Annotated in this window: 28 protein-coding genes (1 of these 28 running past the window's edge); 13 read left to right on the forward strand and 15 right to left on the reverse strand. The window is 50.5% G+C overall.

Translation table 11 applies throughout. The annotated features are described in order from the left end of the window. The first annotated feature begins 228 nt into the window (after positions 1-228). The gene (locus HY774_08665) at positions 229-3,531 is read left to right on the forward strand and encodes a CHAT domain-containing protein (protein MBI4748550.1); all 3,303 of its coding nucleotides are present in this window, start codon (positions 229-231) and stop codon (positions 3,529-3,531) included. A 76-nt stretch (positions 3,532-3,607) separates the two neighbouring features. Here the strand turns inward: HY774_08665 and HY774_08670 are convergent, their stop codons facing one another. The 10 genes from HY774_08670 to HY774_08715 all read right to left on the reverse strand — a co-directional run bounded on the left by HY774_08670 (position 3,608) and on the right by HY774_08715 (position 19,345). Further along, positions 3,608-6,061: an SUMF1/EgtB/PvdO family nonheme iron enzyme gene (locus HY774_08670; protein MBI4748551.1), complete on the reverse strand. Its 2,454-nt coding sequence runs from the start codon at positions 6,059-6,061 to the stop codon at positions 3,608-3,610. A gap of 341 nt (positions 6,062-6,402) precedes the next feature. Beyond that, positions 6,403-7,818 carry a hypothetical protein gene (locus HY774_08675; protein MBI4748552.1) on the reverse strand — a complete coding sequence of 472 codons (1,416 nt, stop codon included), beginning with the start codon at positions 7,816-7,818 and terminating at the stop codon, positions 6,403-6,405. Positions 7,819-7,995: 177 nt separating this feature from the next. After that, positions 7,996-11,415 carry a hypothetical protein gene (locus HY774_08680; GenBank protein MBI4748553.1) on the reverse strand — a complete coding sequence of 1,140 codons (3,420 nt, stop codon included), beginning with the start codon at positions 11,413-11,415 and terminating at the stop codon, positions 7,996-7,998. 86 nt (positions 11,416-11,501) lie between these two features. Beyond that, a complete protein-coding gene (locus tag HY774_08685) occupies positions 11,502-13,184 on the reverse strand; it encodes a hypothetical protein (GenBank protein MBI4748554.1) in 1,683 nt (560 codons plus the stop codon). An 87-nt stretch (positions 13,185-13,271) separates the two neighbouring features. Further along, positions 13,272-13,676, reverse strand: coding sequence for a hypothetical protein (locus HY774_08690; protein MBI4748555.1), 405 nt, complete (start codon positions 13,674-13,676; stop codon positions 13,272-13,274). A 113-nt stretch (positions 13,677-13,789) separates the two neighbouring features. Next, positions 13,790-15,307 carry a hypothetical protein gene (locus HY774_08695; protein MBI4748556.1) on the reverse strand — a complete coding sequence of 506 codons (1,518 nt, stop codon included), beginning with the start codon at positions 15,305-15,307 and terminating at the stop codon, positions 13,790-13,792. A gap of 68 nt (positions 15,308-15,375) precedes the next feature. Next, entirely contained in the window at positions 15,376-16,854 is a 1,479-nt protein-coding gene (locus HY774_08700; protein MBI4748557.1) for an ISKra4 family transposase, read from the reverse strand. 238 nt (positions 16,855-17,092) lie between these two features. Beyond that, positions 17,093-17,869: an ankyrin repeat domain-containing protein gene (locus HY774_08705; protein MBI4748558.1), complete on the reverse strand. Its 777-nt coding sequence runs from the start codon at positions 17,867-17,869 to the stop codon at positions 17,093-17,095. A 47-nt stretch (positions 17,870-17,916) separates the two neighbouring features. Next, complete coding sequence (locus HY774_08710) at positions 17,917-18,552, reverse strand: hypothetical protein (protein MBI4748559.1); 636 nt, start codon at positions 18,550-18,552, stop codon at positions 17,917-17,919. Between the two features lie 34 nt (positions 18,553-18,586). Then, on the reverse strand, positions 18,587-19,345 hold the full coding sequence (locus HY774_08715) for a hypothetical protein (GenBank protein MBI4748560.1): 759 nt from the start codon (positions 19,343-19,345) through the stop codon (positions 18,587-18,589). 246 nt (positions 19,346-19,591) lie between these two features. Between HY774_08715 and HY774_08720 the strand changes: the two genes are divergently transcribed. Further along, positions 19,592-21,763, forward strand: a complete 2,172-nt coding sequence (locus tag HY774_08720) for a hypothetical protein (GenBank protein ID MBI4748561.1) — start codon at positions 19,592-19,594, stop codon at positions 21,761-21,763. 76 nt (positions 21,764-21,839) lie between these two features. Here the strand turns inward: HY774_08720 and HY774_08725 are convergent, their stop codons facing one another. The 3 genes from HY774_08725 to HY774_08735 form a co-directional block, all read right to left on the reverse strand. Next, the gene (locus HY774_08725; GenBank protein ID MBI4748562.1) at positions 21,840-25,262 is read right to left on the reverse strand and encodes a CHAT domain-containing protein; all 3,423 of its coding nucleotides are present in this window, start codon (positions 25,260-25,262) and stop codon (positions 21,840-21,842) included. A 294-nt stretch (positions 25,263-25,556) separates the two neighbouring features. After that, a complete protein-coding gene (locus tag HY774_08730; GenBank protein MBI4748563.1) occupies positions 25,557-26,870 on the reverse strand; it encodes a PepSY domain-containing protein in 1,314 nt (437 codons plus the stop codon). A gap of 333 nt (positions 26,871-27,203) precedes the next feature. Beyond that, the gene (locus HY774_08735; GenBank protein ID MBI4748564.1) at positions 27,204-29,762 is read right to left on the reverse strand and encodes a TonB-dependent receptor; all 2,559 of its coding nucleotides are present in this window, start codon (positions 29,760-29,762) and stop codon (positions 27,204-27,206) included. 632 nt (positions 29,763-30,394) lie between these two features. Between HY774_08735 and HY774_08740 the strand changes: the two genes are divergently transcribed. The 8 genes from HY774_08740 (at position 30,395) to HY774_08775 (ending at position 50,094) form a co-directional block, all read left to right on the forward strand. Next, positions 30,395-31,546, forward strand: coding sequence for an AAA family ATPase (locus HY774_08740; GenBank protein MBI4748565.1), 1,152 nt, complete (start codon positions 30,395-30,397; stop codon positions 31,544-31,546). Between the two features lie 123 nt (positions 31,547-31,669). Beyond that, a complete protein-coding gene (locus HY774_08745; protein MBI4748566.1) occupies positions 31,670-34,102 on the forward strand; it encodes a hypothetical protein in 2,433 nt (810 codons plus the stop codon). A gap of 254 nt (positions 34,103-34,356) precedes the next feature. Next, entirely contained in the window at positions 34,357-37,674 is a 3,318-nt protein-coding gene (locus HY774_08750; GenBank protein MBI4748567.1) for a tetratricopeptide repeat protein, read from the forward strand. A gap of 214 nt (positions 37,675-37,888) precedes the next feature. Beyond that, positions 37,889-41,590 (forward strand): CHAT domain-containing protein, encoded by a 3,702-nt coding sequence (locus HY774_08755; protein MBI4748568.1) that lies wholly within the window; start codon positions 37,889-37,891, stop codon positions 41,588-41,590. A 125-nt stretch (positions 41,591-41,715) separates the two neighbouring features. Beyond that, on the forward strand, positions 41,716-45,282 hold the full coding sequence (locus tag HY774_08760) for a CHAT domain-containing protein (protein MBI4748569.1): 3,567 nt from the start codon (positions 41,716-41,718) through the stop codon (positions 45,280-45,282). 124 nt (positions 45,283-45,406) lie between these two features. Continuing rightward, complete coding sequence (locus HY774_08765; GenBank protein ID MBI4748570.1) at positions 45,407-46,558, forward strand: VWA domain-containing protein; 1,152 nt, start codon at positions 45,407-45,409, stop codon at positions 46,556-46,558. A 413-nt stretch (positions 46,559-46,971) separates the two neighbouring features. Next, a complete protein-coding gene (locus HY774_08770) occupies positions 46,972-47,850 on the forward strand; it encodes a hypothetical protein (GenBank protein MBI4748571.1) in 879 nt (292 codons plus the stop codon). Between the two features lie 99 nt (positions 47,851-47,949). After that, positions 47,950-50,094: an SWIM zinc finger family protein gene (locus HY774_08775; protein ID MBI4748572.1), complete on the forward strand. Its 2,145-nt coding sequence runs from the start codon at positions 47,950-47,952 to the stop codon at positions 50,092-50,094. On the opposite strand, the gene HY774_08780 is transcribed toward HY774_08775, so the two are convergent. Then, complete coding sequence (locus HY774_08780; protein ID MBI4748573.1) at positions 50,078-53,530, reverse strand: CHAT domain-containing protein; 3,453 nt, start codon at positions 53,528-53,530, stop codon at positions 50,078-50,080. The genes HY774_08775 and HY774_08780 overlap by 17 nt on opposite strands. Positions 53,531-54,501: 971 nt before the next feature. Then, positions 54,502-55,413 (reverse strand): hypothetical protein, encoded by a 912-nt coding sequence (locus HY774_08785; protein MBI4748574.1) that lies wholly within the window; start codon positions 55,411-55,413, stop codon positions 54,502-54,504. A 300-nt stretch (positions 55,414-55,713) separates the two neighbouring features. On the opposite strand from HY774_08785, the gene HY774_08790 reads away from it, so the two are divergent. The 3 genes from HY774_08790 to HY774_08800 all read left to right on the forward strand — a co-directional run. After that, positions 55,714-56,133 (forward strand): VOC family protein, encoded by a 420-nt coding sequence (locus tag HY774_08790; GenBank protein ID MBI4748575.1) that lies wholly within the window; start codon positions 55,714-55,716, stop codon positions 56,131-56,133. A gap of 268 nt (positions 56,134-56,401) precedes the next feature. Then, positions 56,402-56,968: an exonuclease gene (locus tag HY774_08795; protein ID MBI4748576.1), complete on the forward strand. Its 567-nt coding sequence runs from the start codon at positions 56,402-56,404 to the stop codon at positions 56,966-56,968. A 238-nt stretch (positions 56,969-57,206) separates the two neighbouring features. After that, a protein-coding gene (locus tag HY774_08800) for a S8 family serine peptidase (GenBank protein ID MBI4748577.1) crosses the window boundary here: on the forward strand, positions 57,207-57,671 show its 5' portion. 882 nt of this gene lie beyond the right edge of the window; 465 of the gene's 1,347 nt are visible here — the first part of the coding sequence; it begins with the start codon at positions 57,207-57,209; its stop codon lies beyond the right edge, outside the window.

The following is a 57,671-nucleotide window of genomic DNA, read 5'->3' on the forward strand; positions in this document are numbered from 1 at the left end:
ATTCGGCTTTCGGAAAATTGTTCCAGGTTTCGGTACATCATCGCTTCCAGTTCTCTTTCTCTTTGGGGATGGATCAGTCCTTCTTAATTTTATCAACTTTTCTTCTCTTTTCTAGACGTTACTTTGTCGGAGTATCTAATACACGTAGACTTTCCTCTGTAGAAAAATTAATTTACTGTATTCTTTCAAAATTCTGAATTCTCTATTTCAACCTTCCCAGGAGGCAATATGTTCTTCCTACGGATTTGCCGGAGTTTTTTTCTACTTTCTCTCCTCATCATTACAAACGGACTCCTGTGGTCAGCGTTAGTACTTGCCGACCAGAAAGGGAGAACAGATCTTTTTTTTCAAGCGGCTGTCGCCCAACAAATACCTGTTTTATCCGCGGATACATTGATTCAAAAGGAGCTTTCCCCTGGAGAATCCCATAATTACCGAATTGCGCTTGATCAAGACCAGTTTGTTTCCATCGCAGTTGAGCAACAAGGCATTGATGTTGAATTAAGACTTGAAACTGAAAATGGGACTGAGGTGACTGGCATGAATCGGTGGGACAGCACGCTTGGGGTTGAATCGCTGGTGTGGATTGCCAAACATCCAGGTTTGTATCAACTCAAGATCAAAGCGGCCTATCCCAAAGGGTTAGAGGGGAAATATACCCTTAAGCTGGTTGAAGTTCGAGCGGCGACTGAAACTGACTCTACCCGCATTACGGCTCAACAGCTATTTCTCGAAGCTGGACAATACCAGGGCCAGGAAACTGACTCGGCACTGCGCAAAGCCATCGAAACCTATCAGGCGTCACTCCTGCTCTGGCAAAAACTTGGTGATCGGCAGTGGGAAGGAATTACCCAAGCGTTGATCGGTTGGCTTCTAAAAGATCTTGGCCAACTTCGGACGGCAATCGAGGCTGATCGTCAGGGACTGGAGAGCTTTCGAGCCTGTGGCGATCAGCTTGGAGAATCAATGGCGTTGATTGAACTTGGACTGGGCTACCGAATGAGTGGTGAACGAGGAAAGGCGCTTGAGGCGTATGAACAGGCGCTCCGCTTAAAACGTCAACTCGGGGATAAACGTGGTGAGCTTTCAGTGCTCAATAATATGGGTTCAGTTTTCCATGACCAGGAAAACTACCAAAAAGCAATTGAATATCACCTGAAGGCCCTTCCACTTCGCAGAACATTAAAAGATCGAAAGGGTGAGGCAACGACGCTCAACAACATCGGCGCCATCTATATCAACCTTGGGGAACAACAAAAAGCAATGGAGAGTTTTGAACAGGCAATTCAAATTCTCCGGGAAATTGGTGATCAACGGTTGGAGTGTGCGTTGCTGGCAAATATGATTTTGCCTTACCTTGGGATGAATGAGTTGGAGAAAGCACAGGCAGCCTTTGAACAGGCGCTGGCACTGGCTCGAAAGCTTGGAGATCAGGCGGAAGAATCGCGAATCCTGAATTCTGGTGCGACGGTGTATCGTCGGCAAGGACAGCCTCAAAAAGCAATCCACGCTTATCTTCAGGTTTTGGAGTGGTGTCAGAAAAATGGGAGGCGGGGAGCGGAAGCAACGGTTTATAACAATTTGGCTTCGGCCTCTCACCAACTGGGTGAGCCCCAAAAAGCGTTGGATTATTTTCAGCAATCATTGACGATCCGTCGGGCAATTGGGAATTTTTCAGGTCAGGCTTTAAATCTCTTTGGAATGGCAAAGATTGAGTGTGAGTTAAACCAATTTGCCTCAGCTCACGCACATATCCAGGAAGCCATCCGTATTGTCGAGTCTTACTACACCAGATTTACCAATCGCCAACTCCTCAGTTCATTTTTGGCCAATTCGCAACAGTTTTATGAGTTTCAGATTGATTTGCTGATGCAGTGGGCTGAGCAAGATCCATCAGGTGGGCATCGTGAACAAGCCTTTCAGGTCAATGAATTGATGCGAGCCCGAAATTTGTTGGGATTACTCCAGGAAGCTCAAGCCGACATTCGTACTGGCGTTTCACCAGAACTGCTTTCCAGAGAACGAGATGTTGAACAGCGATTCACTGCGCATATTGAGGCGTATGCCAAACTCCTCAATCAAAAATATTCGGCTGAAGATAAGCAGAAAGGCGAAAGACAGCTTGAGGAATTAACCATTGAGTACAACGACGTTCAGGCGCAGATTCGTCAACACAGTCCACGATATGCCTCGCTGACCCAACCCAAAGCGCTGACACTGGCTGAAATTCAAAAACAAGTTGTGGATGACAACACATTGCTACTCGAATTTGCGCTTGGTGATGATCGAAGTTATATGTGGGCCATCACCCAAACCACCTGCACCAGTTATCAACTTCCCCCGCGAGCTGAAATTGAAACCATAGCTGAAGAGGTTTACCGGTTTCTGACCACTGCCAATCAACCAGAAACCGAATATGTAAAAGCGGCTGACAAACTGAGCCGAATCGTGCTTGGGCCGGTCGCCTCACAGCTCAGGAATCAACGTCTTTTGATTGTGGCGGATGGGGTGTTGCACTACATCCCGTTTTCAGCTCTGCCCAAACCGACAACCCCAGGTAGCCATACTGCTGTTAGACCAGGTTCAGTTCAAATCAACTCCCAGCCTGGGTGGAAACCAATGGTTCTGGATCATGAAATCATCTCGTTGCCGTCAGTCACGACGCTGGCCGCCCTGAGAAATGAAACATCAACCCGGCGGGAAGCGCCAAAGCGGTTGGCAGTGCTGGCCGACCCGGTTTTTTCGGAACAGGATGCTCGACTGACCACCCCCAAAAAGAGCCTGACCGCAGAAGCATCACGACCCAAACCAGCATTGACTTCGGACGAACAAATGCTGATTGACTTTTCTCAAAAGGCTCTTGAATCAGCTTCTCAAGCAGGCATCCCGACTTCCGGAATCAACCTTCCAAGACTGGCTGGAACACGCAAAGCCATCGAAAAAATTCTGACCTTTGTGCCACCCCAACAGGTGAAAACAGCCTTTGACTTTGATGCCAATCGGGAACTGGCCCTTCACCCTGAATTGAGTCAGTACCAGATTGTCCACTTTGCAACCCATGGCTTTTTAAATGCAGTCAATCCAGAATACTCGGGCCTTATGTTGTCGCTGGTGGATTCCAGAGGTCATTCGCAACCTGGATTTTTAAGTGCAATTGATGTCTATAACCTGAATTTACCGGCTGAGCTCGTTGTGCTCCACGCCTGCCAGACTGGACTTGGAGCGGACCTGACCGGCTCACAGCCAAAACGTGATGTTCAGTCACAACTCAAAAAAGTTCGGAGCGAGGGACTCATCGGTCTGACCCGTGGGTTTATGTACGCAGGCGCCAAACGCGTGATGGTCAGCCTCTGGAGCATCAAAGAACAGGCCACGGGTGAACTGATGATCCGATTTTACAAACACCTGCAGGGTTCAAAGAAATTATCTCCAGCCGCTGCCTTGCGTCAGGCTCAAATCGAGATGCTGACTCAAACAAAATGGAAATCACCTTCGGACTGGTCAGGGCTTGTCATCCAGGGTGAGTGGTAAAGGGCGGTCGGGATGGTGCAGAGCCTGTGGCTCGCGCCTGGTTTTGTCTTTAGAAAATCGAAAACCTGGAGTCTATTTACAGGTTCAACACGACCCGAAACCCAATATTATTGCTTCGAACTTTGGGCAACACCCGACCACGGTAAGCCGAACGGCACAAATCGGCGACGGTGCTCCAGGATCCACCCCGAATAATTTGGAATTTATTACCTTTGACACTCCAAACCCGGTCATCGCTGGGTGCATTCTGGTAGTTCTCGTGATCCGGGTCGAGGCACCATTCCCAAAGATTTCCATGCATATCATATAAACCAAAAGCGTTCGCCCACTTTAAACTTCCAACCGGGATTGTTTTTCCAGTTAAGTCAGGTTTCTGATACTGAGCAATCTCTGGTATCAGGCTATCACCAAAAGCATATGGCGTGGCGGCGCCGGCCCGGCAGGCATATTCCCATTGGGCTTCGGTCGGCAGTGTGTACGTTCGTCCGGTTCGTTTCGATAACAACCGGCAAAACTCCAATGCCTCCGAGAAATTGACATACTCAACCGGAAGATCAGGGTCATCTCGGAATCGTGACGGGTTAGAACCCATAATGGCTTTCCATTGGGCTTGTGTGAGGAGATAAACCCCTATAAAAAATGAGCGAACCGTAACGTGATGACGTGGGAACTCGGATTCCTGGGCGTTGGGGTCACCTACTTTGGATCCCATCCAAAAGTCCCCACCAGTGATTTTCGTCATGGTCAATGACACGTCATCGCTGAGGCTCTCGATAAAACAAACGGCTTTTTTCTGAAATCGGGATACAATTTCCTGGTGAGGGCCAAGTGTGACCGTCAAAAACTGGTACGTCTGAAAATCCTGAGTCCCGGCAAGTCCAACCTGACTTTTTAAAGACTTGATCGCCGATATTTTCTGATGCTCAATATCCCCCAAAGCATTCCCATACAGTTTGCAGTTCGTGACGAGATGCCGGCTCCCTTGCTCAACACGAATTCCAAGTTGCTTTCCGTCATGGATGGTGCATTGTTCCAACTGGGCAAAGCTTTTTTGAACGACCGAAATCCCAGCCAGCGTGTTTCCATACACATCACAATGAGTCAATTTGGCACTGCTTTTTTCAGAGAGATACACACCTTCCCGATTGTTGTTATAAATTGTACTTTTTTCGGTTGTTACAGTTCCCTCAGCCGTCACGGCAATCCCGGCATGCTGGTTGTTAAAAATCTTACTTTCCTTGATTTCAATATTGGCCTGGAGAGAGACAAGGATTCCACTGTGTTGGGCTTGTGTAATCGAACAGCGCCACAACCTGAGTTGGCTCCTTTGAGTTGCAATCATCCCGGAACCACCGATTTGCCAGATCTCACAGCCCTTGAGCAATCCTTGTGCGCCTTCATAAATAAGAATGCCTTCCTTACCGGTCTTCACAATCGAGCAATATTTGAGTGATACCATTGTTTTTTCTCCATAAACCAGGCACCCGGTGCCGCCCTCAGATGAAATCACACAATTGACAAACCTGACGTCACAATCGGTTATCAATATGGCCTCACGAGATGAGCCTTCGGTGTTGGTGGTGCGCAGGGTCAATCCCCGGATATGAACCCGAGCCGATTGCACAACCAAACCAGGGTTGTTGTGTCCTTGAATAATAATTGAATGCACTTCACCTTCCCCAACCAGTTTGAGTGGTTTGTTAATCATGACGGTTTCTTCATACACTCCTGGAAAAATGCGAATGACAGCCTCTGGAAACGCCTGGGCAACCGCTTCGCCAATGGTTGTGTAGTGACCGATTCCCGTCTTGGAGACAATTGGCGCAGATTGGGCGGTTTCAGGCATCACCGGCACCGGCAGAAGCTGCGGAAGCAACAAAACGGAATGCCCTTGCGGTTGATGAATTCCTTTTCCAACACCATCCGCTGCCTGAACTGATTTCAAGATCAGAAGAAAAGCATCTGGAGCAATGCTTTCGTCCTTGACGATCAGACCTTCAGTAAAACTGGCAATCTGGGTTCCGGGTCTGGCGGAGATTGAGGCCAAATACTGGTTCATCGGAATCGGAAGCCCAAAATCCTGGTGCGGCGGCTGATGGCAAAAGGGACACTGGTTGCGAGCAGTGGCAACCGGCACGGAGAGAACCCAGCATCGGTGCCGCTTGACGGTCTGCCGTGCCTGAGCACCACATCCAGGGCAAGCTGGCGGTTTCTCGTTCGTCAATCCAAAGAAATGATGCTGAGCAGCCGCTTTTGTATCCCCCAAACAAAGAGTCTGGCAGGAATCGCACAGGTACTGATGATGAAACGGACGATCACAGGCCGGGCAATGCTGGTTTTGCTTGTGGGTCAGGTCTTCCACTTCAATCGGCCAGTAATTGCGACAACCCAGACAATACCCCCAAAACGGCTCTTTTGGAAAAGCGTTGCCCAGCACGTGTTCGTGACTAATACATTCAATCGGCCCTGAGTTGCTGGCCCGAAAACTGATTTTATGAATTGGACAAAAAAAACGATGACGATGTACCACGGTGTATATCCGATTTTTAGGATTTGGGGTTCAGAAAAATAGAATTATACCAGTCAAGGTTCAGGGTTCAGGGAAATACAATTGTTTCAATAGGTTAACCTCCTGTAAATCGAGGAGATGATTAAATAGTGGAAGTATCAGTCAGTACCACCTGTGTCAGCAGGTGGGCTGGAAGAAGTGGAGTCCACCCGCTGACGCAGGTCGTACCGACAAGTCCTTTTCCGGCAAGTACTTTGTCATAAGTTTCCTGAGATATTGAATTTGGTAAGTGTTTGATTCTTTTCGTGTATTTCGTGTGTTTCGTGGTTCAAAATGTCTTGGAATTTTCGGTAAGGTACTTATCACTGTCGGATTTCGATCACTCCCTTTTGGATCAACCGATATTCTCCACGGTATTCTTCAACCAGAGCCGGCTTTGTAATGACAATCTCGCCAGTACGGATCTCCGAACAAGAATAAAACTCTGTGTAGTAGTAGGAAAATTCATGCTGAGCCATCAACCGATCCCGGTTTGGTAACGCCAGCAAATGTGGCTGCCTGTTGCTCGAATCAAAAAAGCGAGTTATAGAAAAAAGCGCCTGATTAGTTTGTGTTGAAAGAACTTGAGGTTGGCCATTTACTGGACCAACATCTAGTACAACCCTATTCACTTGTTTTAAGCATTCTTCAACGGTGCCAGATGGAAATGTCGGAGTTGACGGTTGGACCTGAATGCGGTTCTTTTCGGAATGTCCCTGGTTGCCAACGACCGAAGGAGTCGCTGGCGGTTGAGATGGTTGACCCCGGTTATCGTCCAAAGATTTTTTTACCTGGAGCAACATGTTCGCATGACTTTCTTGTATATCTTTGAGTTCGTTCCAAGACTGAGCCTGTTTCTTTTCCTGTTGTGTAAACTGTTCTCCAATAAATGTTTTCAGACCAACAGAGTATTCATTCATCAGTTGTTGCAGTTGATCTCTCATTTCCTGTTTTTCACGTGCCGGGTCATTCGGCGGAGGTCCATCATTCATAGCCGGGCGGCGGGTTCTACCCAAAACCACCCCTCCCCCCAATCCAATCAGAAGGGCAACCAAAAAAGTGCCTCCTTGCTCAAGCCAGTGAAAATACGGTTGGTTTGCCACGGACGCTTTCATATCGGCAATCGCCTGCTTGAGTTCTAAAAGTTCACGAACCTGGGATTTCTCACCGCTTTCGGCTGTAGTCGAACCGGCTGGCTGGCCGTTTGCCAAACCTTCCTGATCACCGGTTGCAGAAACAGAGGCTTTTGTTTTAAATATTTCCTGAATTTTCTTAAAATGCGTTGTTATCTCTGGATGAGCACTGACCCCGCCTAATTCTGAGAAAAGACTATCTAACTGAGTCGAACAACTCAGCTTATTTGATTCACTTAAATAGGTTTTTGCTTCTTTGATGTTCTGCTCATCTGAATTTCCCTCTTTTATATTAGAAAAAATTTGAAGACTTCCTGTTATTAAGGTAATTGACTGTTTTTGAGACTGTTTATCGGTAAATCTACTTTTTTGTGATTGTAAAAACCTAATACTTTCAACCAGAGTTTGGGCGTCATTTTCACCCCCCAAAGAAGGTTGTGGCGGTTCTGGAGACTGCGATGGGCTGATGGACGGTCCTTCTGCATTTGCATTTTGGTCTTTCGGTTCAGCAGAAGAGTCTTCCCCGGTTCCACACCCAACACCTATCAGCAGCAGTATCACCAGTGCGCAAACTGCCAGATTCGATTTTGTTTTTGGAAAATTCATAGTGCCTCTCAAATAAATTGCGTTTACATCCCTGCTTGTACCGGATTTTGTGTCAGGCCAGGTCGGTGTTGGAAAGAAAGGGCTTGTCAGTACCACCCGCGTGAGCGGGTGAGGTAGAGACAAGCCAGCCCACCTACTCACGCGGGTGGCACTGACTCATTGGTTTCGGCTGAACTGTCACCGGTAGTTTCCATCCTTCTCAGCCAGTACATTGAGAAACTTATGGTCGCGGTCTTCGGGATAGAGCAATCGGGACAGGAAAAACCCAAGCGGTGATTGTTTTGATTTGAAATCAAGGCATGCTTTCACCCCTTGCTGAAGCACTGCGTTGAGACTGCTCCACTCTTCGGGCGGCATCAGATTCACGTCTGGATTCCGAGTGTTTCCAATCAGCGTGAAAATTGGCAAAATCGGATCCATTGGCTGTTCATAATCTTGCAACTCTTCGGTGCTCGCCTTTTCGATGGTTTGGAAGTTTTTTCCAATCTTGTCTTTGATAGCGTCAAAACTCCAATGATCACACCAACGCATGGTGACTGGTGGGAACTCGTTGACCTGAAGGTTTTTGAGGGTGATTCCGGTATAGGGTTTTGATTGGACTTCCATTGCCTGGTCTTGCCCTTCAAGCCTGGTAATGGCCCCTATCGCCACGGATGTTTTGGCTTTTTTCAGATCTTCCTGGTTCAACAAAATCACATTCTGGATTTCAAGTGCCCGCAGGTACTGAATTTCCACTTCGTCAACCACTGCTTTCATCAAATGAGATTTAATCAAGGCCAGGATTGCCTGAGCTTCACGCCGGAGTTCATTGGCCGAACGCTCCAGTTTGGCAAAGGCCAGCAACCCCCAACCGTTGCCGCTCAAAATAAGCTGAATCTTGGGCGACCGACCATTGCCCAAAATCAATTTCTGATTGACGGCTGCCGCACAGGTCTGTAACAAGCCGTATAAAATCAAATGCTGGAAAAACAACCGGGCTCGATACCACTGAAACGATGGATTTTCCAGGCGATCAAGAATCGTAGCCTCTCCTTTGGCAAAAGCATCATTGGTTTTGTTGGTGATGTGCAGGGAATAACAGACCCCGGTCGGTAACTTACCGAAGAGTTCATCCCGTGTCAGGCTGTGGTCCACGCCGCGTAAAAACCCCGCCAGCACTCGCCGAAAGATCTCACTCCCGCGCACTGCCGGCGGCTCAAAGTTCTTTTCGGTAAACCGGAAGAAAGCTTCCCCCGCAACTTTGATACTGTCGAGCACCAGAAAACTTTGATCGTACCGAACGGCCAAATCGGCGGTGCCACCTCCGACATCAATAAACACATCAATGATGCCTGGGTTGGCAATTGCCTGCTGGGAATTGGCAATGGCGGTGCTTTCATCCAGTTTATCCCCGTAGTCAAACGTACCAGCCAGGGTCGAGCCGTAACAATATGAGCGAACTTTGGTGATGGCCTGCCGGGCTTCTTTATGAAAATTCTTCGCTTGTGTCTCGGTAAAGGCAAGTGGAAAGGTGAACACATACTCGCTGATTGGCTCTTTGTAGCTGAAAAACACCTCAGCGTGGGCATAGAGCAATGTCAGTTGGAGAAATATTTCGCGAAACGGCAACTCTTCACCCGTCGTCGAGACCGAATTCCACTTCAGGATTGTGCCTGGCCGGGTATTCCACGCATCCTCAAACTGGGCTTCAGCGGTTGCAGTGCCCATTCCTTTATGAAGCGACGGAATATCAGCTTGAAAGAGGTGTTCCAACTGAATGTCTTCCGGCTTGACCTTGTGCAAATTGGCTGATTTCAGATCCAGGAGGATAGTTGGGAAAAATCCTTTGCCACTTTCCCACTTCGAGGGGATAATTCCTGGAATTTCCAAACCCAGACCAGCTCCCCAGACCACTGCCGGACTAAGGCTAAAATTGAGTGGCGCAGGATCTCCCGTCACTTTATAGGCCAGAGCGGTATTGCTGGTCCCAAAATCCACCCCCAGATGGGCGTGATGGATACCTCGGGCCGGCTGGTCAACCAATTTTGATACAAAGGCGACGCCGCGTTCCCGGTTTCCACTATCGCGAAGCATCAATGCGTACGGACGATTTGGCCGGTCCGAACCAGTCAACAAACTGATGTAGGTTTCGTCATCCACTTCGATTTGGCGCGCGGGTGTTCCCTGTTCATCAATCAGGACCCACTGGCCGCATTCACGTTTTTTCGCTCCAAATCCATAAGCCAGATACAATTTCCAGTCCTGGGAAACTTTTGGAGGCCAGAGCGTCAGATTGGCATTCTGAAGTAATTTTGAAAATACCGGTTCCGTTCGCCAGGCAATTTCTTTCCCGAGTAGCGTGAAGGTCCAGTCAATGCCGTTGCCTGAAACCCAAATATCCGCGTCCGGGCGCTGCAACAACTCAGGAAAATGCTCCAACAGCCGTTGTTTGACCGGTGCCAGGCAAATCGCAATCTCACCTGGTTTGAGAACCGAAAATGTTTCACCGACGTCGTGAACCTCGACTTCGTGCAGCCGCCGAGTTAGCGATGAAGCCGGCTTGCGGCACCAGTAGGGAGCATCAGCCAGGAAGAAATCTTTCAACAAAACAACGTCTGACTGTTCATCAAGCTGGAACTCAACCTCCTTCCCGGCAAATTCCACACCGATGGTCCGGGGTCCAAGCCGTTGAAACTGAGCCGGCGACGGCATCCCGATTTCCAGTGGAGTCGTCATCCAGGGTAAAAGTTGCGGCATTCCCGAAATCAGGTAGTAAGTCGTTCCGCCATTTCGTTGCCGTTGGAACGGATATTTTTCCAGGCAGGCTTTTGGCTCCTTGAGAAAGGCGTTTCCGAGCGTGTTCCATTGCCCTGGATCCCAATCAATGACGATGGCATCCACATTTACAGATTTCTCAAGTGGTCCAAAAGCCCCCTCACAAAAACTATCCAGCGCAGTGCGCATGGTGTTCTCCAACACTTTTTTGGCAATGGTACGCAAATGGACGTGAACTCGCTTTTCAATCGAATCCTGGTTAACTATGTCCTGGCTTTGATCGGTCGAATTGGTTTTCTCACTCAGTAAAAGCTCTCGACATCGTTCCCATGATAGATGGGTCTCCTTCAGGTATGGTGCCAGAAGTTTGCTTGTGGACCAGGTTGAGCGACCGCGACTTGGGAAAAAAACGGTTTCCGGGTAATACCCTCCAATGACCGTCCCATCATCCATTTTTAATAAATGAACTGCCCTCAATGACTCATCTTGTTTCGGATTGGGATAGGTACCACTCAGGGCCGGCCAAAGATCAGGATCAAACTCTTTTTCCAAGATACCCCTGGGAAAAGTCTCCAAATGAGCCAGCCCACAATAATGAAGCAAAAATAAGCACACCCATTCCTGAGTCAGTTCGCGGTCGGTATGACGGCGGCGGCTTTGTTCAGCTTCGATGAGTTTCTTACAGCTATAGGCGCCGGCCCAGGCGGATGGAATCGCTTCAAAGTATTTGGGGTTAAAGAGCGGGCTCGGCAGGTTTTCCACCCTATGAAACCGCCGCTCGTTGACCACTCCGATATTTCCCCCTAACAAATTATTATTCAACAGGATTTTGTAATCACTCATAGGTTTTCCCTCGTCTATCTCAACTCCTCATTCACTCCGGCAGGTATGACTGACAATCCCTGGTTTCCAACCATCAGTACCTGGGCTCAACTGGATTTTTTGGTATACACCTGTGACCACACCCAGCGTAAATAACGCCCTGGCGTAAATTCGTTTTCAGGTGGACACCATTTGCCAAACTCAGCGTCTGAAACCTGAACTGCACTCCGGCCCAGCATCAGGGTGCCGCGGGCTTTGTCACTCCAAAATGTTTTGCGTGTTTTCTCCTTCACCTCATCAATCGTGCTCTGGGTACTGGAGAAATAGTTTTGAAGCTGAGCCATATCCTGATTGTTCCACCCCAACGTTTTTGCCGGATCACACAGCGCCGTCATGGCTGCGGCAATCAGATCCAGCGCGTTGTGAAAGCGACGTTTCTCCGCCTCATACCGGTCACTGTTTTTGACATACATCTGTCGCAATGGACCAATGCCTTGCCATTTTACGGGCTCGTGTTCCCAGGGAATCACTCGTTTGGCAAAAAAGTACAGTGCGGCTGAAGATAAAAACACTCGCTCCAGATCAATACTGGCCCCATCCTGCATCGTGGAGCGCGGAAAGTCCGCCAGACTCATCGTGGCATTGAGATGTTCGGTGGAAGTTCCAACCTTGTATGAAGTTACAGCGTGTGTTCCTTCATTTGGACTGGCAAAGAAATTAAATGCCGCCAGTGCCGCAACGACTTCCGTCGCGTGGAGCGGATTTCGCTGGGATTTTCCCCCGTTGCTCCAGAAAGGCAAAAGGTCAGGTGCCGGTTTTCCAACCAGATACAGGTCATTCAGATGTTTTGAGGCGTGATCCTGGTAATAGGCCAATCCTTGCTGAGCCCGTTCCTGCATTTCTTCCGGATCGGCATAAAATCCAAGCAGAATTTGCCGAACCAGTTCCCGCTTTTCCCCTTCCTCCAACCCTGAAAAAGCAGCGTGAGTGCCATGGGCGCGGAAATGCTCCTCGACAATCTGCGGAGTTGCGTCTTCACCAGGTTTGAGTCGGCGAAATGGTGGCTGAGGAGGAATGGTATATGGGGCCATCAGTGCCGCACCGATTTTCCAGCCCCAGGTCGGATGTTCGTTTCGGATCTCTCCTAAAAACTGAGCCATCACCGGAACACCACAGGCGCCGGTCCCACCATGCAGACTCCCGCAGAGAAAAAACCTGACTTCCTGACCTTCAAATTCATTCAGATTGAGTTCTTTCCCCCCTGGCGAGTTCTGGTCTTTCAGAAGGTGGGTAAAAACGGCCATGACCGAAGCCCCAATAAATGGCTTTTGATAGAAGCCACGGTCAATCTGGACATCCAGTTCTTTTGGCTCATAAAAAGTATCCAGAAAAGGTTTCGAACTTCTCAATCCGCTCAAATTGTGCGAATCAAGAATGCCCCGTAGCGTTTTTGAATTCGCTCCACCTCTATCCACTTGTGAAATTTGAAGCGGGTCCAGATGACGGATTCGAGTATCAATTTTCATCCCCCACTCACTCCACGCAAAATGGCCTTCCATCCCTCCGAGATTGATTTGCAATTCGCGGTAGTCGTCAACCGCCTTCTGGAGAGCAATTGCCGCACCGGAGCTGCGATCAGGGTCAACCCGCCAGATTTGGACTTCGTCCCCGGAACTGGTCAGGATTTTATTTTTATCAATTCGAGTGGGCACGCCAGCCATTGCCAACCGGATAAAGGCTTCTCCGACTTTGGCGCCGGTGCCGCCAATCAGAATCAACACATATTTCATGAGGTCCCTTCCTTTTTCTGTTTGTAACAGTCAGTGCGGTCTTTTTTTCAACACTTCTTCATTTGCACGACTCACGACTGATTTGGATTAGACCAAATCCCCACGCCAGGGCCCCAGGTGACCAAAAACCATGAACACCACATAGTTCACCCATGAAAAGAAAATGCCGACACAGAGGCTGTGGGTTCCGATTTCAGTTTGAAACTGCTGTGTGTTGGTTAAAAAAATCAGTACCGCTCCGAGCAGTACTGGAATAAAGCCAATGACAATAAACAGGAGGGTTCTTCCACGTGACCAGGTGTTCACAGCACCCGCGTTTCGTTTCAGAACCCATTTGACAGCCAACATCACCCCAGAGCAAACAGCCGCAACGACAAGTGTGGTAATCAACCACTTGGTTGCAATTTCCTGCCAGTAATCTTCTGTCGTCGCCGCAAACAACCGGAGAAATGCGGTCCAGGTTGGTGACATCAAACTCATGAGATAGCTCATATTCCCAGGTCTCCTCTCAACAGGTTCAAATCAAATCCTTTTTCTCGTACAATGTATTCAAAGGGTCAGTACAAAAGACTTTCTCAGCCTGTCTTCTTGAGCTTCAAAGGTTCCTACTTCGGTCCAATCCGCAGGTACAATTCAACCACGGGTTGTTTTTTCAGCGCCGCGCTTTTCCACAAGCCGGCAAGGGATTTGTCGAGGCCATACGTTCGGTTTCCATTTTCCGCGATTTCGTCATTTTGCGTTGACCAGTCTCGGACCCATGCTGGAACGTCGGCTTCCGGATTGAGATGCCCGGTCGCCCGGTATACCCGCCAGGCTGGAGGATCAGTTGACTTCGGCCATTCCAGTCGCCACTCAAGCACCTGTTTCCCTTGAGAATCCGGTTTTGCAGGATTGACCAAAATCAGTTTCGGATAGCGAAACTGAGCCTGGTCTTTCCCGGCTTTGGGATAAACCTGAGCGGTTTCCCAGGTCAACAGCGTGGTGAGTTCTTGAGGACTTCCCAGATTCAAAGCCGAATCCGACCAGGGAATTTTCGACACGGTCACTGAGAATGTAAGGTTTGTCTGACCCGGTTCAGTTTTCACGGTCAGCCTGGCTGGTCCCAGTTCAGAAGACTTGCTTTTCTCGATTTCAAAACCACTTGAGCTGAACTCGACCAGCGCCGGATCACCAGATTTTGTCAACGGACACCCCAGCGGCAATTCGTAAACCGCCCCGGTATTTGGATTTAATACCTGAAGTTTGTGCTTTAATTGCCGAATCAATCCTTCGAGCGCTCCCGGATCCGGTGAAAAAACATACACATAAAATGGCCGATACCGGGTTGGATCACTACCTGAAGTGTAGGCAGGTGCGGTGGGCGGAACCGCCTGATTTAACCCTTTGCGTTTGAGCAGTGCGTTCATCTCAGAGTAGATATCGCCGCTAAACTGACTCCGAACACCCAAAATGCTCCCGCTCCAGCCTTGTTCGAGCAACATCCGAATATTGCGTTGAAGGTTGACTTGATCTGACCCGCCGACTTTATCTTCAACTGAGTGAACCCCATCGGTGACTAAAATATGAAATCGAGCCGGGAGAGACGCATTCTCCAGAGCCTGCGGGTCCGCCTGAGATGTCACCGGCCCCGCTGGGCCACCAACCAGGCCACCTCCAAAAATCGGAGGCGAAAAATACTGAACGGCTTTCGCCAGGTCATTATACTGTTCGTTAAACGCTGCCTGAGTCCGCGAAGCCAGGATCAATTCTTCAGTGGCTTGCAAGTGACCAATTTCGGCGCCAACCCGGCGCATCCAGATTTCAACTGGAGGATTAAGACTCAATCCACGAAGCTCCTGGAGTGTCCGGCTCAAGACCGATTCTTCTTTCCCGGAAGAAATAAACCCACGCATACTTGGACTCATGTCGAGATAGACCACCAGGTTAGGGCTGGTTTGGAAAACCTCCAGTTTAGACGGGACGACATCGGAGTCACCAGTTTCCAGAATCGTTTTCCACTGAGGTGGTTCAGCAGTACCCTGGCATCCAGCCAGAGCCAGGCTCAGACTCATCCCAGTTGTTATCAGGAGCCCCCTCAACGCGGATCGTGTTTTTTTGAGTGTGGCAGGTGTGTGAGTAGTCATACATTTATGGGTCGGCAATCGGCGACCAATAACAAATAATTCGCGAAACATATTTAAATAGGGCGTGGCTACTTTGAGTTAAAACTCAAGCCGCCACTTTTTTTTTCAGTTTTTGGGACATCGGGCGACTGAACCGAAGGTCCATATAACCGAAGATGTTCCTGGGAACGATGAAAAGTCCAATATCGAGACCAGTCACCATTGAGAAAGACCGAGCGCAAATCAAGCATGGCTTGAGCGCCAGTCACGGTCCAGCGCATCCCGGCGCCGTCCATGCGGGTGACGATGAGTTGTTTGCAAGCCGATTCGACGGCCCCGGAACCAATCGGAAACCCGGCGCGCAAATACTGGTCATAGCGCATGCGGGAGCGGTTGGTGTCAAAATAAGCGATGACTTTGTGAACCGTCTCGGTTTTGGACTTCCCGACGATGAGGCCGGTGGACAAACAATGGCGCAACTCATCAATGACGAGGCCGACCTGGCCGAGGAGAAAGCGGGATTCCTGGGCTTTGACCCAGGCGGTGGCCGCCTCCGAGCCTTCGGGCAAAAAGGTGTAGACGGCTTTCCACAGGTACTCGCGGGCGTGATGAAAGTCGAGAATTTCAACCGCGTACGGACAAATCTCGGCTTTGAGTCCCCACATCGCTGGTTGGCCATCGGCCAGAAACGCCACGGGGCGCCTGGCGCCGCCGCGCGCCTCAACCTGGTCTTTGAGAAAGGGCGTCAGCGTTGGTTTGGCTTCCAGTTCGGCAAAGATTTGTTTGTCGTGGGCCGCAATGTCCGGCAACTGGCCCGTCTCGGTGACCGATTCAAACCGATCCTGCTCCGCTACCGTGTACACCGTGGCCACCGTCGCCATTTTCTTCTTCTGGGCTTTCTCCCCTCGCTTGCGCCGGGTCGGGGTTTGGGCCAGTTCCTTTTTGGTCATTGGGATGCCTTTGCCGTCCGTACTCACCACGATACATTCCCCTTCGCCTGTCGCCTTCATCTTCGCCGGCGATTCATAAAAGCTTCTCACATCCTGGGCCGCCTCCACCGACATCACCTCCACCATCCGCTTTGGGATCTTCACTCCCAATTGTTCATTCAGCCATTCGACGCTCGCCTCAAACGGCTCCACCACACTCAACCGCAACGCCCACTCCTCCAACTTTGGACTGTAACACCGCTTCGGGCGTCCCATCTTCTCATCCAGCGGCGCGACTCCCCCAGTCTCCTCACTCCAAAAATAGGCTCGCTCCACCTCGATTTCCCCAAAGATCGAGACATATCGATAGCTCCTCTGTCCGTGGTAGGGAATCTCTTTCCCGCCCTCCACCTCGATTGGCTCGATCCTTTCTTCTTCCATCCTTGCCGTCACCGACTGCTGCAGCAACGCTCGCCCCAACTTCAATACCTCTTTGAAGATCGCGTTTTCAGTCTCTTCCACTGTCCCCTCCGCTCTTTGGCTGTACCTCACCAGGTTTTCAAAGATCGTTTGCGCTTCCATCACTGCTGTTTCGTTCGTCACCAGATGCAATCCGCTCTGTTTTTTTGTATCTTTCATCGGGCTTTTCCTCCAAGATCCTTCGATTTTCTTTCATTTTCTCAATCTTGCCGGGTTAAAGCCCTTTTTGTCACCTCTTTCACACTTTCAACACTCTATTTCTCAATTACTTACCTTTTAACTCAAAGTAGCCGCGCCCATTTAAATAAGCGATTTAACCGCTTATCCAGTTACGATGGCTGAAGGCCAATCTCGAAATCAAAGTAATGCTTGGAGCTTCGTATTCAAGCACTGAAACCTATTGGATGGCACCCGCGCTTTCCAAAACCCTTACCTTTTCGCGATAAGTGGCATTAGATGGATACTCGGACAATCGTTCTCTCGCCTGTTTCAATGCCGTACTGCCCTCATTATCTCTGATATTTACCTGAGCTCCTGATTTGATGAGGAGCGAATCAACTTCCGGGTTGTATGAATGCATGAGTGCTGTTTGCCCAATGTTATCCCTCGCATTGACATCGGCCCCAGCTTTGATCAAAAGCGAACTGATGTCTGGGTTTCCAACATACATGAGTGGTGTTTTTCCAGATGTGTCTTTTGTATTTGGATTTGCACCTTTTGCAAGCAAAAGCCGAAACACTTCTTGCCCGCTATATTGCCTACTGGCTAACATGAGGGGTAATTCCCCCTGCAGATTAGCTGAATTTGGATTCGTTCCCATCGCAAGTGATATTTTTAGAACTGGAGTATCTGGATACCACACCCCAATTACCAATGCGGTCACACTTCTTAAGAAAATGACACCGCTGAGAATAACAAAAGCCACTCCCGCCAGTCTGGCAGGCCAACCAGACCAGAAGACCGTGTCATATCCCAGGTTCGCCGCGTGTTCGCGCGCTTTTTTCCCCACAAAAGTTACTCCAAAAAGAATGGAATGAAGACCATACAATAAAAACCCAAGGGCAAAGGCTTCTTCAACAGCTTTTATTCGAAAGATGGTTAATATAAAACCAGTTATAATTGGCAACAGAAACAGAACAATTCCGCGAAGACCAGTCTTTTGAAGGGTATCCATATATAGCCTCAATGTTTGGAGTGCGACGGCTTGACGCCGCGTTGATCTTATTTGTCTGAATTAAATGTTTCTCGCAGTTGGCTCTCAGCACTGCGGAGAAATTCCGGGTCAATTTTGATAATTGAGCTATCGCGCTCAACTGATAATGAGCCAAATCCTTCTTTCTTACTCACGTCGAACCGGTAGGTGGTTTCATATGGAACCTCCAGAAACCCACCCTTCCAGTTGACAGTCAAGGTGGTTGTAATTGAATGACCATCAGCAGAACGTGAAATCAATGGCGAGTCGGTTGAACCGTAGGTACCGGTCGGATGGGTCCGGCGGAGCAGAAACTTTCCAAGGTCAGCCGAGGCCGATTCAATTTGGTTGCGGAAAGCCTCATATTCAGGTTGTGAATAAGTAACGGCTGCCTCAGCCGCCTTACGAGCCTGTTCCTCAGCCAGTATTTTTTGTTCCAGCTCTTCGCGTTTTTGCCGTTCGAGTTCTGTTCGCTGGCGCTCAAGCTCAAGCCGCTGACGTTCGACTTCGGCTTGCTGACGCGTAAGATCTGATTGCTGTTGAGTCAACGACAGACTTTGATCCCTGGCTGAAGCACATCCAATACCCCACATCACCAGCCAGCCAAGCATCAAATACCATCCATATTTTCGATTGAACCACCGTTTAAATTGAAAAACAGTCATAATCCTCCCAGCACTTTTTGCTGTTCATAGCATCTCAAGAAAAATCCACGTCAACACTGCTGGCAAATTTTGGAATCAGCAATACCGCGAGAAAAACCGGCGCGATGACCACCAGCAGAACTGGAAGAATGAGAAACTGGCCGAAACTATGTTCAATTCCGCTTCCTAACCGATTGGTAAGCGACACAATCCACTGGCGGGTCAGTTCAATCAGTGCGCTCAACCAATCCAATGGAATCAAGATCACAAAACACAGGCCAACACCCAGTAAAATCACCGAATAGACAATGGCGATGATCGCCAGAACCGGCATCACATAAAATGGTTTGCTTGCTACATATCGAAACAATTCGCCTGCGGCTTTCCAGCAAGCACGATTGACTGTTTTGAATGCTCCACTTCCAGTCAAATCGGCAAATTCAGCCACGATACTCACCGGAACAGCGGACGACAGTTTCGGAATAAACAAACTCAAGAGAAAAATTGGCGCGACCAGACATATCACGACTGGTCCAAACAGAAAGGAGCCGAACGACTGCCCCATCCGATCCGCCATTGCGGTTATGACACGTAATAACCCGGATCGAATCCAATCAACGGCGGCTCCAAGCCAGTCAAACACCACAAACAGGTAAAATCCGCAAGCCACCACCATCAGAAACGGAGCGTATACCACCGCCATGCCAAAGGTGAACGGCTGGACAAACCACCGCTGACGCAAAGAGTAGCGGAAAAGGCTCGCACTCGCCTGCATATAGCCACGGCCAAGCGAACAAAATACACCCTGGCTCATATTGTGTATCCTCAATGAAGAAAAACTGGTTTATTGTTCAAAAAAGCGATGACCAATGCTCGATGTTGTACCAGCTTTTGAGCGGCAAAAGTAGTACCAGCTTTAACAGTTTTTCGCTGCCTGCATTGTCCCAGGCGAGTATTCTCTTGGCGGCAATAATACTTCTCAATTGACAGTACAATCGCTCCGCTTTCAGAGGTATGATGCGATGTTGTCTTTATAAACCACTCAGATCAGGATGATGCGATGTTATCTCACTACATGAAACCATTTTCAAGAGCCATGGGGGATTTCCTCGAATGGACATTGCTGACAGTCGGAAAAAATAAAGCGGCGCCGTTATTTACCAATGAACAAGGGAAGCTCGCTCTGTCACCCTGGCTGGATCGGGCCAAGAACATTGCGTATGCCATTCATCCAAATGATGAACTGGCGGAAGGAATTGTCGGTCAGGTACTTCGGTTTTTCATCGTTTTGGGGAATCGGTCTCAAACCTACCGGAATGAAGAAAACTCAACCAAAGCCCTGCTCAACGATCCACAATCCTTCCAAATGCTCTTGTATGAATACCTCAACCTGACCGAAGTCTTTCAGGAGCGATATGATGATCCGCAGTTTGCTTGCTCCCCACCGTTATCCAAACAACGGCACATGTTTCAAACTCAGTTGGATGAACCGTCAGATGACCCAAATCGCGAGATCACAGCCCGCAAACTCTGCTTGAGTTTGAATATTCGCGATATGGTTTTGGAGCAGCGGATGCCCCAGCTCTCACTTCAGACCATGTGGGCCCGATATTTGAAATTCCTGGTTTTCCTCACTGCGGATCACGATGTGTTCTGGTCAAGTTATACCCTGACTCAGTTCCGGCATATCTATGAAAAGGCGGAGCTGAAAAAAATGTGGACTAAAATCGGATATGTGAAAAACCGGAATGAGAAGAATTTAAATACGGATGTGCGAAAATTGAAGGCCAAGCTGCTCAGTAACCTGGAAAGCCGGTTTGGTGATTTTTTGGAGCCGCTTCCAGAAACTGAATCCCCAGGCGGCTTCAAAGGCCGTGAAACGTTCATCCAGGATCCGGAAGTGCTGAAATTTGTCGCCAAAATGAATGAGGTCTTGACTCCGTGGAAAACCAGTTGCCTTGAATTTCGGGAGAAAAAAAGCCACCTCAAACTCGATCTTGGATATGTGCATGGGTTTATTTGCCCCGAATGCTTCCCATGGTTGGTTCAGGAAAGTATTGGTTCAGCTCCACCGGAAGAAAGACTGGCACTTCCAACGTTTTTCGGACGACCACCGGCACCGTATAATGGCGATTCATCGAACAACGGGAGAATTGAAATGGGGAAAGAAAAAAACTGGCGCTGGTGGTTTATGCCGGACCCTCCCCCGCTTGACCCAATGTTTAAACGGTTGGAACAGGATGCTCAACGACGAAAAGTCTTTACCGGAAGTGAACTTGGAGTGTACCTCGATGGATATAGAATCGGAAAACTCCCCCTCCAGGAATCTCGATCCATTCAATTTTCTGTTGGTGCGGAAAGTCGGTTCCTCCAAATCGTGGCTGAAGACGACCGTGATCTACTTCCGATGGCAGTGCTGGCACTCAACCAATCGGAAATCAAACAATCCGTTCAATACAAACTTTGCGGGGTTAAAACGTATGCGATTGTCCTGGAAGGTGGTCAGGAAATACGGTTTCGGACGCAACTTGAACCTGACCTGGCCGACGAGACAAGCTATCACATTGAAATCGAGTATGTTCCAGGGCGTCCCCAGCCTCTTGCCAGGTCGGTAAACCGCCACTGGCTGTTCCCGACGGTCGTGACAGCCGCTCTCGCCATCTTACTTGGACTGGGGTATTTCTGGTTTCTCAGACGGCAAATTGCCGGACCTCCCGAACCAATCGTGAAGCAACCAGCTCCGGTCATGCCACCAACCCCATTGCCAGCACCACCCAAACAAGAAATGATGCCGCCAGGTCCGGAACCTCAGCAAGTTCAAAAACCTGCGCTTCCCAACAAACCTAAATCAAGACCGAAAGGACAACCTCCAGTTTCAGAATCTCAACCAGATGTGCCAATGCATGCCGGGTACGAAGGCGCCCAAACCCTTGCTGAAACCCAAGATGTCTTTCTTCAGATCACTCAAAACGGTACCCCAATTGAGACTTCATTGCAGACTGCTTTTGAAAAAGCACTTGTGATCAATGGCTACCACCCGGTTCCCGAAGTGACACTCTCAGATACCATTCTCTTTGCAGACATCAAACCTGTTGCGGGGAAAGGTTCCGTCGAGATTGAATTGCGAATGGAAAATCTGGCGAAAACAGTGCTGTGGCCGACTCGGAAAGCCGTTGTACCAGCAATTTCAGTGGAGGCAATTCAAAAGATGCTCCCCAAAAAACAGCATTGAATCAAAACTCAGTGTCAGTCCAAATTCAGGTTGGGTTCAGAGTTCCCATGTCCAGGCCCCTGGAGTTGAAATGAACCTACCACTCTCCGTGAATGACCATCCCGCTCCAGAAGTAAGGGCGGCTCCATTTCGGGTGATTCAACATTTCCAGTTGGGCGGCTCTCAAGGCTGCGGAAGGCGACATTCGCTTGGAACCGAACATACGCCGGTACATTCGGATCAATACTTCAGAAGATGACTGATCACCAATCTTCCAGAGGCTGACCATCACCCGCCTGGCACCGGCATACATAAACCCACAGGTCAAAAAATTGAGCCCTTCCGGGTTGATATTTTTCAGTCGGGTCAGTTTTTTTGAACTCGAATCTGAGGCTTTGGCGTCAGAAGGTTCGCTTTTTTCGTCTAGGAACGCTGATACACCTGTTTCACACGCCTGGAGCACCACCAGTTCAGCAGGCAGCTTCAAATTATAGGCATCAATCGCACTTAAAAAATATTCAGGGAGTTCCTGGCCAGTCTGGTCATAGCGGGTAAAAAACAACCCTGATAACCCTGGGGAAACGGTATCCAGATGACCATGGGTTCCAAAATGAACGATTTGATACTTTGCCAGCGCTGGGTTGATGGCGCGGGCTCGAACCGCTTCAAAATCCATCCAGGCGTTCATCCTGGCTTGTGGGATGAGTTTCTTGCTTTCGATCACGATTCGGCGGGTTCCAATCAGGCGCTCAGAGGTATTACCCATTAAAACCCCGGATGCTTGAGCCGCTCGCAGGGCACGATCCTGAAATGCAATAGATTTAAGTTCATCGGCTTTGGCAGTGGCGGTTTTTTCACCTGCACGAGTCGTTTTTGCCAACCGTGGATCATGAAGATCAAAAACCGGGTCGGCCACGATAGCCAGGGTTTTGGGCGACTTCGGGCGTCCAGCCAGCTCCTTCCGCAATACGGCCAGCGTGGAGGCTGACGGAAGATGCGTGATTTCGTGGAAGGTGATGAGTGGTTCCTGCTTTGAGCTATTTGGTGACGGCAACGCCGCAAATGGAATATATTGAAGAGCACCATCAGCCACAATCAACAGACGCTTCTTTCCAAGCAAGTCGGCAGCCGGTTTGAGAATCAATTCGCTCAACTCCGATGAAACCGCCGAATATCGAATATCAAGTTGTGCTGCTCGCTGGTGATAGGTCAACCTGGGTTCATTTTCCTTGATTTGATACTCACCCAGAATGTGGCACAGACGTTGGGTTGCTGCTCCGATTTTCTCGGAGCTAGCCAATGGAAAACTTTTCAGCCCGGTTGATGAAACAACCCAAAGATAGCTTTGTTGATCGCCGAGCGCATACTCAAGCAAAAGGGTATCCTTGTCCAAAACCTGGTTTTGGATCTCCTTCACGGTCAATGGTTGAGGTTGGGTCAGATTGGCATAATGCGGGCTGGTTTGGCGAATCTCATCCTGAATTTTTCGGTGCTCTTCGAGCAGTGCGTCCAGGTCACTGGTTACTGTTTCCATCTGCTCAGAAGAATATTTCCCACCCAGCAGCAACTTGATTTTCAACTGCTCCTTGGCCGTGATGCGTTGCAGCAGTTCCTGTTCGCGCTCCAGCAGTTTCGGATCAATTCCCTGGCGAATATCGGTTTTTGCTTCTTGCAATAGTTCCATCAAGCTCCGGGCACGTGACCGTTCGTTCACGTAAAGTGCTTCAGCATCAAACCCAGCTTTTGGGTTGGCGACATGTAACAGTTGCATTAAAACATCGAGGTAAAGTAAATAAGTTCCATGATCTCTCGAAGCCAATGTCTCACGAAATTCTGGCCTAACAACATTTGAACGGTTTGATTCAATCAATTCAATTGCAGCTTCAACTTTGGATCTTGCAGAGCTTAAGTCCCCTCTCTTACCTTCAGCCCATGCCCACCAGTGAAGTATACTAATTTCACTATTCCGGTCACCTGCTATTCGAGATTTTTCAAGTGCCAATTTAAACAACTCAATTGCTTTGTCATACTGTTTCAAAAAAGAATAGTTTCGCCCAAGACCTTTGAGAACAACAATTTCACCCTTTAGACGATTGATAGACTGATTCAACGATAAAGCAGCTTCCAAATATTCGCTAGCTTTTTGGTAATTATCAAGGAGTGAGTAAAATTCACCTATTATCTGGAGAGTGTATGCTTCCCCCCCTTTATCGCCGCTTAATCGTTGTAGTTGTAACGCTTGCTCCAGATAACCTAAACCCTCTTGATAATTTCCTAAATTGTAATAACTCACTCCTATCGAGCAAAGCGCTTCTGTTTGTCCCAACATATATCCGATAGCAGAAGCTGCTTTTAATGCCTTGCGATCATACTTTATAGCTGTATCGTTATCTCCTATTGAACCAAACACTCCCCCAATGTTATGCAAAATGTTTACTTCTTGAAGACGGTTAGCGATAGTTTGGTTGAGATGAAGGGCTTGCTGCAACAATTGATAGGCATTTTGATAGTTACCTAATTCTAACTGAACTGTACTTATACTTGTGAGCAGTTGCATAACTTCATTAGAATCTTGCAGCTCCTGACTGATACGCAAAGCCTGCTGGTAACATTCCAGCGCCTTTCGATTATCAGCTAAAAGACTGTATGTATGAGCAATACTACTTAAAACTCTTGCTGTTCCTTTTTGATCACCTAAATCTCTTCGAATCGAAAGAGACTGGTGGAAATAACCCAATGCAACTTGAAACTCTCCTCTAAACCGATAAATAGATCCAATACTATTCAAGATGACAGCTTCACCAAATCGATTTTTTACATCTTTGACTAATGAAAGTACTCTGAGGAAGCATTCTAGAGCTTTTTCCATCTCACCAAACTGATAATATATGTTTCCCATTTGAGAAAGGGCCGATGCTTCCTCAGTTTTATCTCCTATTATTTTCCATCGAAGATGAACTTCTTTATACACTTCGAGAGCTTGTTTTAGAGCTTCTTTGGTTTGTTGTTGGCCAAGTTTCCGGGCATCCTCTACCATACAGATTGTAGTAAAAAGATATTTGTCCTGTGATGTAGCTTCTCGGATTTCAACCAACCTTATTATATATTTTGATAAGATAGCATTTTTTCGAACTGGTTTAATTTCTATTCGATAGTCTCCGTTCAGATCTGCAACGAGATGTTCAATCAAATTTGTTTCGCCTGTACTCAAACCATTGGTTTCGTGTAACATTTTTCCTGATGGATCCAGTACCTTGACCAACACATTTCCCAATTTTTGATCAACCTCAAATCTCAAAAACTGATCTTTCAATAAATTGACCCTAAACACCTGTATTTCTGTACCCTTGATTTCCCTCTCGATGGGTTGATTGATTTCTAACTTTTGTGGTGTTTCTTGAATTGAATTCTTAACTAAAGCTGGCTGGCTTTGTTCCTGAGTTGCCAGTACCCCAACCGGCACCAAAAACAGTGAGCACAACAATCCAATAGCAACCAGATTTCGAAAGAGCGTTCCCATAGTTCCCCTCATTTTGAGACAAAGTTCACCAGTTGGCGGCTGGCCAACCTGAACTGAACCGGTGTATTTGATCTTTAGAAGAAAAATCCAGCGAGTGTAAGCCAATAACCTGAGTTGAGAGAGAGTTCCGAGATAATATTCTATCTAAAAGTTAAATGATTGATAGAATTTTAACAAGGATAAACCCAACGCACTGGAATCAAAAACCGGCTTCTGTTCCTGAGGGGAGACAAAAAGATCCGTCAATGGGTAACACCATCCTGACTTCACAACTGTAATGCAGAATTTCTGGGTTCAATCCCCAACCACCTGAACCTCGTCAAGTTCAGCGACTTGCCTGACCTTACGTCTGGCTTTCCAGGCCAGAAAACGCCGCCACGAAAGGGCAAGACCAGTCCAGACCAGAAACGCACCACCCAACGAAGCAACGCAGGCAATGATTTGCCCAGGCAATCCGGCGGCTTCTCCGGTATGGGCGGTGCGAACCCACAACCGGAGCTTTCGCCCAAGGCTATATTCAACATAGGGTTCCCACTTCACAACTTCGGCGGTTGCCTGATTGAGTGTCAATTGTGAACGGCCAATTGGATTCCACGACGTGCCGTCATCAATTGAGAATGACACCGGCGCCGTTGCAGTTGTGGCGAGTCGGATCGAAATCAATTCCCAATGCGGCACCTGTTGTTCGGCTCGCTGCCAGAGTTGGTCCAGATTGGCAAGAATAACCGGCTGCGATTGGCCTGATGATGACGGTCCACCCTGATTTGCAGCGGATCCTGGTCCGCCTGCCCCTCCAGCATTGGGGTTTCCCTGACGACGCTGCTCACCACTTCCGGCGTTTGGACTTCCCTGTCCACCTGGACCACCTGGACCGCCTGGACCAGGACCGCCAGCGCCAGGAGGTGGCCCCGGACGTGGGCTTCCAGTCATGGTGTAGATCAAGTTATTGGCCCACTGATAGGAAATCACCATTCCGGTTGCCGTCAGCACAATCAACACCAGCACACACCAGCTCCCAATCACATTGTGCCAGTTAAAATCACGCGCCTTCCCTTTCAGACCTGATCTGAATAGAGTAATGGCGGCCAGATGCTGGCGAGTCCATTTTTTCGGCCACCAGATATAAAGTCCACTGATGCCGAGGAAGAGAAAAGCGGCGTTACAGGCACCAGTTATCGCTCGACCTATCGAACGGTTTTCACCATGCGCCCCGAGCCACCGGTGCCAGTCCGTGATTTCGTGGAAAAAATTGCGAACTCCCTTGGACCCCGTGCCCAGCGAAGCGCCAGTGTATGGATTGACAAACAGCGTGCCCTCTCGGCCCAATGAAACTGAAACGGCGGCAGTGGGGTCAGCTTCAACGGTCAGTCCAGCCGGTTTCAGCGTTGGATTATCAGCCTGGACCTTTGCCAGCAACGCCTGTGGACTGAGCCGGGGCGTACCAGGTGCCGGAAGCTGAACCGTTCGCTGATCGCGTTCGGCAAACCGGGTAATTTGGGCTTCAAATGCCAGCAGCACACCCGTCACCGACATCACAAACACCACCACACCGGCAATCACGCCGGCCAGTAAATGACTCCAAAAGATGATTTTTCGAAAGGACTTCATACGTTCTACCTACCATCGGAACAAAATTGCAGCTTTCATTGAAAAAGAAAGCAGGTCAATGCACTCCCATGAAAGCACATTGACCCTGAATAGAGGATGAATGCCATTTTAGTCAGTAGTCAGTAGTCAGTAGTCAGTAGTTCACTAAGTTTATTTGATTGAACTATTTGACCGTTCTCTAATACGAGGACTTCATCGCAAATTGGTATAATGCCATTTTAGAAAGAACCTCTGGTATAAGAAAACAATCAAGTCATTCGATCAACTGAAGTTAGTGGACTACTGACTACGATCTACTGACTTATCAACTACTGACTACTGACGAAAAAACACCTAAAACCGATACCCCATCCGGAAGCTGACCGTGCGCGGCGGTGCAATTTCAAGCCCTGACCCAACCGTTCCATTCACAAAAATCACCCGGTCGGTCAGGTTTTCAAAATTCAGCGCAAAATCAACGTGCTCGTTCAAGCGGTAGAAAAGTGCGGCATCAAGTCGCGTAAAGGCTGGCAATACAAGCGGATCTGGCGCCGTTGGTGTTCGGGCGCCATTGCTGCCCAACCGTTCGTCTTGCCAGATAAGGCCCAGACCAGCTCCAAACCCATGGAATTTGCCTTCGGAACGATCATAGCGACTCCAGACGCTGTATGACCATTTCGGCGATTTTTCCGCCCGCGAACCAGGAATGGCATTGGTTGCCGCCGCACTGGCTGGACCTTCGCCGGTGTAAATTGCATCAAGGTAGCTCACCGCCGCCGTCACGCGCAAATCCCGGATTGGTTGAAATTCGGTGGATAATTCAACGCCGCGAGCCCGGCGGCTGCCAGCCTGCACAAAGAAGCGATTTCCGTTTGGATTGAGATCGTTTGGACCGGATTGGACCAGGGCGTTGGTGACTTCATTATGGAAAAAGCTCAACGTCGCGGACGCCCGACGGCTTGGCAGATCATATTTAGCCCCAAACTCATAATTCCGGCCAATTGACGGATCAAACGTGTTGCGATTTCCCCTTACGTCTTCGGAATTCGGGTCTGCCGGGTTGTAGCTGGTGGCATAACTGAAGAAAAACGCCAGTTGCCGGTCCAGGTTGTACACCACTGACAGATTTGGCGTCAGGTCGCCTTTGCGAACCGGCTGACCACTCGGGTGGTTTTGGCCATACCCCAACCCAAATGAAAAGATCACTTTTCCATTCGCGAGGGCCGCGCGATTCTGGACATAGGTGTTCCAAAAGGTGGTATCAATAAAATCAGCCCATTTGAGATCAGGGTAGTTATCAACCAGCGGCGTGGTTTCCTGCCCGGTGTAGATGTTGATGAATGACTGGGGTCCTGGCAATGGCCCGGCATTGGTCGTGGTCCGGGTTCGTGACAGCCGGGCGTATCCGCCAACCTGAACCGTATTTTTCCACCAGCTCGTCGGTTGAAACTCATAGGCGGTGTTGAAGTCAAAGTTATGGTAGAGCCGGTCGGTTTCGCTCTTTGTCTGCTGGCGTTGCACCAGGTTTTGCTTCTTGAGAATTTCAATTTGGGTCGGGGTACTGGCAACAGGTGCAAATTGATCAATACTGGTATCCAGCCCGATAAACCGATACCCGAGATTGATGCGCAACGCCGGGATCGGCACTGCCCGGAAATCAAACCCGGCCTGACGGCCTTCGTCAACGCCGCCCCCAAACGATAAATTGACATCGAGCGGGGACAAATCCTGCCGGTTGACCGGACCGCTGATTTTGTCGTTGGTTGAGAGTGACGTGCTCGGAGAAATCACAATTCCCCCGCCCGCTGGCCGGTTAAACCGCGTCCACTGGAACATTGGCGTCAACGTGTAGCGGCCTTCCTGATCCAGTTTGAACGTCAATGACCCTTGAGCATACCGGTTTCGGTCCAGGACGTTGTTGGTGAAATAGTTCATGTTTTCAATCGTGAACAAGGCGCGATAAAACACCCGGTCGCTTTTTCCAATTGGTCCGGTGGTATCGAAATCAAGCCCTCCGAAGCCCCGCTCGGTCAGTCCGACACCGTTTCCGGCAAAGCCGCCAGCCCGCAAATCAATCCGGGTGGTCTGAACTGGTTGGGGTTTCTTGGTAATGAGGTTGATCATTCCGCCCGGCGCCCCCGACGAACCATAGAGCAGCCCGGCTGGACCGCGTAACAACACGGCTTGCTCGACTCCAAACAAGGTTGCTCCGTAGCGGCCCCCGGCGTTGACTCCGGCAAAACCGTCCACTCGCGTGTCATCGGGCAACATACGGTAGCCCCGAGCATAGAAGTGATACCCGCCGGTGCGATAACTATTGACCGCAACGCCTGGCACATAGGCAAACGCATCGTTCACAAAGCGGAAGTTCTGTTCGCGGATACGTGTCGAATCAATGATGGTTACCGCGCGTGGCGTTTCGTGAATCGAAGTTTCCAACTTGAAGGTGGATTCCACCGCGATGCTGTTATCAGTCACCAGAACCACTTCGCTCAAGTTTTCAGGGGTGAGGGTCAGGGTCAATGGTGCAAAGTCAGGGGCCATTGCAATCGTTTGTTGACGCGATTGAAACCCTTTTTTCTCAATGGCCAGAGTGTACTCACCGACGGGCAGGTTATTGAGCTTGAACTGGCCCTGACCATCGGAAACTGTTTCCTGGGCGGTCTGGGATGCTGAACGAAGGGCAATTCGGGCCCCCTGAATCACGGCTCCGGCCTGGTCAGTCACCGTTCCTTGAAGTGAACCAGTCAGTGATTGGGCCTGCATTGATGGTGAAAGCCACATCAAAACCATCACAAGCACCGTGGCCGACAGCGCAGCCGTGTATCGAACCGGCATCAAACGTGCCCGAGAGGGTGGAACCCCGTGAGGTAAAGTTGCAAAAAGATCAATCGAATGAAAAAGTTTACGCATAGCATCCATCCAGTCAGGTGCCATCCGGCCAATCCGGAGGGCAAAGACACACGACGATCTTCCGCCTTGGTGAAAGACGTCCTGTGAAGGTTTAAAACAGTGAGCTGAATGGGGAGAGTCGTTCCCGGCTGCCGCCAACCTGAGGAGGATAAAATGGATGGAGGTATGCTAGAATCAGGACGCACTCACCAAACAGAAACACCGCACAGCAATGGTGATTGGTTTGTGCAATAGGGCCTCTGGCGTTGCCGCGCCAGGGGCTTTTTGCTTTTGTAGAATTGCTTTTTTTGAAATTGACTTTCAAAATCGTGGCAACTATGCCGGATGTCACAACGCTTTGTCAACCCACTTGTTGACTTTCTTTCATCGAAACCAGCCTCAACATACTGCTATTTCATTGAATTCAAACAATTTAATGAACTCTCTTCCGCTTTTGAACAATCCAGGGCAGAATGCGAAAATCTCGGTTTGAATGATGAGAAAACTGCCTTTCCCCGAAACCCTGACCCTGCCCCCTAACTGGTGTTATACCATTTTGCAATGGAATCATCGTACTAGAGAATATTCAAGTAATTCAATCAAATAGACTTAGTGAACTACTGACTACTGACTACTGACTACAAACTGGTATTATGACCAAACCACTGCCACACCCTGCCGCCATTGTCCGCCCACCGGCTGAGATCCTTTATGCTCAGGAACTCAATGCACTCGCCGTCAATGACAAATCCCCGAAACCTCCTGGATGGAAGCTTTCGCCACGCATGGTCCGTGAATTCATCCTTGGGTCCGACGGCAAAGCCTATCGCCACACCTGGGACGGTCAGCCCACTGAAACCGTCATCCAGGAAAAGTTTTATGGGGATGATGCCTTAATTGATCGGGCAATCATTACGCTGGCCGGAAATCGCGGGCTGCTGCTGGTGGGTGAACCCGGAACCGCGAAATCCATGCTGTCTGAACTCCTCGCGGCTGCCATTTCTGGAACATCAACCAACACCATCCAGGGCACGGCGGGAACCACCGAAGATCACATCAAATACACCTGGAACTTTGCCCAACTTCTGGCCGAAGGCCCAAGCCTCCGGGCCCTGGTTCCGTCCCCGCTCTACACCGGGTTGAAAGAAGGCCGACTTGTCCGCTTTGAAGAAATCACCCGCTGCCCGCCTGAAATCCAGGATTCAATGGTGAGCATTCTTTCCGACAAGGTGCTGCATATTCCTGAACTCGACGAAGAACACGCAGTACTTTTTGCCCGCAAAGGGTTTAACGTCATTGCCACCGCAAATTTACGCGACCGGGGCGTCAATGAAATGTCGAGCGCCCTCAAACGGCGATTCAACTTTGAAACCGTCCATCCGATTGCCAGCAAAGACCTGGAGTTGAAATTGGTTCTGGAGCAAACCCAGCTTTTGCTCGCCGAAGCCGAAGCCGACGTTCAGATTGAAACCGATGTCATTGACCTGCTGGTGACGACGTTTCACGATCTACGCCAGGGCCGCACCGCCGAAGGCACCGCCGTGGAACGTCCCTCAACCGTGATGTCCACCGCGGAAGCCGTCTCGGTTGGATTGTCTGCCGGACTTGATGCCTGCTATTTCGGAGACGGCCAGCTTGCCCCTGAACACATCGCCCGCAACCTGATTGGAACGGTTCTCAAAGACACCACGGAAGATGCCAAAAAACTCAAACATTACTTTGATGTGGTCGTCAAAGCCCGTGCCAAAAACAGTCCGCTGTGGGATCGGTATTTCCGAGCACACCGGTTTGGAATAAAGAATTGAGAATGATGAAAAAAGCCGCTCAAGTCCTCGAAGAGGGCGACAGAGTTAGAGCCTCGGGTGCAGCGAGTCTTCGAGCGTAACCCGTGGAACATCAAGAAATCAGGAAATGAGTAACCGACCGCCATGCAAGATCAAATTCGCCTCATTGCCAATTCACTCTGGACTGATCGGCTGGTGTTTTTTCCAATCCGGCATCATAGCCCGGCATGTGCATGGCATCTCCAAAAATTGATTTACCAGGAAAAACCAGCCGCGATTTTGATTGAAGGCCCGGAAGACATCACACCACTGATTTCGACCTTGCTTGATCCACGAACCAAACCGCCCGTTGCGATTTACACCACGTTTGTGGACCGGCGGCACTCGCCTGACGTTTCAGTTCCAGGCTTACCGGATGCGGGGCCGCCCCGGTTTGCTGGATTCTACCCATTTTGCGACTACACGCCGGAACTGGTGGCCTTGAAAGCTGGTCAACACGTCGGGGCCAAGCTCAGATTTATTGATTTGACCTTTCCTGAACAGATTCTGGCTGGAGCGAAACCGACTTCCCGTGCCCTGCTGGATGAAAGCGTTTTTCGACGAAGCATCTATCTGACCAGTCTGGCAAAACGCGCCGGGTGTCGTGACCACAACGAACTCTGGGACCACCTCTTTGAAGCGAACTTCCTTCAGCTTCCAGCCGATGTTTTTGTCAGAAATGTGGTCGGCTATTGCCTGATGGCACGCCAGGATTCATCCGCCGAGATGCTCCAGGCTGACGGCACGCTCACCCGTGAACAGGCCATGGCCGCCGCCATTGAGGAAGAACTGGTCCTCACGACCGGAAAAATTCTGGTCGTTACGGGTGGGTTTCACACGGTGGTGCTCCCCAAACTGATCCAGCAGCCGGTCAAACGTCCCAAAAAGCCAAAACTGGCAGACGGTGACGCCCAAACAGTGGTGATGCGGTACAGCTTTGAACAACTCGACGCCCTCAACGGCTATGCCGCCGGAATGCCTTCGCCCAACTATTACCAGCAGTTTTGGAAACACCTCAACCCGGAACCCGGAACCCGGAACCCGGAACCCGGTATTGCAGTGGCTGCCCGGTTCCTGGTCGAAATTGGACGCCTGACCCACGAACACAATCGCCTGACGCCGATCTCGTCGGTTGATGAAATCTCGGCACTGGCCCAGTCCCGGCAACTGGCCGGGTTTCGAGGACACACCAGCGGTCCAACCCGCGAAGACCTCCTCGACGGCATCCGGAGTTGCTTTGTGAAAGGCGCGATGGACACGGAAGGAAAACTCCTGCTTGAGACCGTGCAGAAACTTTTGACTGGGGATCAGATCGGTGACTTGCCGCCAACGGTTGGTGTTCCCCCGATTGTCGAAGACTTTCGCCGTGAAGCCGCCAGCTTACGGCTCAAGATTGGGGATTCCACGTCGAAATCAATCAGCCTGGATGTCTACCGGAAAAAAACGCATCGCCGGATAAGCCGGTTTTTCCATCGTTTGAAATTTCTTCAGGTGTTTTTTGCTCGATTGACAGCGGGACCGGATTTCGCCCGCGGGACAGGTTTGGAACGACTTCAGGAACAGTGGGACTACCAGTGGACACCGCTGGCTGAAACGAAACTGGTCGAACAATCGCTCTTTGGCACCACGGTTGAAGAAGCCGCGCTCAACCTGCTGGTACAAACCATCAGTAATCTTGAAGCCGAAGGAAACTCACGAAGTGCCATCCAGGCCGTCCGCTTGCTGGTTGTGGCCTGTCAAATGGGCCTGCACCAGTCGGTTTCGCGTCTGCTGGCGCTGATTTCCGAAAATATTCACCAGGATCCGGATTTTTCTTCGCTGGTTGAAGCGTTGGAACACTTGCTATTGCTCTGGCAATCGCGTGAACCACTCGAAGCACACCACCTGACGGTGTTGCCTGAGTTAAGTCAGGCCGCCTTTTACAAAGCCTGTTTTCTGATATCTGAACTGGCCGGTTGTCCTGCGGAAATGGCGCCAAACGTGGTGGACAGCCTGGCGTCACTGCGCGAACTGGTCAATTCCACGCCAGACCAGATTTTGGATGAAACCCTGTTTTATTCAGCGCTGGAACCGATTCCCTTGAAGCCAGAGGGGAACCCGCTCGTGTCTGGCGGCGTGGTTGGAATTCTCTTCAGCGCCGGAAAAATGAACGAGTCAGCCGTGTTGAGTTTCGTCAGAGGATTTCTGGAAAGGGCTTCAGCCTCAACCAGCGATCAGATTGGCTTTCTGCAAGGACTGCTGAAAACCTGCCGTGAAGCCGCCTGGAATCTTTCAGGGTTGCTCACACTGCTGGATGAATATCTGGCAGCCTGGAGCGAAGAAGATTTTTTAAGAATCCTGCCCGAACTCCGGCTGTCGTTTGCCGATTTGACGCCGCGCGAAACTGACCGGGTGGCCGAAATGGTGGCTCACCTGCACGGCCAACCCCAACTCAACCTGCCCGATACCCGAACTCTCTCTGAAGCAGCCCTCCGGTTTGGCTTACAACTCAATCAATTGATTCTGGAAAGCCTGCACAATGATGGATTGGGAGAATGATGGAGCTGAAGAATTGAGAATGAAAAATAAGAAAACCCACATCTTCAGCCCTCATTTCGTGTTCCATGTCTGTGTCCTTTTGTCCTTTTCGTCTTTTCTTGTCTTTACCAGGTATCCCCAAAGGTATAGATTTTCCGAATAAGAAACCACGGAATACACAGAAATACACAGAAAATAAAACCAAATTCTTCAATGGTTTCTGAGGTTCCAATAGGATAGCTGCCAGGAAAATATTTATCTGAAAGGCTATGGAAATGACACGTCCTCACAACGTCAGCCAGAGTTGGGTGGTGAACTGGGTTTTCGTGATGGCACTGGTACTGGGTCCTTTTTTGATCTTTGTGGCCAGGGGGCAAAATGTTGACCAGTTGGAACCTGGAAAACTGGTCGTGCGCGAATTGAAAGGCGGCGAAAAACACACCTATCCAATCTCGCTGAAAGCCAATGATTACCTGAAACTGGTGGTGAACCAGAAAGGGATTGATGTCGTGGTACGGCTCATTGGGCCGGATGGGAAGGTGGTTCAGGAAGTGAATAACCCCAATGGCACTCAGGGTGAAGAGCCATTTTTCTACATCACTGACCACATCGGCACCTATATACTTGAGATTGAATCGCTGAAAAAAACGGCCCAGGCCGGCATCTATGAACTGAAATCAGAGTCCATCAAACCTGCCACTGAACAGGACCGTGCGGAAGTCGAGATCAAAAAACTGAATGACGAATTGACTCAACTGTGGCAAGCCGGAAAATATGATCAAGGAGTGCTCCTCGCACAACAGGCAGTGGAAAAGAGCGAACAACTCTTAGGCACAGACCATTCCCTGCTGGCTGACAGCCTCAACTATCTCGGTTTGTTCTATAAAGCCAAAGGTGAGTATCTGAAAGCCGAACCAGTCTATTTGCGCGCCATAGCAATTGGTGAAAAAACAATCGGCTTCGGCCACCCTCACATCGCGGCCATGCGCAATAACCTGGCAAACCTCTATGGTGCCAGGGGTGAGTATCTCAAAGCCAAAGAGGAACTTCAGCGCGCTTTAGATATTTTTGAGAAAACACTGGGGCCTGAACATCAAAACACGATCTTTTGTCTCAACAATCTGGCTGAGCTGTATTTCAACCTGGGCGATACCACCAGCGCGGAACGTCTGTTCCGGCACACATTGGCCATTCGGGAAAAAGTGTTCGGTCCAGATCATCCAACAACGGCAGATACACTCCAAAATTTGGCGTTTCTGCATCGCATCAAAAGCGAATATATCAAAGCAGAGGGGCTGTATCAGCGAGTTTTAACGACTCGTGAAAAAGCACTTGGCCCTGAACATCCTGAAACATCCAATGCCCTGAATGGTTTGGCTGAGGTGTATCGGGACCAGGGCAATCTGGCCAAAGCCGAATCACTGCACCAACGCGCTTTGGCCATTCGTGAAAAAGTATTTGGTCCTGATCACATAGCTGTTGCCCGCAGCCTGAATAATCTTGGCTTGCTCTTTCGTGACAAAGGGGATTTTGGAAAGGCGGAACAACTGCTGCTGCGATCTCAGGCAATCCGCGAGAAGAAATTGGGGATGGATCATCCTTCGATAGCCGTGGGATTCAACAATTTGGCGTTGATAGCCGAGCACAAAGGTGAGTATGCGCAGGCTGAATCGCTGTACCAGCGTGCCCTGGAAATCCAGGAAAAAGCGGTTGGTCAGCAACACCCAGATACGGCGCTGGCTCTCACTCACATTGCCAATCTCAACCGAATGAAGGGTGAATATGCAAAGGCTCAACACCAGCAGCAACAGGCACTGGCTATCTTTGAACGGGTCTATCAAACCGATCACCCAGATATTGCCTCTGGTCTCAATAACCTGTCTGGAATCTATCAAATCCAGGGCCAGATCGCTCAAGCCATTCAATGTCAAATCCAAAGCAACGACATCACCGAACGCGATCTGGTCCGAAATCTCATCTCTGGCTCTGAACAACAAAAATCGCAATATCTGAAAAAAACTGATCATTACACCAACCAAACCCTCTCGCTGCACCTCCAGGCGGCACCTCAGTCACCCGATGCAATGCGAGCCGCCCTGACGGTTGTCGTGCGGCGCAAAGGTCGCGCCCTTGATGCGCTGACAACGGCGATTGAAACCCTGCGCCGGCAACAAACGCCTGAAATTCAAAAACTCCTGGACGACTATGCCCGTCTGGCGGGTCAAATCTCAATTCTGACCTTGCGTGGACCTGAAACGAGAAAACTTGAAGAGCATCTGGCTTATCTGAAATTACTCAATGAAGAGCGGGAAAAACTGGAAAATGAGATCAGCCACAAAAGCCTGGAATTTCAAGCACAAACCACTCCCATTACCCTGGAAAACATTCAAAAACAGATTCCACTCAACGCTGTTTTGGCCGAGTTTGCAGTCTATACCCCCTATGATCCAAAAACTGACAAGCCTGGAACACCTCGGTTTGTGGTTTATGTATTGAATCATCAAGGGAAGATCCATTTTGCGGATTTAGGCGAAGCCGCCCCAATTGAAGAAGCCATATCAGCCTTTCGCAAAGTTTTGAGTAACCCAAAAACTGATCTGGTGAAAGATATCATCCCAGCGGCCAAACCTCTGAACCAGCTCGTCTTAAAGCCAGTACTCGCCTTAATCGGAAAAGCAAAACACTTGCTGATTTCACCAGATGGCGCATTGCAGGTCATTCCATTTGCCGCGCTGATGGATGACAAGGGGAAATTTTTAACCAGGCAGTATACATTGACCTATTTAACCAGTGGACGTGACCTGTTACGACTGGCGGTGAAAATTGAGAGTCAGCAACCGCCGCTGATCGTCGCTGATCCAGATTATATGGATGGCACGGGTCCTCAAATGATGGGCCAAACCATCGGTCGGCTGATTCGGCTCATTGGAACTCGTGCTGAAGGCGAACAACTCAAAGCGATCTTACCGCATGCAAACCTCAAGACACGGTCTGACGCCACAGAGCAAGTGGTTAAACAGGTTTCGCGGCCTGGCCTGGTCCATATTGCCACCCACGGCTATTTTCTGGAAAATACCACCCAATCAGCCAGAGATCCGCTCTCAGATCACCCATCCAGGAATATTGTTAACCTGTCTCACTATTTCGAAAAAGAACGGCAAGCCAACCCCCTGCTCTGCTCCCTGCTGTTTTTTGCGGGTGCAAACCAGGGCGGTACGGAAGAAAACGACGGTGTGATGACGGCCCTTGAAGCCGCCCAGCTTAACCTCTGGGGTACCAAACTCGTCACGCTTTCCGCCTGTGACACAGGGCTTGGCGAAGTCAAAAACGGCGATGGTGTCTATGGGTTACGACGCGCCCTGGTCCTGGCTGGCAGTGAATCTCAACTGATGAGCCTCTGGCCGGTTTCCGATCAGGCAACACGGGAACTGATGATTGATTACTACACCCGGCTCAAAACCGGTGAAGGCCGCTCCGAAGCCCTGCGCAATGTTCAACTCAAACTTCTCAAAACCCCACGCCGTCAGCACCCCTTCTACTGGGCCTCGTTCATTCAATCCGGCGAATGGGCCAGTTTGGAAGGGAAACGGTGAGCCAAACCAGGGTTCAGGGTTCAGGGTTCAGGGGTCAGGGTTCAGGGTTCAGGGTTCAGGGTTCAGGGTTCAGGGTTTTCGAAACCAGGAACTAACCACTAACCACTAACCACTAAAGGGTTCAGGGTTCAGGGTTTTCGAGTGTTTGCCCCTTTTTGTCCGTTCAGTCCTTTTCGTCCTTTCTTGCTTTTCCCAACCGCCACTGGAGATCACAATGACGCATCCCCATCGTTTGAGCCACAGCCTGGCTTTCAATTGTTTTTTGGCCCTGATACTGCTGAATCCCTTTTTCATCGGTGTGACGGTGGCGCAGACGGCTCAACCTTCAAAAACCCCGAAACCTGGAAAACCGGTTGTGCGCGAGTTGAAAGGCGGCGACAAACACCGGTACCCGCTGCAGCTCAAAGCCAACGATTATCTAAAACTGGTCGTGGAGCAACGCGGGATTGATGTGGCGGTTCGACTGGTTGGACCAGATGGAAAACTATTGCAGGAGGTGGACGGTCCAAACGGCACACAAGGCGCAGAACCGCTTTCCTGTGTCACCGACATAGCCGGTAGCTACACGTTGGAGATTGAGGCGTTGAAAAAAACAGCTTCACCGGGCAGGTATGAATTGACATTGCAGGCGGTGAGACCTGCCACCAGCCAGGAACGTGCCGGGAGAGAGATCGAAAAACTGATTTCCGAAGCAGACACACTTCGGCGAGCCGGAAAACTTGATCAGAGCTTGCCACTTGCCCAACAAGCCGTGGAAAAGAGCGAGACCGCTTTGGATTCAGAGCATTCGCTTCTGGTCGGGAGCCTCTTTGTCCTGGCCCGGATCTACAGTGGTCAGGCGAAGTTCAAGCAGGCCGAACCGCTGTACCTGCGGGCACTGGCCATTTTGGAAAAAACGTTGGGGGCCGACCAGTTGCAGGTGGCAACCATCCTCAACCATCTGGGCAGTCTCTACCAAAAAACCGGCAACTATCCGCGAGCCGAACCACTGTTCCAGCGGGAACTTGCCATCTGGGAGAAATCGCTTGGTCCCGATCACCCCAATGTCGCCATCAGCCTCAATAACCTCGGCAGCCTTTACCAGAGAACCGGCGACTATGCACGAGCCGAACCACTGCTCCAGCGGGCACTGGCCATCCGAAAGAAATCGCTTGGTCCTGAGCACCTGAGTGTCGCCGAAACCCTCAACAATCTGGCTGTGCTTTACTCGAATAAAGGCGACTACTCACAAGCCGAAACCCTGTATCAACAATCGCTGGCCATCCAGGAGAAAGTCCTGGGCCCTGACCATCCCAATGTCGCCAACAGCCTCAACAATCTGGCGCTCCTTTACTGGGACAAAGGCGATTACCGGCAGGCTGAGTCCCTGTACCAGCGGACACTGGCCATCCAGGAGAAAACATTGGGCTCTAACGATCCCAATGTCGCTTTCAGCTTCAACAATCTGGCCACACTCTACCAGAACAAAGGCGATTACCGGCAGGCTGAGTCCCTGTACCAGCGGGCGTTAGCTATTTGGGAGAAAGCTCTGGGCCCTGACCATCCGAAGGTCGGCCTCTGCCTCAATAATCTGGGTTTGCTTTACAACACCAAAGGCGACTACCAGCGAGCCGAGCCGCTTTTCCAACGGGCGCTGGCCATCCAGGAGAAAGCGCTTGGTCCCAATCACCCAGAGGTTGCCACGAGCCTCAACAACCTGGCGGCGCTCTACTGGGATAAAGGCGACCGCCAGCGAGCCGAACCGCTTTTCCAACAGGCGCTGGACATTCAGGAAAAAGTTCTTGGCCCTGACCATCGGGAAACAGCCCGAAGCCTCAACAATCTGGGCGTGCTCTATTCAAACAAAGACGACTACCAGCGAGCTGAACCATTGCTTCAGCGGGCGCTGGTCATCCAGGAGAAAGTGCTCGGTGCCGATCATCCAGAGGTCGCTCAGTCCTTCAACAACCTGGCCGGGGTCTATCGCGGAAAAGGTGACACCCAGAAAGCCGAATTCTTTTTCAAGCAGGCACTGGCGATCTTGGAGAAAGCATTTGGCCCGGATCATCCACAACCGGCCAGTGTCCTCAACAGTTTGGCGGTCCTCTCTCAAATCGGGGGCGATTATGCCAGGGCCGAACCCCTCTTTCAGCGGGCGCTGGCCATTCGGGAAAAAACCCTGGGTCTGGATCATCCGGATGTTGCCCAAACCCTCAACAATTTATCCAAACTCTATCGAGACAAAGGCGATATGGCACAGGGGATTCAATTTCAGATTCGGGGCAATGACGCCGTCGAGCGTGATTTGATCCGCAACCTTCTCTCAGGATCTGAAAACCAGAAAATTCTCTATCTCAAAAAAACGAGCGCATTCACCGATCAAACCCTTTCCCTGCATCTGCAGTCCGCGCCTCAATCTGTTGAGGCCAGGCAGGCGGCGTTCACCGTGTTGCTGCGACGCAAAGGCCGGGGACTGGATGCCATGGCTTCGGCAATTGAAACATTGCGGCAGCAACAAACACCTGAAGTTCAGAAATTGCTTGATGATCTGGCGAATCTGGTTGATCAAATTTCAGTTTTGACGTTGAAAGGACCAGGAAAGCAGAAACCGGATGAACATCTGGCCTACTTGAAAGAACTCGAAGCCCAAAAAGAAAAACTCGAAGCCCAAATCAGTGCCAAAAGTGCTGAGTATCAAGTTCAGGGTACCCCAATCACCCTCGAAAACATTCAGCCGCAAATTCCTGCCGATGGGATGCTGGTTGAGTTTGCTTTTTACCTCCCTTTTAACCCCACGACCAGAAAACTGGGCGCTTCACGATGTGCGGTCTATACCCTGGACCACCTTGGCGACATCAAGTGGGCCGATTTAGGCGAAGCCACACCAATTGAACAGGCGGTGTCAGCCTTTTGCCGGGTGGTCAGCAAACCGAAGGCTGACCTGGCCCAAGACATCACGCCAGCCGCCCAGGCGCTGGATAAACTCATCATGAAGCCGGTGCGGGCGCTGGTGGGAAAGAGCCGTCATCTGCTGATTTCGCCAGACGGCATGTTGAATTTGATTCCCTTTGCGGCGCTGATGGATGAAAAAAGAAAATTCCTGGTGGAAACCTACACCTTGACCTATCTTACCAGCGGACGCGACTTGCTCCGACTCCAAAACGGCATCAAAAACGAACACCCGCCGTTGATCATGGGGAATCCGGATTATGCCGACGGAAATGGACCACAGATTTTTGGACATCAGTTTCCCCGGCTGGACCGGTTGATTGGGACGGCAGCCGAAGCCCAGCAACTCAAATCCATTTTTCCCGACGCCTCGGTTTTTCTGGGTGACCAGGCGACCAAAGCTGTCCTGACTCAGGTTCACCGACCTGAGTTTGTCCATATCGGAACCCACGGATTCTTTTTTGCCGGGGACCAACCTGACCGAGTGGCAGATGCGCCGTCACGACACCTGCTCAGATCGGATGATGCCTCAGCCGACCTGGAGAAAATCCAGGCGGAAAACCCGCTGCTGCGCTCCTATCTCTTCTTTGCCGGGGCCAACCACACGGGAAGTAAAAACCAGGACGGCATCCTGACCGCCCTTGAAACCACCACCCTCGACCTGTGGGGCACCAAACTGGTCACACTCTCGGCCTGCGACACGGGTCTTGGCGACGTCAAAAACGGCGACGGGGTCTATGGGTTACGACGTGCCCTGGTCCTGGCCGGCAGTGAATCCCAAATGATAAGTCTCTGGTCAGTCTCAGACCAGGCCACACGCGAGTTGATGGTAGACTACTATACCCGGCTCAAAGCTGGTGAAGGCCGCTCCGAAGCCCTGCGCAACGTGCAACTCAAAATGCTCAAAACCCCACGCCGCCAGCATCCTTTCTACTGGGCCTCATTCATTCAATCCGGCGAATGGGCCACTCTGGCGGGGAAACGGTGAGCCAAATCAGGGTTCAGGGTTCAGGGTTCAGGGTTCAGGGTTCAGGGTTCAGGGTTCAGGGTTCAGGGTTCAGGGTTCTCCTTTTCGTCCGTTCTTGCTTTTCCCAACCACCACCGGAGATCACAATGATACATTCTCGCATATTGCACAAAAGACTGGGTTTAATCTGTTTTTTGGTGCTGATGCTGGCAGCGGGTCCTTTTTTGACCTTTGTGACCGAGGCGCAAAGCAGGAACCAGTTGGAACCCGGAAAATCAGTTGTGCGCCAGCTCAAAGGCGGCGAAAAACACACCTATCTGCTCCAACTTAAAGCCAATGATTATCTGAATCTGGTCGTCAACCAAAAAGGAATTGATGTCGTGGTGCGGTTGCTTGGACCGGAGGAAAAAGTAGTTCAAGAAGTTGACAGCCCCAATGGTACCCAGGGCCAAGAACCACTTTCCTACCTCACTGAAACCGCGGGGAGATTTGTACTGGAAATTGAATCGCTGGAAAAAACCGCCCAGGCTGGGGAGTACCAACTGAACCTGGAAACCCTGAGAACGGCCACTGAGCAAGATCGGGCGGTGGTGGAGATCGAGAACCTGAACTCGGAAGTTCAAAAACTTCAGCAAGCTGGAAAATACGATCAAGGATTGCCGCTCGCCCAACACGCAGTGGAACAGAGTGAAAAAAAACTGGGACCGGAGCACCCGCTTGTGGAAGAAAGCCTCAACACCCTGGCTCTGTTCTACCATGCCAAAGGTCAATACCAGCAGGCCGAGCCTGTGTATCGGCGTGCGCTGGCCATTTGTGAAAAAGCACTCGGTCCTGACCACCCGCAAATGGCGACGATCCTCAACAACCTGGCTCGACTCTACCAGGAAAAAGGCGATTACCAGCAGGCCGAACCCCTCTATCGGCGATCTCTGGCCATTTATGAAAAGGCATTTGGCCCTGACCACTTTGAGACAGCCACCATCCTCAACAATCTGGCACTGCTTTCCCAGGAAAAAGGCGATTACCAGCAGGCTGAACCCCTCTATCGGCGATCTCTGGCCATCTATGAGAAAACACTTGGTCCCAACCATCTCAATGTCGCCTACAACCTCAATAATCTGGCTGCATTTTATCAAACCAAAGGCGATTTCCGGCAGGCTGAGCCATTCTATCAGCGGGCAGTGGCCATTTTTGAAACCATGCTGGGAGCCGACCACCCGGTAACGGCCCAAAGCCTTAACAATCTGGCGACACTTTATGCTGGAAAGGGTGACTATGCCCAGGCGGAACGCCTCTATGCGCGGGCGCTGGCGATTCGTGAAAAAGTACTGGGCGAGAATCATCCACAGGTTGCCGATAGCCTCAACACCCTGGCGTTCCTTTACGACACCAAGGGTGACTACGCCCAGGCGGAACGCCTCTATACGCGGGCTCTGGCGATTCGTGAAAAAGTATGGGGTGCCACCCACCCATCGGTCGCCAATAGCCTCAATAACCTGGCGGCACTCTACGTCAACAAAGGCGATGACGAAAAGGCTGAACCGTTGTTCCAGCGTTCCCTGGCCATCCGTGAGAAAGTGCCGGGTCCTGACCATTCGGATACGGCCTTTAGCCTCAATAACCTGGCCCAGCTCCACCACCGTCGAGGTGACTACCAGAAGGCCGAACCATTGTATCAGCGTTCCCTGGCCATCTGGAAAAAAGCATTTGGTCCCGACCACCCGCTTGTTGCCAACAGTCTCAACAACCTGGCCTCGCTCGCCAAAGCCAAAGGCGATTTCCAGACGGCTGAAGCCCTGTACCGCCGGTCGTTGGCAATTCGTGAGAAAGCACTTGGCCCTGACCACCCGGATGTGGCCGAAAGCCTCAACAACCTGGCGGCGGTGAACTTGGATAAAGGAGACTATGCCCAGGCCGAACCATTATTTCAGCGAGCACTGGCCATCCGTGAGAAAGGGCTTGGCCCTGATCACCCGGACGTGGCCCTCAACCTCAGCAATCAGGCGGTCCTTGCTCGTGCCAAAGGAGATATGGCACAGGCCATTCAGTTTCAAATTCGGTGCAACAACACCAGTGAGCAAGACCTGAGGCGCAACCTTGCGGCGGGCTCCGAAACTCAGAAAGCGTTCTATCTCAAACAAACCACGCATTACACTGACCAAACTATTTCACTCCATCTGCAAAGTGCACCGCACTCATTGGCGGCGAGGAAGGCGGCCCTGACCGTGGTACTGCGTCGGAAAGGTCGTTCCCTGGATGCCATGACGACCACGATTGAAACACTCAGACACCACCAAACACCTGAGATTCAAAAACTGCTGGATGACTTTGCGAGCCTGGTCGGCCAAATTTCGGTGTTGACATTGAGAGGACCAGGAACCCAAAAAGCGGAAGATCATCTGGCCTACCTGAAAGAGTTAGAAACCCAGAAAGAAAAACTGGAAGCTGAAATCAGCCTCAAAAGCGCCGAATTCAAAGCCCAGGTTACATCTATCACTCTGGAAACCATTCAAAAACAAATTCCGGCGGATGGTGTGTTGGTCGAATTCACGTACTATCAGGGTTCTGATTCCAAAACAAAAATTGTTGGATCCCCCCGGCTGGCCGTCTATACCTTGAATCAGGCGGGTGACGTCCAGTGGGCCGATTTAGGCGAAGCAGCCCCAATTGAACAGGCAGTGTCAGCCTTGCGCAAGGTATTGAGCAATCCCAAAGTCAACTTGATGACTGACATCAAACCTGCGGCTCAGGCACTCGACAGGCTGGTGATGAAGCCAGTCCGGAAGCTGGTCGGAAATACCAGACATTTGCTGATTTCACCGGATGGAATGTTGAATGTGATTCCGTTTGCAGCTCTCCTGGATGAGCGAGGAAAGTTTTTGGTGGAGAATTACACCATCACGTATTTAACCAGCGGGCGGGATTTACTTCGATTGGAAGTAAAAATTGAGGCGAAAGACCACCCGCTCGTGGTGGCGGATCCAGAATATGGAGACGGAGTCGGACCACAGATGAGGGGATATCTGATTGGTCGGTTAACACGGCTTCCTGGCACCCGAATTGAGGGACAACAACTGAAAGACATCTTTCCCGATGCCGACTTGAAAATGACAGCCGACGCGACGGAAAGCAAATTGAAACAGACCAGCAGGCCGGAACTCCTCCACATTGCCACTCACGGGTATTTTCTGGAAAGCGCCACAGAAGAGTCGGCGGCCAATCACACCCCAGCCGTTGCCCAGATGGAAAATCAAAAATTTGATGTTGAAAAATTAAGGGCCAGCAATCCCCTTCTGCGCTCGTGGTTGTTTTTTACTGGGGCCAATCAGCGGGGCGACGAGAACAACGACGGCGTGATGACGGCACTTGAAGCCGCCCAGCTCAACCTCTGGGGCACGAAACTGGTCACACTTTCTGCCTGTGACACGGGACTTGGCGACGTCAAAAACGGCGATGGCGTCTATGGCCTGCGCCGGGCGCTGGTCCTGGCCGGAAGTGAAGCTCAACTGATGAGCCTCTGGCCGGTTTCCGATCAGGGAACGCGCGAGTTGATGGTAGACTACTATACCCGGCTCAAAGCCGGTGAAGGCCGCTCCGAAGCCTTGCGCAACGTGCAATTAAAGATGCTCAAAACCCCACGCCGCCAGCACCCTTTCTACTGGGCCTCGTTCATTCAATCCGGCGAATGGGCCAACCTGAAGGGGAAAAGGTGATTTTGGGGTTCGGGGTTCGGGGTTCAGGGTTCAGGGTTCTCGAATTTATGTCCTTTCTGTCTTTTTTTGCCCCGTTCGTCTTTTTCAAACCCGGAACCCGGAACCCGGAACCCGGAACCCAACTATGAATGACCAAACCCTCCACCGCTGGCGATTGATCCTGGGGCGCTATTCCCAGGACCAGCTTTCATGCCAGATGAATCAGCACCAAAGCCGGCTCGAACGGGCCCTCGATTATCTCTATTCACGCGAATACACCGGACGTGGTGTTCGCCAGACTGATGAAAGCCAACCCGCTCCGACTCAATCCAAACCAGCCGGGTCACTTGATCCAAGCCAGTTCAACGTCCCCACGTGGCTCAACGAAGTCCGCGAACTCTTCCCGCACGACACCTGTGAACTGATTGAAAAACACGCGCTTACTCGCTACGGCCTGACCGAACTGGTCACCGACCCTCAGGTGTTGGAAAAACTTGAACCCAATCTGGACCTGCTCAAAATGATTCTGACCTTTCGCGGTCAAATGAAAGGTCAGGTGTTAGAGGTCGCCCGCAAAATCGTCCGGCAGGTGATCGAAGACATCAAACGCAAGCTTGAGGCCGATATCCGGTTGAAACTGCTTGGGAAACTCAATCGGTTTCAGGCTTCCCCACTCAAAATTGCTCAAAACCTGGACTGGCGAGGCACCATCCGGCGCAACCTCAAGCACTATGATCCAGAGCGGAAAAAGCTGCTGATTCAACAGGTTCGCTTCTTCTCACGCGTTGAACGACACTTGCCCTGGACCGTGATTTTGTGCGTTGATCAAAGCGGAAGCATGGTTGGGTCAGTCATTCACAGCGCCGTCATGGCTGGAATTTTGGCTGGGCTCCCAGCCGTAAAAGTTCATCTGGTCGTGTTTGACACGTCGGTGGTTGATTTGACTGACCGCGCCGATGACCCGGTTGAAACTCTGATGAGTGTCCAGCTTGGCGGCGGAACCGACATCGGTCAGGCACTCCACTACTGTGAACAACTGGTGGACATTCCCCATCGAACGGTGCTGGTTCTGGTCAGTGATTTTGCCGAAGGGGCTTCGCCAACTGAGTTGCTTGCCGTCAGTCGCCGACTTCGGGAAGCTGGCGTGTTGACACTTGGTCTGGCTTCGCTGGATGAACAGGCCAACCCGTTTTACGACCACGAAATGGCCAATCAGTTAGCCGAAACCGGTATGCACATCGCCGCCATGACACCCACCCATCTGGCCGAATGGCTGGCCAAACGAATGAAGAATTGAGAATGAAGAAAGCGGCTAGTGGTTAGTGGCTAGTGGTTAGTGGTTAGTGGCTAGTGATTAGTGGCTAGTGATTAGTGGTTAGTTCTTGGTGCTTGCAGCAGTTCTTTGTTTGAATGTTTTCCCAATTTCAAATCCAAAAGGATACCGAATTGGAATACTCATTGACTTCAATCAAGCGAGAAAAAGTCAAGAGTTCCGCCTTCAGGCGGGGTTGTCTCCCAAATTTGGTCTAAAGGGATGCTGGGCCGCCGAAAGGCAGGACTCTTGACTCGATCTCAATTTCCAAATAAAGAATTGCTGTGGTGCCGGCCTCTTAGTTTTTGGTTTTTCTTCGAAAATATTGATTTCTAACCACTAACCACTAACCACTAACCACTAACCACTCTCTTCATTCTTCATTCTTCACTCATTTTATGCCGCAGTTTCCATTTTTTTCAAAAATGAAGTGGCTCTGGTCTGGTACTTCCGGCAAAACGATTGCGATCCTGATGCATGAAAATGATCGGAAGGCTGATCTGTTTCAGTGGGTTATCGCCTATCTGGCAGAGATATGGGAAGCAGATGGCCATCGAGTGAAATTTGTTTTCGGCGTGAACAAATTTGTACCAGCGGATCTGGCGATTTTACACGTTGACCTTTCGGTTGTCCCCGATGAGTACATCGAATTTGGCCGGCGGTACCCCCTCACCTTGAATGGTGAAGTGAACGATATTCGCAAATCAGTTATCAGCACCAACCTGGTCCGTTCTGGCAATACATACTCCGGCCCGGTGATGGTCAAATCTGATTTGAACTATGGTGGTTTCCCCGAACGACGACTCAATCGGTTCCAGGATCCTGGTTCAGCTTCAGGAATTGATTCGCCGCTGGATTACAGGGTTTTTGATAACCTTCACGCCGTTCCAGAAGCGGTTTGGAATTCTCCGGAACTGGTCGTTGAAAAATTTCTGCCAGAATTCGACGGAGACCTGTATTGCATCCGCAATTATCTGTTTCTTGGCGACCAGATGAATTGCATGCGGCGTTTTTCAAAGCATCCAGTGGTCAATGGCAAAACCCAAACTGGCAAAGAAGAAATCGAACCTCACCCCGAAATTGTCGAACTGCGGCACAAACTCGGCTTTGACTATGGCAAATTTGACTATGTCATCCACAATGGCCAGGCAATTTTACTTGATGCGAATAAAACCGTTGGTGCCGTGACTCGATCCAAATCTTCCCCAATTCAAGAGCAACGGCGAATGCGCGCCACCGGACTTTATTCTTATTTTGCAAGAGAGCAAACTCATTGAATTCAATACCAGTTTGTAGTCAGCCGTCAGTCATCAGTCGTTTGCCGCGAGGACTTGAGCGGCTGTTTTTTCTTCATTCTCAATTCTTCATTCTTCACTATGCTTTCCAGCCTTCACCGCCAGCTTGCCGCTTTTGATGACGCCGCCTTCGAAGCCCTCGCCAACAAAGGACTGGTGCGTCGGGCTCGCAAGGATTTGCAAAGTGGTGTCCTGCCTGAAGTTGTGGCTGATACTGAACAGGAACTGGTACTCCGGGTCGCCGAAGCAACCGTGACCTTGACCGAACAGGGGCCCCCGAAAGCCCGCTGTTCCTGCCCCGCCGTTGACGTTTGTCGGCATATCCTGATGGCCTGTTTGTGGGTCAAGGAGTTATCAGTTCCAGCCAATGAAGTTGCCCCGGTTCAACCACTCACGACAACCACAAATGAAGTGGTAAAAGATGATTTGGCGACGGCCACCGACCAGTTGCTTTCCGTTTCTCTGGAGGCGCTCATTCGCTGGGCCGGGAAAACCACGCTGAAACAGGCTCGGAGCGCCTTGCTTTCAAACCCAAGGCTGGAAATTTCGACGGGCGGGGCGATGGTTTTTCAGATTCCTGATTTCAATGTTACCTGCCGGTATTTTTCCCAGTCGGGTCTTATGGGAATGCTGTGTTCGTGCAAAGCTCGCGAAGTGTGCTTTCACCGGGTTCTGGCCGTGCTGCTCTTCCAACAACGGCATGGGAAAACACCCGACGGAGCCGGCTCGGAATCACAAGCGCTGAAAGAATCAAATGAAACACCACGGAGTCGGGCTGATATTCTGAACGCTGCCCAGAAACTCCTTGAAGAAATCGTGGCCATCGGCCTGTGTCATTTGACCGAAACCACCCAACAACGGCTGGCGACACTGGCCATCTCAGCCACCGGGGTCAATCTTCCACGACTGGCGCTTGGGTTGCGAACGCTTTCCAGTGAAGTTGGACTACAACTCCAGCGCAACGCCCGTGCCGACCTGCATCGCTTTTTTCTGATCCTGGCTCGAACCCATGCCTTGTGTCGAGCACTGACTCACACGGATAACCATCACTCCCGAAGCGACCTGATTGGCCAGCATCGAACGGTTTATCACGAAGCTGGCACGTTGGATCTCATTGGAGTTGGGGCATATGCCTGGGAAACTCCGTCAGGATATGCCGGGTTAACCGTGCTCTTTTGGGAGAATTCCACGCGCCAGTGGCACACCTGGTCCGAAGCCCGTCCGGTTTTTCAAGGAGTTGGGTTTGATCCGCAAGCCCGGTATCTCCAGGAAGGCCCCTGGTCAGGCATGCTCAATCCAGCCCAGGTATCACAGCATCGGTTTGCGCTCTTCCGCAGCCGTCGGAACCCACAATTCCGACTTTCGGGCAGCTCACAGAGTCGAGCCTTTCTCAAAAAGATGACCAGCCCCAGGGAATTGCAGTTTGGGTCAATGTTGTTTTCAAATTGGAATCAACTCAGAGCCTACGCCACCACCATCTGGCCAATGGGACTGGCCGAACCCAATCCAAATGCCGGCTTCGTGGTCGTGCAGCCCGCAAGCTGGGGCCAACGCTGGTTTGATGAAACCGAACAAGCCCTTTTTTGGGAATTATTTGATGATACAGGCGATGAGATTCCGCTGATGGTACCCTACCGAAAGCTTGATCAACCACGAATCAACCAGCTTGAAGCACTATCGCCAGCGATGGATGCCATTTGGGGCGTGGTGGCGCGGCTGGAATTACACCGCTCCCAACTGGTGCTCGCTCCGGTTTCGCTGCTCAGAATGCCGGATGGGGATGCTCCGACCGTCATCAATCTCGGGCTCACCGAAACCACCAGCCAGCCGATCAGCAACCTTCCGAAGAAACAACCAGGAAGCGTCATTGAATCAGAAGTGGAAACCGAGGTTGAACCAGGAATTGAGATCGCAGACGACGTTCAATCCCCGATCTCTGGCTGGCTGCAGTCCCTCACTGACACGCTCCAATCAATGGCTGAGTCTGGCGGTGCGACCCTGCTTGTATCGCATCAGACAGCACTTACATCACTGGCGAAACATTTTGAAAATATTGGAATGACAGCAGTTACCACAACCATCAGACCACTGCTGGACACATCCTCGACACGTCCGGGCGCGATGCTGCACGCACGGTATGTTTGCCAGCTTTGCCTTGAAGCCGAGCGAAGGTTGCGACTGGCACCATCGTTTTTGTCCCCCTGCCCCCTCAATGAGATTCGTTGAGCGGCCTCCACTCACCTGATTGGATAAACGCCGCCCAGTAAAACGGATGCCTCCACTTTGGATTTTTCACCATTTCCAGTTGGGTGTTTTGCAGCGCTTCGCTCCGACCTTCCCCAGCTTTCAACCGGCGATAGAAATTGGTCATCAGCTCTTTGGTGCCTTCATCTGAAACCTGCCACAGGCTCATCACTTGCGATTCACTTCCGGCCAGTACCAAAGCACGCCGCAATCCATACACACCATCTCCTTTTTTGACTTCCCCAAGGCCGGTTTCACAGGCTGAAAGAACAACCAGTTTGGTGCCCCATAAATTCAGTTGCGCCGTTTCCAGTGCTGTTAAAATGGAATCTCCGCTTGAAGCCGTTCCGCCGTTGGCTCCGGCAAAAAACAGAGCGGCTCTCAGCAAAGGATTGGCCTCACGAATTTTTTCCAGATTACCATCAGCCTCTCGTTCCAGGAGTCTCAACGGCAGCCCTGGTTCAGAGGTGACGGCTTCCTCTGTCACAACATCGGGTAAAAATGTGCCATGTGTTGCCAGGTGAAGGATTTGTGGACTTTGCAGCCCCAAGATTGCCTGCTTGGTGGCTTCCTTGCGCTTTTTTAAGATGGTTTCTGGGTAAAGTTGTTGAATTTTGGCCCCTTCCTGAGCCGTACTGGCCAACCGTGTCAGGGAATGAAACACCTGCCCACCGAGTTGGGGTCCAGTGCCTTCACCGTAATCCGGGTCTGTGAGCACCAGCGGTGGCGACTGGCTTTCAAGTTTGGTTTGTAACCGGAGCAAATCACGCCCGCTGGTCAAATAGGTTAACGTGTACTTTTCAACCAGATACTTGCCCTGCTCATCCACAAGGGCAGAAAAAGGAATCAGATTGAGTGACCCATCCGGTGAAATCAACAGATGTTTGATCGGACCAGCCAACCGGCGAACCGGTTGCATGACCAGTTGATCCATCAATCGCGCCTGTGCATTCACCGTCACGGCCCTGGATTGTGGGATAGAACTCAGTTTCAAACTTCGAAGGGTTCCAAGTGGGCTTTCCGGGTTGCGTAACACGGCCAGAAAATCAGCTACGGCCTTATCAATCGTCTTCACGTCTCCTAAATCAACCCATTGAATCTCAGGATTTGGAGTTTTGTGCTCCACACTTTGGGTTGATGACCCGGAACCCGGCTTCAACACATAGGCCACATAATGCGGGGTCTCAAACCTTTGGGCTTTCGCATTCAAAGGGCGGTAACTGGCAAATTCGACCAGTACTCCATCTTTTGGAATCGCCTGCTGAACGGCTTCTAAAGTGATGGGTTGGGTTTGTACCTTAAATTTCGTACTCCGGGCGCTCACGCTGGCTTCAGCCTGATCAGCTTGTTCCGTCAAGGCTTTGAGCCGGGCCTGGTAGGCTTCGCCTCCCTCACGCCCTGGTCCCTGCAGGGTAAACTTTGCCAACTGTTGTTTGGACAAGGTGAGTTCATCCAGGAGTTTTTGGTCTTCCGGCGACGCCCTCCGTCTGAGCACTTCAATGCTATTGGCCATGGCATCGAGCGCCCGCCCCTTGCGGCGCAGGATAATCATGAAAGCCGCCCGCAGGGCCTCAGGATCTGTTGGGGCATGGTTGATATTGAGCGAAAGCGTGTCGTCGGTGTGATGAGCGGTTTTTTTTAAATACAGTAATTTCTGACGTTCCGATCCAGTCACCAGGTTGAGCAAAAAATCCTGTTCGGTGAGTTCATTGGTCCGTATCTGAGCCGCCAGAGCCAGGGCGATTTGATCTTGAGCCTGATAGATCCCAGCCAGGTTATTGAAGTTCAACGCCAATGTGGGATGATGGTCGCCAAAAACCTTCGCTCGAATCGCCAGTGCCCGTTCATACAACTCCCGAGCCCTGGAGAAAGTGCCTCTGGCCCAATTAACCATGGCCAGGTTACTGAGACTGGTGGCCACCATCGGGTGATCAGCACCAAACACCTTTTCCCGGATCGCCAGCGCCCGCTGATGAAATTCTTCGGCTTTCGTGACGTCTCCCTTGACCAGATACAAAGCCCCCAGATTGTTGAGACTGGTGGCAACGTCTGGATGGTGCGGCCCCAGAACCTTCTCGCGAATGGCCAGGGCCTGTTGATACAGCGGCTCCGCTTTTGCGAAATTGCCCTGGTCACGATAGACCGCAGCCAGATTGTTGAGATTGTTTGCCAGATCGGGATGATTTGGCCCCAGCATTTTCTCCCGAATCGCCAGTGCCCGCTGTAAGAGGGGTTCAGCCTGGGCATAATCGCCCCGGTTACGATACACCCCAGCTAAATTGTTGAGGCTCTCAGCGACAGCAAGGTGAATCTCCCCAAATACCTTCTCGCGAATGGCCAGTGATCGTTGATACAGGGGTTCCGCCTTTGGGTAATCACTTTGGCTGTAATAGAGGGCCCCCAAATTATTGAGGGTGGCTGCCAGATCGGAATACTGTGACCCAATTTTTTCCCAGATGGCGACTGCCTGCAGGTACAATGATTCGGCAGCCAAATAATCGCCCTTATTGTAATACAGCACCCCCAGATTATTCAGGCTATTGGCCACCTCGGTGTGGTCATTCCCACAGAGCGTCTTTTTTATTGTTAAGGACCGCACCAGCAGATCTTCAGCTTTTGAGAACTCACCTTTTGTCCGGTACAAATTGCCTAAGTCGCTCAGGCATCGGGCGACTTCGAGCGATTCAGGGCCAACCACCTTTTCCCGAATGGCCAGTGCCCGTTGGAACGCCGCTTCGGTCTGCGGGTAATTCCCTTGAGCTTGAAAAATTCTGGCCTGGGTGAAAAGACTGTCGGCCACCAGCGGATGGTCGGCGCCGAAGGTCTGCTCACTTTTTTCAACGGCCTGCGAAGCCAACGCCATGCTTTCCGTGAATTTCCCGGCCTGGCGTAATTTGCCGGCTTTCTCCAGCAGGGTTTCGACCTCAGATTCAACCAGGTTTTCGGCGGTAGCTGCCCGTAAAAGTTTGATGTTCAATTCATATGTACCGGCTGATGACACTTTTTCAACCGAAGCAATTTCAAGTCGGTATATGCCAGCCCTGGCCAGGACAAATGACAGCGGCTCGGGCCCCGCATTGCCATTGGGGCTATCTACTTCTCGGAGCAACGTACCACTTGAATCACTCAGCCGCACAATGACATCAATGCCTTTTTGCTCGACCACAAGTTTCACGTACTCGTCGGCATTTGCAGTGAAGTGATAGGTGTGGGACTCGCCGCCGTTGAGTTTTTGCTCAAGGATTTCGCCAGGACGCGGGATTTGAAAAACTCTTGAAGATGGATTCTCCCCAGATGATGACGGTGAGGGCTGTTCCTGGACAAGACCCTCGGGTAGCACACTCAATAACCCACTCAGGAACAGTATCGCCCCGACAAGATAAACTCCGGCGTGCAGTTTGACACCTGAAACAACCATAGGTCTCGCTTCCTTCAGAACCTGAAAGTACGTCTCTCGCGATTCAGTTGAGCGGTTTCAACTGAGCTTCAAATCTGGTTTGAAACTACAATAAGTCGCACACACTGGTTGCGAAGGTCAACCATAGATTTTCAGAAAAAGGTTTAGAGCATCGTCCTCAGACGAGAAATTTTTGCTTCCGTCCCACTCGTCAGGTCTCACGCCTGAAGCGTTACTCTGAGCCGAAATCACCTGATGGAAATTCCACTCGTCAATTTTCACCGAATTGAAAGCAACGAGAGCGGCAAGGCCAATACCGACTCCAAAACAGACGAAAAACATAGCCAATCGGCTCACAAAATGACGAATCTTTTCTTTCTGTAAATTTTTCCGTGATGGATTCGATGAATTGGAAACTCATGGTTTCAACCTTGTTCCAAAAAAACCCATCACGGAAAAATTTACAGAAGGAATCTTTTTCCCGCCAGGAAGATGAATTTTTGAGCCGTGACCAATTTTGAGGATTTGCTTCGTTGGTGATAATGAACACGAACGACTCACCATTCAAAACACGCCAAGGATGAACTCCCAATGATCTGAAGAAGGGTTCGCTTTGTATATGACGGCCTTTTCACTTTTATTTTTTTGGACAGTCGCTTTCTTTTCACACCCAATACATTCAACACCGTATCCAACCGCTATCGAATCTGACACCACACAAATTAGTTTTCTTCTCTCAGCGTCGCCAGTTCGATTTCAGGCAAATGTTTATTGGGAGCCAGATGGATCACGCTTAGGCGCACTTCTTCAGCTCCAGGCCCCATAAGCGCCAGAATAAGAAAACCTGAATTCCTTCCGTGAACGCCCTTGCCAGGTCTGGGTTTCGTCCTGGCTGTGACCGTGGGCTTCGCACCACGGCTATTACACAACGACCCTGCGGGCCTCAAATCCTTATCCTGGCGCTTATGACCCCAAGCCCGAGGGTTTCAGTCCTACGTTCCCTTACAATTCCCACTAATCCACACCTCAACCTGACCTTTGAGGTTTTTCTGAGTTGATGAAGGAACCAGCTTTACTTGAAAATCGCTTGGGAAACAATTTTTCCGTTTGAAATAGTCACTGGCCAGACTGGCGACGGTTTTGGCTGTCGCGGCATCACCTGGGTCGAAATAGCGCACTTCGTTTGAGTAGGTGCCGGGGATGCGCTCTTCGCCCGGTGCCGGGAGTTGTTTCTGGTTGAGTTCGTCGCGAAACCCTTTGACCAGGGTTCGCTCAATATCTCCTTTAAATTGAACAAACACCGTTGGCAGAGTTGCCACTTTTTTCGGATCGGATTGGGCCGTTTCAGTAATAACCTGAAGGGCATCTTTAATTGAAGAATCGGTTGTTCCCCTGGTTACCTCAATGGCCAGGCTGGGGTTGGTTTCGGAAACCTGCTTGATGACGTTGAGCAATTCCTTGGTTTTTCCATTTGAATTATCTCTGACCACTTCGACGTTTTGATTCGCTTCATTGAGAGCCTGCTGGGCATTCCCCAAAATTCTTTGAACGTCATCATTGACCGCCTGAGCTTTGGTACGGGCGTTCTCAGCCTGAACCAGAGCGTCCTGTAACACAACATTGATATCCTTGTACTTACTCCACCCTAAAACCGAAAGAACCAATAAAAAAGATCCCATCACGACGGTTGCGATTTGGATTCGTTTGTAAAAAATATCCCACACCGCCAGGGCAACCTGATGTTCAACCACTTCCCGGTCCTTAAATTCTTCTTTCAGCAGGGCCTTGAGGAATGCCCGGCCTTCAGGTGTAGTCAATGACAGGTTGGGGTCAAGCAGGGTTCCACAATCACCACAATATTTTTTACCATCCGGGTTGCCAGCACTACATCGTGGACAATTCATAGCGTCGCTCCTTCTTTGGAATGTCAGTCTTCCGGGCTTTTGAACTGGGGATTTTCCGTAGCCTCAAGTGTCAAAACCACTTACCCCTAAACGGATTCCAATGCAAGCGCTGTTTTGGTTTGGGCATTCAATTTGAGCCATCTTTTCAAGTAGGGCTCGAAAAAGCGCTATAACAGGTTGACGACAGCTCTTTGCTGGGCTGAAAATCGGCTATTCGCGTATTGGTGTTCACTCCCCACCCGCTGACGCAGGTGGTACTCACTATGCGCTACTTCGCTACTTCGCTATTTCGTTCCTCAAATGCCTATGTTTCCATTTCATCTTGCCTTTCCCGTCACCAATCTTGAAGCCACACGCTCGTTTTACGTTGAACTGCTGGGATGCACAGTCGGACGCGAAGCCGAGCGCTGGATTGATTTTGACCTGTTTGGCCACCAGATTTCGGCGCACCTGGCTGATTCCGTCGTTGGAAAAGTCGCGTCCAATGATGTTGACTCCAAACAGGTGCCGATTCCCCACTTTGGGGTGATTCTGGACTGGGACACGTTTCATCACCTGGCTGACCGACTGCAAACGGCCCGGATTGAATTCATCATTGAACCTTATATCCGGTTTCAGGGCGAAGTCGGTGAACAGGCGACCATGTTTTTCCCGGATCCAAGCGGCAATTATCTCGAATTTAAAGCTTTTAAGAACCTGGAATCGGTTTTTGCACGCTAACCCAGGCGACAACTCAGGTGAAATTCTGCTGGGAGCAAAGCTTATTTGTGCTCACGGCACGTTTTTTTATTCTCCGCTCCCAGCTCCTTTTTTCCCGACCAGTTCGAGTTCAACCTCCAATTTGACGGCTTTTTCAGACTGAAGGAAGTCGTCTTGAGCCTTCCCCGGTGTGCAAGAGTTGGCGTTCCCCCTGTTCGAACCAGCCAAATTTGCGGTAAAGTCCCTGCTTTCGCCGCTTTTTTGATCAAAGAAAGGTATTCGTTTGAACATGGCAGAAATTTTTGTGAGTACTGACATTGAGGCCGATGGACCAATTCCAGGCCCATATTCGATGCTAAGCTTTGCTTCAGCCGCCTATCGAGCTGATAAAACCCTGGTCAGCACGTTTTCAGCCAATCTGGAAACCTTACCCGGTGCGTCTGGGCATCCATTGACAATGACCTGGTGGGAAACCCAGCGCGACGCCTGGATTGCCTGTCGTCAAAACATGCGGCCTCCTGAAGAGGCAATGAAGGAATATCTCCTCTGGCTCAAACAACTTCCTGGTAAACCTGTGTTTGTGGCCTACCCGGCAGCCTTTGATTTTATGTTCGTGCAGTGGTATTTGATTCGGTTTACAGGCGAGAGCCCCTTTGCCCACTCAGCACTCGATATCAAAAGCTACGCCATGGCCATGCTGAAGTCCAATTTCCGTGAAACGGTCAAACCGGCCCTCCCACGGCACTGGTTTGATGATCTCCCACACACGCACGTCGCCCTTGATGACGCGCTTGAACAGGGAGCGCTCTTTTGCAATATGCTGGCCGATAATTTGAAGATGAAAGAAAGTCAGTAGTCCGTAGTTGATACGTCAGTAGTCCGTAGTCCGTAGACCAAACCTGGATTGTTGAGTCCGTGAAATTTTTGAAAAAAGATGTTCCTAACTGACTCAAATAGAACAAAATCCACTTGACACGAATTCCAAAATCCCAACACTCGACGACTGACGACTGACGACTGACGACTGACGACTGACGACTGACTGATTGAACACCTTGCCCCTCTACTACACTTCCCTTGGTTCGGAGTTTTCAATGCAAGTGCTTTGCTCAGTGTGTTATTACGCAACTGAAGCCCAACAACTTTTTTTCCCATCTCGAGTGTCAGATGAGGTTCGAGAACTCATTCGAAATAACCTTCCCCGGTGGAACGACCAGGAAGGTGTCTGCCGTGACTGCGTTGACCGTTTTGCCAGGGCCAAAGCTCGCGTCTCAATTTATTTTCCGAATGGCAAACCCGTGAAAGACTTCAAAATTCTCCCAACACCGCTTCGATTGGGCGCCAGCCCACGTTATACCGGTAACGGCGTGACCATGGCTTTTCTCGATTCCGGGTTTTACAACCATCCGGATCTGATCCAACCGTTGAATCGGATCGTGAAATATAAAAATATTGTCACGGGGAGCGAAAACATTCAGGAATTGAATGATTGTGACGCATCAAGCTGGCACGGGATGATGACCTCAGTGGTGGCCGCCGGCAATGGATATCTCTCAGAA

The sequence above is a fragment of the Acidobacteriota bacterium genome (assembly GCA_016208495.1).
Classification (GTDB): Bacteria; Acidobacteriota; Blastocatellia; order Chloracidobacteriales; family Chloracidobacteriaceae; genus JACQXX01.

Excerpts from the sequence above, each read along its gene's own strand:
- HY774_08705 (MBI4748558.1), bottom strand. The coding sequence starts at position 17,869 with ATGGATACCCTTCAAAAGACTGGTCTTCGCGGAATTGTTCTGTTTCTG.
- HY774_08775 (MBI4748572.1), top strand. The coding sequence starts at position 47,950 with ATGCTTTCCAGCCTTCACCGCCAGCTTGCCGCTTTTGATGACGCCGCC.
- HY774_08695 (MBI4748556.1), bottom strand. The coding sequence starts at position 15,307 with ATGACTACTCACACACCTGCCACACTCAAAAAAACACGATCCGCGTTG.
- HY774_08795 (MBI4748576.1), top strand. The coding sequence starts at position 56,402 with ATGGCAGAAATTTTTGTGAGTACTGACATTGAGGCCGATGGACCAATT.
- HY774_08760 (MBI4748569.1), top strand. The coding sequence starts at position 41,716 with ATGATACATTCTCGCATATTGCACAAAAGACTGGGTTTAATCTGTTTT.
- HY774_08690 (MBI4748555.1), bottom strand. The coding sequence starts at position 13,676 with ATGAGCTATCTCATGAGTTTGATGTCACCAACCTGGACCGCATTTCTC.
- HY774_08730 (MBI4748563.1), bottom strand. The coding sequence starts at position 26,870 with ATGAAGTCCTTTCGAAAAATCATCTTTTGGAGTCATTTACTGGCCGGC.
- HY774_08740 (MBI4748565.1), top strand. The coding sequence starts at position 30,395 with ATGACCAAACCACTGCCACACCCTGCCGCCATTGTCCGCCCACCGGCT.
- HY774_08680 (MBI4748553.1), bottom strand. The coding sequence starts at position 11,415 with ATGAGTGATTACAAAATCCTGTTGAATAATAATTTGTTAGGGGGAAAT.
- HY774_08700 (MBI4748557.1), bottom strand. The coding sequence starts at position 16,854 with ATGAAAGATACAAAAAAACAGAGCGGATTGCATCTGGTGACGAACGAA.
- HY774_08675 (MBI4748552.1), bottom strand. The coding sequence starts at position 7,818 with ATGAATTTTCCAAAAACAAAATCGAATCTGGCAGTTTGCGCACTGGTG.
- HY774_08750 (MBI4748567.1), top strand. The coding sequence starts at position 34,357 with ATGACACGTCCTCACAACGTCAGCCAGAGTTGGGTGGTGAACTGGGTT.
- HY774_08780 (MBI4748573.1), bottom strand. The coding sequence starts at position 53,530 with ATGGTTGTTTCAGGTGTCAAACTGCACGCCGGAGTTTATCTTGTCGGG.
- HY774_08715 (MBI4748560.1), bottom strand. The coding sequence starts at position 19,345 with ATGAGCCAGGGTGTATTTTGTTCGCTTGGCCGTGGCTATATGCAGGCG.
- HY774_08785 (MBI4748574.1), bottom strand. The coding sequence starts at position 55,413 with ATGAATTGTCCACGATGTAGTGCTGGCAACCCGGATGGTAAAAAATAT.
- HY774_08725 (MBI4748562.1), bottom strand. The coding sequence starts at position 25,262 with ATGGGAACGCTCTTTCGAAATCTGGTTGCTATTGGATTGTTGTGCTCA.
- HY774_08755 (MBI4748568.1), top strand. The coding sequence starts at position 37,889 with ATGACGCATCCCCATCGTTTGAGCCACAGCCTGGCTTTCAATTGTTTT.
- HY774_08720 (MBI4748561.1), top strand. The coding sequence starts at position 19,592 with ATGTTATCTCACTACATGAAACCATTTTCAAGAGCCATGGGGGATTTC.
- HY774_08745 (MBI4748566.1), top strand. The coding sequence starts at position 31,670 with ATGCAAGATCAAATTCGCCTCATTGCCAATTCACTCTGGACTGATCGG.
- HY774_08790 (MBI4748575.1), top strand. The coding sequence starts at position 55,714 with ATGCCTATGTTTCCATTTCATCTTGCCTTTCCCGTCACCAATCTTGAA.
- HY774_08685 (MBI4748554.1), bottom strand. The coding sequence starts at position 13,184 with ATGAAATATGTGTTGATTCTGATTGGCGGCACCGGCGCCAAAGTCGGA.
- HY774_08665 (MBI4748550.1), top strand. The coding sequence starts at position 229 with ATGTTCTTCCTACGGATTTGCCGGAGTTTTTTTCTACTTTCTCTCCTC.
- HY774_08710 (MBI4748559.1), bottom strand. The coding sequence starts at position 18,552 with ATGACTGTTTTTCAATTTAAACGGTGGTTCAATCGAAAATATGGATGG.
- HY774_08735 (MBI4748564.1), bottom strand. The coding sequence starts at position 29,762 with ATGCGTAAACTTTTTCATTCGATTGATCTTTTTGCAACTTTACCTCAC.
- HY774_08770 (MBI4748571.1), top strand. The coding sequence starts at position 46,972 with ATGCCGCAGTTTCCATTTTTTTCAAAAATGAAGTGGCTCTGGTCTGGT.
- HY774_08765 (MBI4748570.1), top strand. The coding sequence starts at position 45,407 with ATGAATGACCAAACCCTCCACCGCTGGCGATTGATCCTGGGGCGCTAT.